The organism is Paenibacillus sp. FSL R7-0204 (assembly GCF_038002225.1).
GTDB lineage: Bacteria > Bacillota > Bacilli > Paenibacillales > Paenibacillaceae > Paenibacillus_AQ.
Window position 1 is genome coordinate 3,285,293 of the sequence record NZ_JBBOCA010000001.1, and the last position, 56,082, is coordinate 3,341,374.

Sequence of the window (56,082 nt, forward strand, 5' to 3'; positions counted from 1 at the left end):
CGCCTGGAGATGGCCAAACGGTGGCTGACGGAGACGGATATGACGATCAAGGAGATTGCCGAGCGGCTGCAGTATCATAATCCGCAGAATTTCATCCGCTCCTTCCGCAAGAAGGAGCAAGTTACGCCTGGCGCTTACCGGAAGCTGAAGCAGGGCGAGCAGCAGATATTTTAGCAGGAATAGGGGCTTGGTTCAGGAGAGAGCCTGGATCAGGGGGTCATGCAGAAACGGTACCGTCCTTGCTTCAAGGCGGTACCGTTTCTGCATATGTTCTAACCATTTGGATGGACACTGAACGGCGGGCCGTCAGCCTTTGACTGCTCCGAGCAGGGCGCCTTTGGTGAAATGCTTCTGCACAAAAGGATAAGCGGCCAGCATCGGCACAGTAGCGATGACAATGACTGCCATTTTGATCGTCTGGGCCGGCGGTACAATATCGACCGAGCTTCCTTCCGCCTGCATCCCGCTGGAGACAATGACGATCTGGCGCAGCAGCACCTGGATCGGCCATTTTGCCGAATCATTCATATAGAGGATCGCGTTCATGTACGTATTCCAGTAAGCAACCGCATAGAACAGGGAGATGGTGGCGATGGAAGGCAGGGCCAGCGGCAGCATGATCCGCATGAAGATTCCGAAGTCATTGCTTCCGTCGATCTTGGCGGACTCCTCCAGACTGTCAGGCAGCGCCTGGAAGAAGTTGCGCATGATAATCATGTTGAAGGCATTGACGGCAACCGGGAAGATCAGGGACCCGTACGAGTTGATCAGGCCGACGCTTTTGACGACCAGGAAGGTGGGGATCATTCCGCCGCTGAACAGCATGGAGAAGACGACGATGAAGTTAATCGTATTGCGGGCAGGCAGGTATCTCCTGGACAAGCCGTAGGCCATCAGCGCGGTAAGCAGCATACTGACTACGGTTCCTGCAATAGTGACACCTACGGATACCCCGAGTCCCCGGAAGATGGTAGGCGTTGAGAGAATGTAGCGGTACGCGTCCAGGGAGAAGGTAGTCGGGAATAGGATGAACCGCTTGGCCATGACCTCCTGGGTGGTAGCGAAGGAGCTGGCAATGATATTGATGAAGGGCAATAAGCAGACAAGCGCAATCAGAACGAGTATGGCTGTATTAACGAAGGTGAAGATCCTTCCGCCGACCGATTCTTTTCTACGTGAGCTATGGTTCATTCTGTGATCCTCCTCGGTTTTCAGTACCTCTTCACTGTAACAAGGAGCGGAAATTACGTATATAATCCGGGCATGAGGTGTTCGCAGTCCAGCCCTGTGCAGCCCGTCTCCGCAGAATAATCATTAGCCTAGGCGGGTAATCCTCAGAGGAGATCTGATCGGCCTTAACCGCGCAGCCACGCGGGTTCTGTAAACGCTATCACATAATGATTATATACGTAATGTAAGAAATTTCTTACGCTGAGAACGTAACAGGAACGAGCAAAGGAGGCTGACATGTGAAAACAACAAGCATCACCGCAACACCAAATCTGACCATAGAAAAGGGGAAAGGCGCACGCGCTCTTACGGCTCTGAACAAATACAAGCTGCTGTATCTGATGATCCTGCCCGGGCTGCTGTATTTCATCATCTTCAAATATTTGCCCATGGGCGGGCTGATCATTGCGTTCCAGAATTATCAGCCGTTCCAGGGAATTACCGGGAGTGAGTGGGTCGGTCTGAAGCATTTCATCCGGTTATTTACGGAGCCTACGTTCATGCAGCTGCTGCGCAATACCCTGATTCTGTTTGCCATGAACATTGTGATCTTCTTCCCTCTGCCGATTATTGTAGCCTTGATGCTGAACGAGTTGAAGGGACGCTATCTCAAGAACTGGATTCAGACGATTATCTACATCCCGCACTTCATGTCCTGGGTCATCATTGTCTCTATTACGTATGTGTTCCTGACGGTGGATGGCGGGGTCATCAATGAGCTGATCGCAAGTCTCGGCGGCACCAAAATCAGCTTCCTCACCTCCTCCGAGTGGCTGCGGACGATCTATATCCTGCAGATTATCTGGAAGGAGCTTGGGTGGTCGACCATTATCTATCTGGCAGCCATTACTGTAGTGGACCCGCAGCTCTATGAAGCCTCCGAGATGGACGGGGCAAGCCGTCTGCGCAAGACCTGGCATGTTACACTGCCGGCGATCCGTCCCGTGATTATTACCCTGCTGATTCTCAAAATTGGCAGCACGCTGGATCTCGGCTTCGAACATATGTATCTGCTGCTGAATTCGCTGAACCGCAGTGTCGCTGAGATTTTCGATACCTATATCTATACGGCGGGCCTCAAGAACGGGCAATTAAGCTTCAGCACCACGATAGGCTTGTTCAAGGGCGTTGTCGGGTTAATTCTCGTGATGCTCTCTAACAAGCTGGCTAAAAGAATGGGCGAAGACGGCGTGTATTAAGGCTAAGGCTAACTATTTCTATCTACCAAAGGAGAAGTGTTATGAACAAAAGATGGGTCACGCTAATTGCAATCGCTACAATGGCTACCACTATGCTCTCGGCATGCGGCGGAGACAAGGAAGAGAAGAAGAATGCCGCACCAGAGGATCTGAACTCGAAGCTGGAAGTAAGCTGGCTGAATATTCTGCACACAGCTTCGCCGCCGACCGATACGATCAAATCGCTGCTTGAGGAATATACCAACAGTAAAATCACCTTCAACTGGGTACCTGATGCTTCCAAGGAAGAGCGGATCACTACGGCGCTGGCCTCGGGGGAGCTTGCAGACATTGTCACCCTGACCATGATGACGAATTCATCGGTTAGAAGCTCACTGAAATCAGGGCTGTTCTGGGATGTGGGCCCTTATCTCTCAGAGTTCAGTAATCTGGCGAAGATTGCTCCTGAGCTGAAGGAAGCGGCTTCGATTGAAGGCGTACTGTACGGCGTTCCTTTTCAGAAGAATCTGGCGCGTTCCGGTCTGATCTTCCGCAAGGACTGGCTGGATAAGCTGGGTCTGCCGGTTCCGAAGACGCTGGATGAGGTGTATGAAGTGGCCAGAGCCTTCACAGAGGATGACCCGGATGGCAACGGTGTGAAGGACACGACAGGCTTCGGGGACAGATCAGAGCTGAAATACAGCAGCTTCAAAACACTAAGCTCTTATTTCGGCACGCCGAATGGCTGGAAGGTGGATGATAGCGGCAAGTTTATCCCTGAATTCGATACCCAAGAGTATATCGACACGATGAATTACTCCAGAAAGCTCTACGAGAACGGATACCTGGCGCAGGACTTCGCAGTCACAGCCAAGACGGACCAGCAGCAGCAATTCGCGCAAGGGAAGACCGGGATTTATACCGGTATGGTGGACATCACCAGTCTGAGAACACTGGCCCAGGATCTGCAGCCGGGCATGGAGCTGGTGCCGGTGAACAAGATCTCCAATGGAGATGGACAGTATCATATCTGGTCCGAGGGCAGCGGGATCGGCGGATTGATGGCTTTTCCGAAATCAGAGGTGAAGACCGAAGCAGAGCTCAAGCGGCTGCTGAAGTTCGTCAATGACCTGATCGATGAGAAGGCGTTCATGCTTATGACCGGCGGGATCGAAGGCACCCATTATGAATATGATGAGAACGGCGCCTTCAAGATTCTGAACACCGAGCTGTGGCAGGCGGATGTGCAGCCTTTCTCCTCCAGCAGACCTAGTGAGATCGCCTATACGCTTAAGGATGCGAATCCTGAGAAGCAGCTGGCCAATGAGCTGATCCGCGAGAATGACAAGTTCGCCGTGCTTGATCCAACCGTTCCGCTGGATTCGGCAACCAATAATGAGCAGGGAACGGAATTGCAAAAGATCATCACAGATGCTACCTTCAAATATATCATGGGCCAATCGGATGAGGCGGCCTTCAAGAAAGCCGTGCAGACCTGGAAGGATTCGGGCGGAACCAAGATCACCGAAGAATACGAGGCTGCATACAAACTGACACAGAAATAAGTGAAGTTAGCAGGCTTTTAAGTGAAGGCCAGAGTGTGAGAGAGGATGGGAAAAGGGATGCTGGTGGGCAAAGAGGGCTTTTGCGATTACTCTACCATTCAGGCAGCAGTTGATGCCCTGGAACGGCTGGACCCGGACATAGAGGCCACGCTCTACATTATGCCGGGAGTGTACAAGGAAGAGGTGCGGGTCTACCGCTCCTGTCTCCGTATCATCGGCATCGGACAAGTGGAGATCACGATGAACCGCTATGCCCGGGAGCTGGATGAGCAGGGGGAGGAGATCGGGACCTTTGCGACTCCCACCCTGTTCCTTGGCGGCCGGAAGCTGGTCCTGGAGAATCTGACCGTCTCCAATACAGCGGGACAAGGCAGTGAGGTAGGGCAGGCAGTGGCGGTGTACGCCCATTGTGATGAGACGGTATTCCGGAATTGTACATTCAAGGGCCATCAGGACACGCTGTTCACCGGCCCGCTGCCGCCGGCTCCCAGAGAGCGTATGCTGTTCGGCGGCGTTCCGCTGCGGGAACATCATGCACAGTACCGCCAGTTGTACCAGCACTGTTACATTGAGGGAACGGTAGATTATATCTTTGGCGGAGCAGCGGCCTACTTCGAGCATTGCACGCTGCACAGCCTGCGGAATAGCGGAGGCCATGCAGGCTACATCACGGCTGCCTCCACTCCTGAAGGGCAGGCCTACGGCTACGTGTTCAATCAATGTTATCTGAGTGCTGAGCCGGGAACAGCGCCGGTATTCCTGGGCCGGCCATGGCGGGAGCATGCGAAGACAGCCTTTGTGGACTGCAGGATGGGCCAGCATATCCACCCCCAAGGCTGGGATAACTGGGGCGAGCCTGGGGGTGAGCAGACGGTCAGGTATGCGGAGTACACTTCTGAAGGAACTGCGGCGATTCTGCGGCAGCAGCGTGTGCCTTGGGCTGAGCTGCATGGAAGCGGCGCAGCGCGGGTCCGCAGGGAGGATGTACTGGCCGGGTTCCTGACGTCAGGAGGAGAAGTAATATAGATTGAACTTGAAGACTTAAATTAAGGGAAAAGTGGCGGAGGGGAATTTTGGAACTGGAGGAGCGGAAGCGACCGCCTTTGTCTGCGGATTTCAACCGTTGGAAATGGGATAAATCAAGAAATCTGCAGAAGGGCAGCGGCCGGAAGTCCAAAACTTCTCTGGAGTCACGGCTAATCCCCAAAAAAGTCTTAGTTCAATTTATATATCTTGTGATTATCATGGATGGACAATAAAAGGGATGACCCCGCTACCCGGGGCCATCCCTTTATTCGAATCAAGTCTTGCAACGATTACGTGTTCACAACCGCTGTAATCTCTTCATCCAGCTCCAGCCGTACATCTTCACGGTAGGCACGGATGCCGTATTCGCTGTGTACGTAGCGAAGAATGGACTCAATCATGTTGGACTCCACCAGATACTGGCTTCTTCCCTGTATCCAGACCTCTGCGGTGTAGCCGGTGTCCTCGTCCCAGCTGAGTTCCACCTGGACTTCCTCCACCCGTACAGCCTTGCGTTCCGCCATATGCAGGCAGATCGCATTGATAATCTCGTCCATACTAAGAAGGGTAACACCCATTAGTAGCGTCCGTCTCTTTCTTCCAGCCGGCGTCGTTCCTGTCTGCGCTTGAAGAAGGACATAATCAGCGTAATCACGAAGTAGATGGCCAGCATGTTAATCAGGAATCCGATAATATTGCCTAAAGCGCCCATTCCGGCGAACATTCCGCCGAAGAGGAAGCCGGCGATCCCGCCGATCATCAGGCCTTTCATCAGGCTGCCGCCGCTGAAGAAGCCGCGGTTCGCATTCGCTGCAGTTCCGTTGGTGTTGCTTTTGGTGCTATCGCTTTTTTTCACATTATCGGTGGTTGATTTCTTCGGGGTCGTTGTGAATCCCCGGCTTCCTGATTTAAAGCCCCCGCCGCGGCGGGCATCTGCGAAGTCAGGAACAGTGACAGCGAAGAACAGTGTGAAGGCCATGACGATCATCATTACACGTTTCATTGGTTTCATTGAGTACGAGAACCTCCTAGAAGTTTGGTATCCCGGTTTACCCGGCTATTGCCCGGTAATACGCAGAGTAGGAGCTAAGGTTTCAATTTTTAATAAATAAGAATTTACACAAAAAAAGCGCGGGTCCAGGACCCGCGCAATCAGCAGTATCAGAGAGTTGTCTTAGTCCGCGTATCCGTCCGAGACAAGCTCAAGCGCTCCGGTAGCCGGATCGATGATCATGCCGTGAATAGGTACGTTTGGGGGGAGTAAGGGATGGCGCTTAATCAGCTCCACAGTCTGAATTACCCCTTCCTCGACGTTGTCAAACCCGCGCAGCCATTTGGTCAGCTTAATCCCTGAATTCTCCAGGGTACTGAGTACTTCCTCGGACACGCCGCGTTCCTTGATGGAGTTAATCATATGGTCAGCATTCAGGGAAGCCATGCCGCATTCATAATGGCCGACGACAATCACTTCGTCCGCGTCCAGTTCGTATAGCGCAACCATTACGCTGCGCATGACGCTCCCGAACGGCTGGGAGATTATGGCTCCGGCATTTTTGATGATTTTGACATCACCGTTCTTGAAATTCATTGCTTTGGGCAGAAGCTCAACAAGCCGTGTGTCCATACAGGTGATGATCAGCATTTTTTTATCCGGGAAGCGGCTGGTCAGATAGCTCTCATATGCTTTTTCCTCTACAAAATGCTTGTTGAACTCTAAAATGTCTGTAACCTGACTCATAAGCCATGTGCCTCCTTAAGATTAAACTGTAATTCATTGTACTGCGTCTTGCCGCGAACATAAAGGGCTTCCTGTAATCAAATATTGCAAAATCTAAGCGGAGTCTGTCTCCGCGCCTGTAAGCTGTTAACTACTTCAAATTTGAAGAGATACAGCCCGAATTTGATTATAACGATTATAAAAAGTATCATCAAGAGGAGTAGAAAAAAATGACAAGGCAGGTGCTCAGACATGGAACAGCAGGTCCGGGAACAATGGGATAAATTCAGCGAGCTATTATCTAAAATCAAAGGCTATTATGAAGCAATTGGACTTCTGGGCTGGGATCTGCGTACAGGCGCGCCCCGCAAAGGTGTAGAGATCCGTTCCGCCACGCTGGGTATGCTGAGTGCAGAAGCATTCAGACTCCAGGTATCGGAGGAGATCGGAGCGTTCACAGCGTATTTCAGCCGCCCGGAAGTAGCGGAGCAGCTGGACAGCAATCAGAATAAGATTGTGAAGGATACCCGCAAGGAGTACCAGCGCAGCAAAAGCATTCCCTCCAAGACCTTCGAGGAATATTCGGTGCTCACCGCCCATGCGCAGACGATCTGGGAAGAGGCTAAGGATGATAATGATTTCGCCTCCTTCGAGCCTTATCTGACCAAGATTGTGGCCTTCAAACAAGAGTTCATTGATTATTGGGGTGTGCAAGGCTCGCGTTATGACACTTTGCTGGATATGTACGAGCCGGATTTGACCGTTGAGAAGGTGGATGCGATCTTCACCCGTCTGCGCAGCCGTCTTGTGCCGCTGGCCGAAGCGATCAATGCTTCGCCGAACAAGCCGGACACCGAATTCCTGAGCCAGATCTTCCCTAAGGAGCAGCAGGAGAAATTCGGCCTCTTCTTACTCGAACAGATGGGCTATGATTTCGAGGCAGGACGTCTGGATGAAAGTGTACATCCGTTCGCTACAGGGCTGAACCCCGGCGATGTCCGCATAACCACGAACTATCTGCTGGACAATGTGACCAGCTCCATCTTCAGCTCGCTGCATGAGGGCGGACATGCCCTGTACGAGCAGAATTTCGGTGAAGAGCTGATCGGTACACCCCTGGCACAGGGCGCATCCATGGGAATTCATGAATCCCAGTCCAGACTGTGGGAGAATATGATCGGCCGCAGCCGGGCCTTCTGGCAGCGTTACTACGGCGATCTGCAGCAGCATTTCCCGGAGCAGCTTGCGGACGTGGAGATGGAAGACTTTTACCGGGCAATCAACAGCGTAGGCAATTCCTTCATTCGGATCGAAGCTGATGAACTGACGTATAACCTGCATATTATTGTGCGTTATGAGATTGAGAAGCTGATTTTCAACGAAGGACTTGAAGTCAAGGACCTGCCTAAGACCTGGAACGCGAAGTATCAGGAATACTTAGGGATTACACCGCCTACGGATGCGCTTGGCGTGCTGCAGGATGTTCATTGGTCCGGCGGCGACTTCGGCTATTTCGCTTCCTATTCCTTGGGTAACATGTATGCGGCCCAGATGCTGAACACTCTCCGCAAGGAGCTGCCGGAGTTCGAAGAGCTGATTGCTGCCGGTAACCTGCTGCCGATCAAAGAATGGCTTACAGACAAGGTATACCGCTACGGCCAGAGCCTGACCCCTTCCCAGATTATCGAGCAAGTCACAGGCGAACCGCTGAATCCCGATTATCTGGCAGATTATCTGGAAGCAAAGTATACGGAGCTCTACAAGCTATAAGACTTGAATAAGCGTTGCTGTAACAGCTGATGATGGCTTCTTAAACGATTGAATGATACAGCAGCAGCCTGCTCTGAGGATTCCGTAAGCTGGAAGGACTTCGGAGAAACGGCTATAATAGAAGGAAACCGCAAACGGAAGGAATCGTGGTATGGCAAATACTCACACTTACAGCCGCAAGGAAGAAGTAGCAAATGCGGTTACACACGGGATCGGCGCTCTATTAAGTATTGCTGCGCTGGTTCTGCTGGTCGTATATGCTGTTCAGAACGGCACAGCCTGGCATGTAGTCAGTTTCTCCATTTACGGCGCTACTATGCTGATCCTGTATTTTAATTCAACGATGGTGCATAGTCTCAGAGACGGCAAGGCGAAGGACTTCTTTGAATTCCTTGACCACTCTTCGATTTACTTATTCATTGCCGGAACGTACACCCCGTTTATGCTGGTGGCGATCCGCGGACCGCTGGGCTGGACGTTATTCGGCATCGCTTGGGGAGTGGCGGTATTCGGTGTTTTCTTCAAGGCTTTTTTCGTCAAAAAATTCCTGTTCATGTCCACCGTATTCTACATTGCGATGGGCTGGATGATCGTAATCGCCTGGAGCCCTCTGTCACAGGCCGTCGCCAGCGGCGGGATGACTCTGCTGATGATTGGCGGACTGCTGTACACTCTGGGCACCGTGTTTTATGTATGGCGCGGCTTCCCGTACCATCATGCGATCTGGCATTTATTCGTGCTTGCGGGAACCGTTCTACACTTCTTCGTTGTATTGTTATACATCCTCCCTATTCATTAATGCGTGAGGTATAGGGCCGTACTGGTGCAGGATTTCAGGGCGGGAATGCCGGTTTTGGGCAAAGAAAAAGATGACAAGTAAAAAGACTTGACATCTTTCTTTGTTTTCGGTATCATAAGGGACGTTGTGAAGCTGTAAAGTGTTTTTCCTTGACGAAGGGAGTGCCCTTAATGAGTCAGGAGAATAGGCTCGAGAAAACCAACCGGATCAACCTGTTATTTGCTTTCTATGAACGGCTGCTTACTGACAAGCAACAGACGTTTCTCAAATATTATTTCCATGATGATTTCTCCCTGGGAGAGATCGCAGCGGAATTTGAAATTAGCCGCCAGGCTGTGTACGAGCATATCAAGCGGGCGGAGCAAGTGCTTGAGAATTATGAAGAGAAGCTTGGACTCCTGTCCAAGCATGAAGACCGCAACAAATACTTAGAAGAACTGCGCAGACTGCAAGGTACTGCAATACTGCCTGAGCAATATAAACAGCGGTTCATGGAACTCATGGACCGGCTGCAGAAGTTAGAGTAGGAAGAAGGGAGCGAGCCGCCTATGGCATTTGAAGGATTAACCGGAAGATTGCAGAATGTGTTCAGCAAACTGCGCGGCAAAGGGAAAGTATCCGAAGATGACGTAAACGAAGCGATGCGTGAAGTGCGGCTGGCCCTTCTGGAAGCCGATGTTAACTTCAAGGTCGTCAAGGACTTCGTGTCCAAGGTGAAAGAGAAGTCTGTCGGCACGGAAGTGATGGACAGCTTCACGCCAGGCATGGTCATCATCGATATTGTTAACAAGGAACTGACCGAGCTGATGGGCGGAAGCCAGGCGAAGCTGGCTAAGTCGAACAAGCCGCCGACGGTCATTATGATGACGGGTCTGCAGGGCGCGGGGAAGACGACCACTTCCGGTAAACTGGCGAAGCTGCTGCAGAAGGGCAATCACCGCCCGCTGCTCGTAGCCGCCGACATCTACCGTCCGGCTGCAATTAAGCAATTGCAGGTGCTCGGAGAACAGATTAAGGTTCCTGTCTTCTCGCTGGGTGATCAGACCAGTCCGGTAGAGATTGCCAGACAAGGTGTTCAGCATGCGAAGGATAATAACCTGGATTATGTCCTCATCGATACGGCAGGCCGCCTACATATTGATGAAGAGCTGATGGAAGAGCTGAAGCAGATCCATAACGTGGTGACTCCGGATGAAGTGCTCCTTGTAGTCGATGCTATGACCGGTCAGGATGCAGTGAATGTGGCAGACAGCTTCAACAAGCAGCTGGAGCTTACCGGCGTAGTGCTTACGAAGCTTGACGGCGACACCCGTGGTGGTGCTGCGTTATCCGTCAAGGCGGTTACTGGCTGCCCGATCAAATTCGCCGCCCTCGGCGAGAAGATCGATGCGCTGGAGCCGTTCCATCCGGAGCGGATGGCTTCGCGGATACTTGGTATGGGCGACATGCTGTCACTGATCGAGAAGGCTCAGGCCAACATCGATACTGAGAAAGCCAAGGAAATGGAACGTAAGATGCGTAATGCAGAGTTCACGTTCGATGATTTCCTGGAGCAGATGGATCAAGTGAAGAAGCTTGGCCCGATCGACCAGATTCTGGATATGCTGCCTGGCATGAACAAGGCCAAGGGCATGAAGGACCTGAAGGTGGACGATAAGCAGATGGGCCGCGTTGAAGCCATTGTTCATTCCATGACCAAGGCCGAGAAAGCCCAGCCTGAGATTATTAACCATAACCGCCGCAAGCGTATTGCAGCAGGCAGCGGCACCAACGTCGCTGAGGTGAACCGGCTCATCAAGCAATTCGATGAAATGCGTAAGATGATGAAGCAGTTCTCCGGCATGATGGGCGGCGGAGGCGGCAAGGGCGGTAAGAAGAACGCCATGAAGCAGCTCAAGGGCCTTGCCGGTAAAGGCGGAATGAAGTTCCCGTTCCGTTGATCTTAATCTTTAATCTTTTGACCTAGATCTTTTGTCTTTCTTATAGATCTGATATAGTACAACATCAGAAGATCGAGTAGTCTTTTGACCTTAATCTTTTGATCTCAGTCTTTTGATCTTGAAATGTTTAAATCTCTACCCCTCCGTTGCCAGGGAACGCCGCCAGTAAAGCGTATCCCGCAGGGAGGAAAAGCGGTCTTTCGCCGAACCTATCCCAAGTCCCGCCAATCTGAACGCCTACGCTAGTTGCACTTAGCGGGTGTCCAGAGGGCAGAGCCCTTGGGGCCCTCCCTTCGGGAAGGGAGGGTTTGGGAGGGATCGATAACGATATTCTTTTAAGGAGGTGAATTTCGTGGCAGTACGTATTCGTTTGAAAAGAATGGGAGCACATAAAGCGCCTTTCTACCGTGTAGTGGTTTCCGATTCCCGGTCTCCTCGTGACGGCCGTTTTATCGAGGAAATCGGTTATTATAATCCGATCGAAGTACCGGCAGTCGTTAAGATTGACGAAGAGAAGGCTCTTAAATGGCTTCAGACAGGTGCACAAGCATCTGATACCGTCCGCAACCTGCTTTCCAAAGCTGGCGTGATGAAGAAGTTCCATGAGTCAAAGCTTCAGAAATAATGACTGATTGCGAGGGTCCTCTATGGAAGAATTAGTTGGTGTTATTGCTAAGGCTTTAGTGGATCATCCGGAGGATGTGGCCGTACGGACCGTGGAGAAGGATCACCTGATTGTCTATGAGCTCTCCGTGCATCCTGATGATGTCGGTAAGGTCATCGGCAAGCAGGGGCGGATCGCCAAAGCGCTTCGTACCGTAGTCACATCTGCAGCAGTCAAAAGTGATAAACGCGTTACCGTAGATATTTTATCTTAACGATGCGCACAAGGAGGGGCTAGGGATAGTATATCCCGGCTCCTTTTTGTTGAAAATATAAGAATTTATAAGCTGTACGCAATCAGCGTGAAGGAGATGAACACATGACAGAAGAGTTGACCGTAGGCAGACTGGTGAATACGCACGGCATTCGCGGGGAGATCAAAATCCTGTCGCATACCGATTTCCCGGAAGTGCGGTTTGCGCCCGGCAACAAGCTGCTGCTGATTCCCGCAGACGGAAGCCCGAAATTCGAGGTTACGATCGAATCGGCGAGAGAACATAAAGGGATGTATATCGCTAAACTTAAGGGGTATACGAATATAAATGAGATCGAGAAATATAAAGGCAGCATGCTTAAGGTGCCTAGTGATAATCTGGTTGAGCTGCCGGAGAACGAGTATTACTTCCACCAGATCGTAGGCTGCGAAGTCTACACGGATGAAGATGCCAGCCAGCCGCTGGGAACGATTACGGAGATTCTGCAGCCCGGGGCCAATGATGTCTGGGTAGTGAAGCCGAAGAAGGGCCAGGATATTCTGATTCCGGTCATTAATGATGTAGTGCTGGATGTAAATATTGCAGCCAAAAAAATAACTGTGCATCTCATGGAAGGGCTGCTTCCATGATCCGCATTGACGTGCTGACGCTGTTCCCGGACATGTGTGAAGGCGTCTTCGGCACCAGCATTCTTGGGAAGGCCCGTGAGAAAGGCATTGCTTCACTGAACACAGTCAACTTCCGCGACTTCTCGGGCAACAAGCATAACAGCGTGGATGATACGCCTTACGGCGGAGGTGGAGGCATGGTGCTGAAGCCGGACCCTATCTTCGCAGCAGTGGAGCATGTGCTGGCTCAGAGTAGCGTTGGCGGGGAGCAAGAGGACATCGGGAATACAGAGGCCGTGAAGCCGCGTATTATTCTGATGTGCCCCCAGGGCCGGACGTATAACCAGCAGATCGCCGAAGAGCTGGCACAAGAGCAGCATCTAATCTTCATCTGCGGTCATTATGAGGGCTACGACGAGCGAATCCGTGAGCATCTGGTGACGGACGAACTGTCGATTGGCGACTATGTGCTGACCGGTGGTGAGCTTCCAGCCTTGACCGTCATTGATTCAGTAGTGCGGCTGCAGCCGGGGGCGCTGGGAAACGAGACCTCTGCAATCTCCGACTCCTTTAGCACCGGGCTGCTGGAGTACCCGCATTATACCCGTCCGGCAGAGTTCCGGGGCTGGAAGGTCCCGGACATGCTGCTCAGCGGACATCATGCCAATATCGAGGTGTGGCGGCGTGAGCAGGCGCTGCAGCGTACGCTCGAACGCAGACCGGATCTGCTGGAGACGGCAGAGCTGACGGTGAAGGACAAGCAGACGCTGAAGCGGCTGCAGGAGCAGGCAAGCTTGGAGCAGAAATAAATGATAAATTTGGGCTTAAATAGAGTCATAGCTGGCGTCTTTCTAGCGTATATTACGTTAGGGAGGCGTTTTTTGCTGTGTTCTGAGAACCGGGAACGGGAATTACGAACTAGAACGGATAGGCATAGAAGAAGTTTTGCCAGCGAAATAAATACGAGCAGATGTGCGTCAATACCCTTTTTCTAGGGTAATGAATAGAGGTGCCGCAAGTAGACATGCAGCTATAGACGCAGCTAGCTTAATTATCGAAAGGAATGACTGAAGTGACTACGAATACGCATGAATCATTCAAGCCAGCCGTGGACACTGTCCACAAGGAGGCGGAGCCGCTCCGCACGGTAAGTGATATTATTGATTTTTATAAGAATCGTAAATCGTAATCTTATCATTGAAGAAATGAATTAGACCTGGAAGCAGGTTCAATAGGCTCAGTAATACAGCAAATTCCACAAATAGCCGCTGAAGACAGACGAACCCCAGGTTCGCTGGCTTCGGCGGTTATTTGTTTGCCGGGTGCGAAGAGTGCAGGCAAACAAAAAAAGACCGTCCGAAGACGGTCTCTCTACCCGAGGCGCTAGTTTGTAACTTTGATCCGTATCCCGCGCCACCAAGGCTAAAACATTCAGCCGTTGGTCCGGGTAAGGGATACGTTCAGCATGTCATGCTTGATGTGAACGCACCTCCTTTCCTTGTGTCAAGAGTATAGCACAGCCTTTACGGAAAATCCATTAAATTTTAATGACATCCGAAAAAATATTGAACTCCATAAACATACTGAACTCTATTTGAAACTGCTGAACTAGTGAGGTATATTTATAGTATAACGGTTAGTAACCGCTTACCGGCATATTATGCATGAGATGAACGTATGTTAATCGTAGGGATGCGGCTAACGTAGGCATGAAGTATTGGATTGATTTGAAATGTCGGGGTATAGCGCAGCCTGGTAGCGCGCACCCTTGGGGTGGGTGAGGTCGCAGGTTCAAATCCTGTTACTCCGATTATTCCCGTCATCGTTTAAAATAAAAACACTTCCGTCAGCGCAGTACGCTCTGTAGGAGGTGTTTTTATTTAGGTGATGAGACCTATGTGCGGTTAAGCTAAAACCTGCCCCTGTTTCCATCGCGGCGGGTAAGCATGATAACTCCCGTGACCAGTGAATACAAGGCAACAACCAGAAGTAATACAATAGCCCAAGTATAATTGCGCACCGTGTAGGTGAGCGAAGCGAAAATGATAAACCAGGCGATCCGCAGTACTCCTTCATTAATAAAACGTCTGCCTGCTGTACTCATGATTCCTGCCTCCTTTTGGATTGTAAAAGATTGTTCACAACCGTAAGCGTTTAATTGATTTTGTTACTTTAATATTACCCCTTTTTCCACAAAATTGATACACAATGTTCACAAGTTCTTCATTTCACAGCTATATTACATATAGACAGTTGCTGCGTGACGATAGCCGTTACCGGCTTATCCCTCCCTTCATAAGATACAGAACCACGATTAAGGAGGAAACAGCAGATGGAAGCTTATTATAATTGTCTCCATTGCAAAGATAAGCGTGTACGCATTATGACTACTGACGGCAAACGCCATGAAGGAATTATTGTGGATGTGGACCGGAACAATGTGTATCTGAAAACAAAGGGCAATGGCAGAATGCAAACCTCGGCCTTCTATCCGGGCGGTGCGGGGAACTACTATGGCGGCTACTATGGCTACGGCAGCCAGATCCTTACCTTGAGCCTGTTCACGCTTTTGGCAATTGCACTAATCTGACGAAGGCCTGAACAACACAAAAGTGGGCTCCTGGAAGTCAGGAAAGCCCACTTTTGGCGTAATTATAGGATAATCTAGTTAACGGATATGGCTCCGATCTGCGTGGTTAAAGATACCAGCGGACCGCCGCCGTTATAATCCTTTGATGTACCATTGTCGGTGCCGGAGATGTGGCCGAGTTCACTGCGGGCTTTGACCGTACATGCGGTTGTTGCTGACAGATCGGCGGAGATTCTTCCGATATCGCTCTTGGCCTTGAGGCTGCTGCCCTTTGTTATGCTGGATACTCCAAGCTCAATACTTCCCGTATTCGACTCCACACTGGACTTGCCTGTGAACACGGTGTCTTGAAGGATGATGCTGCCGACATTGCTGTTAATCTCAAAAGTCCCCTCAAGCCCGCGTAGCTGGACAGTGCCTACATTATTATCAATCTCAAACCGGTCAATGGTCTCTGGAATCCCGATTACATAATTAATGCTGAAGTTGGAAGCACCATACTCATGCTGCGCCCATTCCCAGAGATCCCTCTTCGAATTGCCTTCACCATGAGCAGAGACGATTAGAGCGTCTCCTTTATGTTCAATAGAGAATTCCGCGTGATCCAGCACACCGGATACCAGCTTATGGCCTGTCTGCTCATGGACAATGACGGTGGCCTGGACAGTAATCTCGTCACCTGAAGCGGGCGCTACTGCGACTTCCCCAACCGCATTGTCTAGTTTAAGCACGGAAGCCGAAGCAATAGGCAAGGAGGTGGAGAACTCGCGGCTGATTCCGCTAGTGTTCAACTGATCTTCAAGCATGCCTGCTGTGTTCTCAAGGGCGTCACCGACAGCAGCACTGGCATCGCTGAGACTTTGCTTCACGGCTTCTGCCGCTTCCTGCGTGAAGCTGCCGGAGATTGTCTGCTCCAGTTGGTTATCTGCCGCTTCCTTGCCGGGAAGCTCCCGGCAGCCGGTAAGTGCAATAGAAAATACGGCCATGGCTGCAATAATTGCTGTACTGTGATGTTTCTTCATTATATAGGCCCTCCTAAAGGCATGATTATTTGCTTATGTATACTCAGTATTATATATTATGGGAAAACACTGGATAACAGCCTGGCGGCGGGTTGTTCTACTGGACTATAGTCCAGTATGCCTGCGGCTACATTTCAATCCTGCATTATGGTACACTGTCGTTAGATGAAGGAACGGAAGAATGAAATGTGACAGCTGGAGGGCCGGCACGGAAGCAGACCCGAGAGATGGTCTGTTTACTATTTTGACTGAACAAGTCAGAGGGGCGGATGAGCCAAATGCAGTATGCAGCATTCCTGATCGTTGTGTTGGTGGGCGCAGTTGTCTATACCGTGTACCGCAGCCGGATGAGCCAAGAACAGACTGAAGCGCCGAAGCAGGGGAAGGCCAGTAATGTGATTTCTATGGAAGGGCACCGTAAGGCCAAGCAGAATGCTGAGGATCAGCAGTGCTCCTCCTGCAAGAAGAAGAACGGCAAGCTGATCTTTTATGCCCAGGATGACGGAAGTGTGGTCGGACTCTGCAAGGATTGTAAGGTGAAGGCGAAGAAACGGGATATGCTGCCGCTTTAAAGAATAAATATATGTTGCATGAGCCTGTCTTTTATGATAAAATTACTTCTGTTGTGTGGAATACGGTGGTCCTCTGCGGATAATGAGGGAGAGCAATGGCTCTCCGGAAGAGGCAAGAACACCTGTACGGAAGGAGGAAGTCCTTAATGAATATCCTACAAGCAATTACACAAGAGCAACTTCGTAAAGATATCCCGAGTTTTCGCCCGGGTGACACTTTGAAGGTGCATGTAAAAGTTATCGAAGGAACTCGTGAGCGTATCCAGTTGTTCGAAGGCGTTGTAATCAAACGTCGCGGCGGCGGTATCGGTGAGACTTTTACGGTTCGTAAAATCTCTTATGGTGTTGGTGTGGAAAGAACATTCCCAGTCAACTCCCCTAAACTCGAGAAAATCGAAGTGGCTCGCCGCGGTAAAGTTCGTCGTGCGAAGCTGTACTATCTTCGTGACCTGCGCGGTAAAGCTGCAAGAATTAAAGAAATTCGTCGCTAGAATAGTGACAAAGGAAAGGGGCTTGAATTCAAGCCCCTTTCGTTTATTTCTTGTAATTAAAGAATTGTGCTCCCCGCAAAGTACCTAAGTAAGCATCGAAGTTAAAGCATCACTTTGTGGGGTTTTTAGACATATGTGCCTTAGGAACAGCTTCTCCGAAAAGGCCTCCTGAAGGAGTAATCGCGGGGGAGTTTTTGGCAGGAGCTTTTTTGTATTGTATAGTGGAGATAACAATTATTGGAGAGGACGGTGAACTATGCAGCAGGATTTGCAGCAAGGGCAAGGCGAAGTGATTGATTCTAACGGCCAGAGCCCCCGGAAGCCAAAGAATGAAGTCCTGGAATGGATTAAAGCGATAGCGATTGCATTGGTTCTGGTTATTCTAATACGCTGGCTTTTGTTCAAACCGTTTATCGTAGACGGCCCTTCCATGAAGCCTAACTTCCATACCGGCGAACGAGTGATTGTTAACGAAATTCTCTACGATATCCGCAAGCCGGAGCGCGGGGAAGTCATTGTATTCCATGTGCCCTCAGAGGGCCGGGATTTCATTAAGCGTGTCATTGGTGTAGCAGGCGATACAGTCACCGTTGAAGGGGATGTCGTTACAGTTAACGGAGAGCCTGTGAACGAAACGTATATCCAGGGCGCGATTGATGATGCCCATAATAACAACATTTTGTACAACAATAAGAATTTCCCGAATGAGCAGTTTACGGACAACAAGGTGCCGGAAGGCCATGTGTTCGTAATGGGGGATAACCGCTCTGACAGTACGGACAGCCGGATGATCGGTTATGTGCCGCTGGGGGATATTGTCGGCCGTGCAGACCTTATTTTCTGGCCGGTGAAGAATATCTCATTAATAAATCATTAGTTCATTACGAAGCTGACAGAAGTCAAAGGAGGTGACGGCATTGGCCATTCAATGGTTTCCTGGTCATATGACGAGGGCTAGACGGCAAATCGAGGATAAGCTGAAGCTAATTGATGTTGCAATAGAACTGCTTGATTCCCGTCTGCCGATTTCGAGCCGCAATCCGATGATTGACGATATTTTGCGGGACAAGCCAAGACTGATTATTCTAAATAAAGCAGATCTGGCCGATCCGGAAGCTACGCGCAAGTGGCTGGCTTATTTCAAGGAGCAGGGTCATGTTGCCTATCCGGTAGATGCTTCTACTGGCACCGGGATTAAAGAAATTCCGGAGCAGGTGAAGCTGCTGCTGAAGGACAAGATCGACCGGCAAATTGCCAAGGGCATGAATCCGCGTGCGATGCGGGCACTGATTGTGGGCATTCCCAACGTAGGCAAATCGACTCTCATTAACCGGATGGCTGGAAGAAATATTGCGATTACCGGTGACCGTCCGGGGGTTACCAAGGGTCAGCAATGGATTAAGACCGGTGGCAGTCTGGAACTGCTGGATACGCCGGGGATTCTCTGGCCGAGGTTCGAGGACCAGACGGTGGGCTATAAGCTGGCTGTAACCGGGGCCATTAAGGAAGAAATCCTGAATATTGAAGATATCGCTTATTACGCGGTGAAATATCTGGTGAAGGATTACGGAAGCCGGTTCCAGGAGCGCTTCGATATCAGTAAGCTGCCGGAGGACTTAGAGAACCCGGACGAAATCGTGGCCGTTATGGAAGCAGTCGGGCGTAAGCGCGGTTGTCTGATGAGCGGTGGCCGTGTAGACCTGGAGAAGGCTTCACGCGCGCTGCTGCATGAGCTTCGTGCCGGGAAGCTTGGGCGTTTCACGCTGGAGACACCTGAATAGTAGAATGTAGTATGGAATGGAAGAGCCATCCGTGAATGTGGGGTGGCTCTTTTTTTGCGTGTAGAAGGTTGGGGGTATGAGGGGGAGTGCCAAGCAATGTTGTAAGAATAGCAACTCTTCTCTATTGATGAGGGGCGGAGTAGCAAAAGTGTTGTATGAAATGCAGGAATGTCCTCGTTTGGGTGGCTTAGGGAAAGAGAAATGCTGTTATTCATACAACTTTTTTGGATTTACGCAGTATTAATGAAGGGATTGTTGTATTCAGTGCAGAATTCTAAGATTCTGAGATTGGGATTGAATGGAAAACAATACGAGTTGGAAGCTCTTTAGGGTTTCGCGCTACGTCATATATTCGTAAGAAGATCATAGATGTAGTTTAATTTTAATGGGCAGGTGGAGAGACAGTGAGTGAGATAGATATGCTTGGGTATGAAAAAGAAGGCTGGGGACAATCCTTCCGTCACATCGCAGGTGTGGATGAAGTGGGGCGGGGCTGTTTATTCGGGGATGTGGTGGCTGCAGCGGTAATTTTGCCAATGGGGCTTATTATTGAGGGTGTAGATGACTCCAAGAAGCTAACGGCCAAAAAGCGGGATGCTCTGTATGAGACCATTATGGAGCAGGCGCTTGCGGTAAGCTTAGGGCATGTGGAGGCGGCGGTGATCGATGAAATTAATATTAAGCAGGCTTCGCGTTTGGCGATGCGTCTGGCGGTAGAAGGTTTAAGCCAGCAGCCGGACTATATGCTGATTGATGCGGAGAAGGTGGACCTGCCCTTGCCGCAGCGCGCTATCATTAAAGGAGATGCCAACAGCCAGTCGATTGCTGCCGCCTCCATTGTAGCCAAGGTGACCCGTGACCGGCTTTGTGAGGGCTTGTGGGAGGAATTGTACCCGGATTACGGGATCAAAGTACATAAAGGATATGCTACTAAGCTGCATCGTGAACAGATCAAGCTACTTGGTGTAACTCCGATGCACCGGCGCAGCTTTATTGGCAATATTCTGGCGGAGCAGGAACAGCTGTCTTTATTCTAAAAATATAAGAATGTATGGTTTCACGTCTACATTATCCTTCTATTTCTCGCTGAAACGGTGCCGTCCTCTAAAAGGATGGCATAGCAGTTTCCACTTGGCGTATCATCCGGATAATCACAAATGAAGGTGAAATACCGATATAAATAGAAAGAAGGGAGGCGGACAACATGAACATCGGATCACTGGTTCGCGGTTTGCTTGGCGACAGTAAGGCGGGAGAGGCCAAATCTGTAGAGCTTAAGGAAGGTCAGGTTGTTCGCGGCGTTGTGCTTAGCGTATCCGATTCTGGAAAAGAAGCGGTGGTGCAGATTCAGGGAACGCCGGTACGGGCTGAACTGGAAGCGCCGCTGGCAGCCGGTCAGACGCTGAACCTGCAGGTGGGCGCACCAGGAGAAGGCGGCTTGCCGGTGCTTAAGCCGGTCTCTCTAGGGGAGGCGGCTATGATCTCGCCGCAGAGTATGGGTGAGGCGCTGGAGTCGCTTGGACTAGCCAATTCCAAGGCGGGACGGGAGATTGTTCAGGCGATGCAAGCCGGAGGACTGGCCTTCACTAAGGAGACTGCGGCGAAGCTGGATGCTGTTATGAATGCCAAACCTCCCGGTGTCCCTGCCTCAGAGTGGCTGGAGGCGGCTGTAATCTCAGTGAAGCGCGGCTTGCCTGTAACGGCGGAGACGGTGAAAGGGCTGCAGCAGGCTGTATTCGGACCGAAGCTGCATGATCTGTTGGCGAAGCTGGAGACTGCGCTGAACGTCTGGGTGCAGCAAGGAGCGGACGGCGACGGATCAGGTCAAGGAGCGGGGAATAGCGGACCTGCGGCAGGGCTTCTGACAGGCGGAGTGAATGCGGGTCTAGCTGGCAATGGAGGGACCGCCGGGGCGAATGCTCAGGCGGGACAGACCGGTAATGCGGGCACTTCACAGGCTGCGGGTGCCAATGGACAAGCTGCATTAGTACCAGCAGGAGATGCAGAACCGGCAGGAAGCGGGTATGCGGTTGGAGTGCGTGACGGTGCAGGGAACGTTGCGGGGGCGAGAGAAGGTGCGGGGAACGCGGCGGGCACGCGTGGCGAAGGTACGGGTGTCGTAGCGGGCACGCGTAGCGAAGGTGCGGGGAGCGTGGCTGGAGCGCGCGAAGGCGTGGGGAACGCAGCAGGAGCGCGTGAAGGTACTGGTGCCGTAGCGGGAACGCGTGGCGAAGGTGCGGGAAGCGTGGCGGGAGCGCGCGAAGGTACGGGTGCCGTAGCGGGAACGCGTGGCGAAGGTGCGGGGAGCGTGGCTGGAGCTCGCGAAAGCGCGGGAATCGTAGCGGGAACACGTGGCGAAGGTGCGGGAAGCGTGGCTGGTGGTGTGCGAGAAGGTGCGGGTGCAGTAGCGGGAGCGCGAGAAAACGCGGGAATCGTAGCGGGAACACGTGACGAAGGTGCGGGAAGCGTGGCTGGAGCGCGGGAAAGCGCGGGAATCGCGGCGGGAACACGTGACGAAGGTGCGGGAAGCGTGGCTGGAGCGCGGGAAAGCGCGGGAATCGCGGCGGGCACGCGAGAAGGTGCGGGTACCGCAGCTGGAGTGCGTGAGAGCGCGGGCGTTGCCGCGCAGGCGCAGAGCGCTGCGGGGCCTGCCCTGCTCGCGAAGCTGCAGGGCGTGCTCTCCGAGCTGCGCGGCACTCTGCCGCAGCTCGCCGAAGCACCGCCCGCCTCCGGCGCGGCGGGCGGCAGTGCAGCCCCTGCGGCTGCGCCGCAGCAGGGGGAACCCGCCGCCACCCAGGGGACCGACCCCTGGGTGGGGCGGATCTTGAAGCTGCTCGGTGCGGAGCACGAGCAGCAGATCCTGCGCGGCGGCGGGGCGCACACCGCGCAGGCAGCGTCCGGCGGCGCAGAAGATGCCGCCGGTACGCTCAAGGGCGTGCTGCTGCAGGTACTGGGCAGCAGCGAGGCCCCGCCCGCGGTGAAGGAAGCCGCGGGTGGGCTGGTGCAGCAGCTGACAGGCCAGCAGCTGCTGCTGAATACAGACCGCACCGCGCCGTTCGCGCAGGTGACGATGTTCCTGCCGCTGCACGGGCCGGATGGCCGGGAGACGGCCTCCGTCCAGATCCAGTCGCGGCGCGGCAGCAAAGGGGAGCTCGACGCGGCGAATTGCCGCTTGTGGTTCGATCTGGACATGAAGCAGCTCGGCCAGACGATGGTCGATGTGCAGGTGGTGGACCGCATCGTCAGCCTGAAGCTGCATAACGATGAACCTTGGGTACTGGAGCTGCTGGAGGGCCGCCGCGAGGAGATGAAGGCGGCGGTCGAAGGCATAGGCTATCAATTGTCCAGCCTGCGTACGGAAGCATTGCCGGAACGGAGCGTGGCCTCTGGTGCGGTGAAACCATCCGATTATGCTCCGCAGGAGTACAAAGGAGTAGATTACCGCATATGAGTGAGTCTGAGCAGAAGGTTCCGCAGAATCTCAAGAAGGCAGTGGCGCTCAAATATATTCCGGGCCAGAGCGAAGCGCCGGTGGTTGTCGCTAAGGGGCAAGGCTCGGTAGCGGACATCATCCTGCAAAAGGCAAAGGAAAACGGAGTAGCGGTGCAGGAGGATGCGGCGCTGGTAGAGGTGCTGTCGAAGCTCGATCTGGACCAGCAGATTCCGCCTCAGCTATATCAGCTGGTGGCTGAGATTCTCAGCTATGTATACCAGAGTGACCGGACAGCCGGGGAACGGAGACAGAAGTGAGCCATAACGGGGACGGCAGAACCTACACCCGTCAGGAGAAAGGGGCTGCTGCCGAGCAAGCGGCCCGAATGTATCTGACTTCGCGGGGCTACCGCATCCGTGATTATAACTGGCGCTGCCGTAGCGGAGAGCTGGATATTATCGCGGAGTATGAAGGCGCTCTGGTCTTCATTGAGGTGAGAAGCCGGAGCGGTTCAGCCGTGCAGGGCACTGCGGAGGAGTCGGTCGATGCGCGCAAAATCCGTCAGGTGAGAGAGACGGCCGGGGTCTATCTGCACATGCAGGGACTGCAGCCGGCTGCAATTGCCTTTGATGTGATTGCTGTACAGCTTCAGCCGGACTTAAGCATCGGCTCCTTGCGGCATCTTCGGGAAGCCTTTTAACGGTCTCTGTTTTGCGAAAAACGGGTAGAATTTAACAATTATCCTTGACAGATGCCGGACTTCATGGGTCATTTCTCAAAAGAAGTGGGTAAACATTAGTGTAACTTTTAATGCCACCATGAGGAGGGCTGCCGGAATGAGGAATCAACCCATGAATATACAGGTAAGCTTTACTTGCCAAAATTGTGAGCATAATATAGTAGCGGAACTTGGCGCAGAGCCCTTATCCGTTGTATGCTGCAGTAATTGTAATAAGACATTTACCGTTATGCGGCCTGCAATAGCGGAAGAGATATTGATTGACTGGGAGAATGAAGCCTTATTCCACAAGATGCGTGCTGAGAAAACCCAAGACAGCAACAGCAGCCTCTTGTCACTGGTCATCAATGTGATCGAGCTGCTGACCTGGCGCGACAAAGGCAACGGGCAAGTGGAGGCCATTAAGGAAATGCGCAAATGGCTGATCGAGCATGAGGAAGCGCCGCCGGTGGCGGAATTAATACAAATGGATGTGAACCGGCGCGGAGCCAAACGGAAGTGGAATGAATAAGGAATCAAGCACTTAGAGAAAGCGGGGAGCGGTCTTGTCCAAAGTATTTTTTACATCAGATCATCATTTTGGCCACAAGCTGATTATTGATTTTGAATCGCGGCCCTTTGCCGGTGCGGAAGAGATGGACAAGGTGATGATTGCGAACTGGAATGCTGTGGTAAGCAAGGAGGACACGGTTTTTCATCTTGGGGATTTTTCCTTCAGGAATCAAGAGGATACCCGGAGCATTGTGGCTGCCCTGAACGGGTACAAAATTCTGATTCTTGGCAATCATGACCGTGGACGCGGACGGGGCTGGTGGCTTGAAGCCGGGTTTGATGAGGTCAGTGAGTATCCGCTGATATACAAGGAGTTTTTTCTGCTCTCGCATGAGCCGATGTATATGAACAAGCATATGCCTTACGTGAATGTGCACGGACATATTCATGGACAGAAGTATGAGGGCAATCATCATTTTAACATTTGTGTGGAGCACTGGAATTACACCCCGCTGTCCTTTGAACAAATCAGGGATTCGGTGATAGCCAGTGAGGAAGGTTGAATAAATTGATTCTTTAGTCATAATTGCACAACTATGCAAGACGATTAAAAGTTATGTTTTGTGCAGCGTAATATGCGCAATAACCTTGCATGTTGTGTAGGGTTCCGGGTATACTGAGTCTAATTGAGCTAACGGAAAATGAGGAAGCACCTTTTTTCCTGGAAACGAACGCCCGCTGCGGGTGTATTTCTGGAGAAGAGGTGCTTATTTGTGTACGGAAAAATGCATAGCGCATGCCTGTATGGCATTGAAGGTGTAATGATCGGAGTGGAGGTGGATCTGGCTAACGGCTTGCCGCAGACCCATATTATCGGCCTGCCGGATTCGGCAGTCAGGGAAGCGGTCGAACGGGTGCGGGCCGCTGTCAAAAATTGCGGGTACAGCTATCCCCAGCAGCGGGTGACGATTAATCTGGCCCCGGCGGATCTGCGCAAGGAGGGCTCGGCGTTTGATCTGGCGATCGCCCTCGGGATACTGACGACCAGCGGACAGCTTGTCATGCCGGAGGCCGGGCAGATTCTGCTGATTGGTGAGCTTGCGCTTGACGGAAGTCTGCGGCCGGTAAATGGGGTATTATCCATGGCCCAGGCTGCGCGGCAGGCCGGAATTCATGCTGTCCTGGTGCCGTACGGCAATGCGGCGGAAGCTGCGTTAATCGCGGGAATGAAGGTGTACACTGCCGGGCATCTGCGGGAGCTGCCTCAGCCGGGGCAGCTTCCTCCGCAGAATCCGGTTGAATGGTCTGAAGCAGCCGGATCAGACTTGCCCCTGCCCCAGGCTGACTTGCCATTTCCGGTATCGGTATCTGTGAGTGCTGAAGCGTCCTCCAGGAAGCGTCCGCCCGTTCTGGCCTTGTCCCTGGACCATTTGAGATATCATTCTGAGCCAGCGGAGAATACTCCCTCCCGGCTTGGGGTGAAGCAGCTGATGAATGAAGATTACAGCGATGTTATCGGCCAGAATCATGTGAAGCGGGCGCTAACGATTGCGGCTGCCGGGATGCACAATATTATTCTGATCGGCCCGCCAGGCACGGGGAAGACCATGCTGATTAAGCGGTTACCCGGAATTCTTCCCGATCTTAACGATCATGAATCGCTTGAGGTGATGAAGATATTCAGTGCTGCCGGGAAGCTTAGGGACAGCGGAGGCGGCTTGCTGCGCGAGCGCCCGTTTCGTTCACCGCATCATACCATCTCGGCAGCCGGATTGATCGGCGGGGGAGGAATTCCGAAGCCGGGGGAAGTTAGTCTTGCGCACCGCGGTATACTCTTTCTGGACGAGCTGCCAGAGTTCTCCCGGACTGTGCTTGAAGTGCTCCGCCAGCCGCTGGAGGATGGGATTGTCACCATCAGCCGGGCGCGGGCATCGTTCACCTTCCCTGCCCAGTTCCTGCTCGCTTGCTCTATGAATCCCTGTATGTGCGGATTTCTTGGTAATGGCAGTGCGCAGCAGCGGTGCAGCTGCAGTCCGGCCAAAATAGCCCAGTACCGCGGTAAAATTTCGGGCCCGCTGCTGGACCGGATGGATATGCAGGTTGATGTTCCGCGTCCAAGAGAAGGCGACAGGAGTGTACCTCCGGTCTCGACGGCACAGATGCGTACTGAGGTTCTGCGGGCTCAGGCCATTCAGGCGGAGCGGTATAGCGCACTGCCGATCTCCTGGAACAGCGAGCTGTCCGGGGCGGCGCTTCGCCGTTATGCTGCGCTGCGGCCGGAAGAAGAGATGCTGCTCAGCAGTATTCTGGAGAGTCTCGGGCTCAGCATGCGGGCGCATGACCGGATTATTAAGCTGGCCCGTACGATTGCCGATCTGGAAGGGATGGAGGAGATTGGTGCTGCCCATCTGGCCGAAGCTGTCCAATACCGCAATCTGGACAGGCAGGTCATGGTGGAGGAGGAAGCCTGACAAGCCAAAACCCCCGTCCGGGGTCGCCGGGCAGGGGAGGGCATACTGAAACGGTATTGCCTCCTGATAGGTCGGCTGATCCGTTTATGCATAATTTGAATATTTTGTGAAGCTATTCTTACAGCACGTTCAATTCTACTTCGATGTTACCACGGGTAGCACGGGAGTAAGGACATGCGCCATGAGCTTCTTGTACCAGCCGTTCAGCGGTCTCACGGTCAACACCCTTGACCAGAACATCCATCTTCACGGCAATGCCGAAGCCTCCGTCTTCCACTTTACCGAAGCTGACGGTAGCCGTTACTTCAGAGCCTTCGATCTTTACCTTGCCCATACGTGCAACCATGTTCAGCGCGCTGTCGAAGCAAGCGGAATATCCGGCTGCGAAGAGCTGCTCAGGATTCGTGCCTTCACCGCCGGCGCCGCCCATTTCTCGTGGTGTGCTGATCGCAAGATTCAGCTTAGGGCTGTCGGATTCGATAGAACCCTGTCTGCCGCCTACGGCTTTTACTGTTGTTTCGTACATTTTCTGTTGGATGGTCATCATATTCAATCGCTCCCGTTCGTTTTCATAATGTATTGTACACAACTTAATTTAACACAATTAAAATAAAAGTCAATCTATTTTCCGCTATTAACATGATATTATGGATGAATTGTGATAAACTAATGTCACAAAGGCAGGTGAAGAAGAAATGCAAAAAGAATCCACTACAACCCCTGAGCTTATGCTGGAGAACCAGCTCTGCTTTACGATTTATGCCTGTTCGCGTGAATTTACGAAGCTATACCAGCCTCATCTGGATAAGATCGGATTAACGTATTCGCAGTATCTGGTCATGCTGGTCCTGTGGGAAAGACAGCAATGTACGGTCAAGGAGTTGGGTGAAGCTCTGTTCCTTGATTCAGGAACCCTGACTCCGCTGCTCAAGCGGCTGCAGGCTGCAGGACTAATTTTGCGCGAACGTTCCTTGCAGGATGAGCGGAAGGTGCTGATTTCATTAACACCCCAAGGCTTGGCGCTGCGTCAGGAAGCTATGGGCATTCCCGGCAAAATGGCAGAAGGCACGATGCTCTCACCGGTAGAGTTCATAGATTTGCTGGGACAGTTCAAAAATCTCCTGAACCGGGTGCATGAAGCTAATATCAGCAATTCGAAATAGTAGTCTCGCTACCATATAAGAGTACAGGTTTCGCCGTCCTGAATAAGGGCGGTAAAGCCGTTTTACGCATGGATGTCAATGCAATCGTTCGCATTCCGGCATGAAACCGAGCGAAAATGTATGTATAAATAGTGAAAGTTTTTAAGGAAAGCGTTTTTAAAACATGTTACAATATTCTGGGTTTCACATTCTGGCATATAGGTAATTATAGATATCACTTTGTGATAGGAACTATGTGCTACTGGCAGAGAACTGTAACGTTTGCAGCATATGCTTCAGGCGCCGGCGCTCTGCTTGTACCGGGATATTGCCGGTTAACAACCGGTCTGGACCCGGCTTTGGACAATCAAAACGGAATGCGGAATGACCGCAGGCTGCCTGCACAGGTCACCGCAACACTTTAGGAGGCTTCCGGAATGAATATCCACGAGTATCAGGGAAAAGAAGTACTTAAGAAGTATGGCGTAGCCGTACCGAACGGAAAAGTTGCTTATACAGTGGACGAAGCAGTGGAAGCTGCCGCAGCGCTGGGTACACCTGTGGTTGTAGTCAAAGCGCAGATTCATGCTGGCGGACGCGGCAAAGCCGGCGGCGTCAAGGTGGCGAAGAACAGTGATGAGGTTCGCGCGTATGCGTCCGAGATCCTTGGCAAGACACTGGTGACCCATCAGACAGGACCCGAAGGCAAGGTAGTGAAGCGGCTGCTGATTGAAGAGGGCTGTCAGATTGTCAAAGAATATTATATCGGTCTGGTTGTGGACCGTGCTTCCGGACGGGTCGTCATGATGGCATCCGAAGAGGGCGGTACGGAGATTGAAGAGGTGGCGGCTACACATCCCGAGAAGATTTTCAAGGAAATCGTTGATCCGGCGGTGGGGCTTCAGACCTTCCAGGCGCGTAAGCTGGCTTACAGTATCGCTATTCCTCCCGAATTGGTGAACAAAGCGGTCAAGTTCATGCAAGCGCTATATCTGGCTTTTGTGGATAAAGATTGCTCGATTGCGGAGATCAACCCGCTGGTCGTTACTGCTGACGGTAATGTGATGGCGCTTGATGCCAAGCTTAACTTCGATTCCAACAGTCTGTTCCGCCACAAGGATATCCTGGAGCTGCGTGATCTGGACGAAGAGGATGCCAAAGAAATCGAAGCGTCCAAATTCGACCTCAGCTACATCGCACTTGACGGAAACATCGGCTGCATGGTGAACGGTGCGGGCCTGGCGATGGCAACGATGGATATCATTAAATATTATGGCGGCGAACCGGCCAACTTCCTCGATGTAGGGGGCGGTGCGACGACTGAGAAGGTAACGGAAGCTTTCAAAATTATCCTGTCCGATGACAAGGTGAACGGTATCTTTGTTAATATTTTCGGCGGTATTATGCGTTGTGATGTCATCGCTACCGGTGTAGTCGAAGCGGCAAGACAGCTTGGCCTAACCAAGCCGCTGGTCGTACGTCTTGAGGGCACGAATGTGGCACTGGGCAAGGAGATTCTCGCCGGCTCCGGACTGAATATCGTTGCTGCTGACTCCATGGCAGACGGTGCCCGCAAAATCGTTGCTCTTGTGTAATCATAGCTGCCTTTGTGGGGAGCCAGTCTGGTATTCGACAATATAAGTGAGGATGTGACCTATCGCATGAGCATTCTTGTAGATAAAAATACGAAAGTCATCACCCAGGGAATTACCGGCGCTACGGGTTTATTTCATACAAAAGGCGCGCTGGACTACGGCACTCAGATGGTTGGCGGTGTAACTCCGGGCAAGGGGGGCACTACGGTTCAGATTACCCTGGACAACGGCACGGAGAAGAGTCTGCCTGTCTTCGACACGGTTGTTGCCGCCAAAGCAGCTACTGGTGCAACTGCAAGTGTCATTTACGTCCCGCCTGCTTTTGCCGCAGATTCGATTATGGAAGCAATAGATGCGGAGATGGAGCTGGTCATTTGTATCACAGAAGGCATTCCGGTGCTTGATATGGTCAAAGTGTCCAGATACATGGAGGGCCGCTCCACGGTGCTGATCGGTCCCAACTGTCCGGGTGTCATCACGCCTGGAGAATGCAAAATCGGCATTATGCCAGGTTATATTCATAAGCCTGGGTATGTTGGTGTAGTCTCCCGAAGCGGAACCTTGACCTATGAGGCTGTACATCAGCTGACGGAGCGCGGAATCGGCCAATCCTCAGCGGTGGGTATCGGGGGCGACCCGGTGAAGGGCTCGGAGTTCATCGATATCCTTAAGCTTTTCAATGAAGATCCGGGCACCAAGGCTGTCATTATGATCGGTGAGATCGGCGGGACGGCAGAGGAAGAAGCTGCGCTGTGGATCAAAGAGAACATGACCAAGCCTGTAGTCGGCTTCATCGGCGGGGTTACGGCACCTCCGGGCAAACGGATGGGCCATGCCGGGGCGATCATTTCAGGCGGTAAAGGGACGGCCAGCGAGAAGATTGCTGTGCTGGAGTCCTGCGGCATTAAGGTAGCCCCAACACCTGCTGAAATGGGCTCTACCCTCGTCAGTGTGCTTGAGGAACGCGGCATCCTGAATGCCTTCACCACCCACTAGAGCGCTTCTTACGCTAGTTCGAAATGTTTTGGGGTCCCCGCAAAGTACCTGAGTTATCATCGAAGCTAAATCTCCACTTTGTGGGGTTGTTTTGTCACAGCTTTTCCTGCCGAAGCAGGTATAATGAATGTTGAAGGTAAGCAACCTTTTGTCCCGGATTACGCGGATGAAAGGTTGCTTTTTTTGGTTTAAGTCAGGTTTGGTTTAAGACAATAAGGAAGGCTGGCCCTTCCGCGCGGGGAGAGAATACATATGGAAATTCGGGAGCTGTTGTTCGGTCTGCATGAGATGGAGGGGATTGGCTGGAAAAGTATCGGCAAGATCCGCCGGGCGGGTCTTTTGACGAATGCTGTCTTCTCCTGTTCTGCTGAGGAATGGGAGCGGGCTGGACTTAGCAGTGTAGTATCTGCCCGGCTGGCTGCAGACTTTAATGAAGCATGGGTGCTGAAGCGCCGCTCTTTAATGGAAGAAAGCGGTGTAGCGATGGTCACCATTCTGGACGATCACTACCCTGTACAGCTGCGGGAAACCCCTCAGCCGCCTTGGGTATTGTACTATCGTGGCCGGCTGGAGCTGGCTTCCCGTCCCTCAGTTGCTATGGTTGGGACCCGGGTGCCTACCGCTTATGGGCGCAAGGTGGGGGAGATGCTGGCGGGACAGCTCAGTGCAGCCGGTCTCACGGTTGTAAGCGGCCTTGCTAGGGGGATTGACAGTGTCTGTCATGAAGCGGCACTAGGCGGAGCAGGAGGGACCATTGCGGTGGTGGCAACCGGCTTGGATAAGGTCTATCCTCCGGATAACCGTGAGCTGGAGCGGCAGATTTCGCGGGAAGGGCTGGTTCTTAGTGAATATCCTATCGGAACTCCGAGCCATCCCGGATTATTCCCGCAGCGCAACCGGATTATCGCCGGTCTGTCATTGGGAACACTGGTGGTGGAAGCAGACAGCCGCAGCGGGTCCCTGATCACCGCTGATGCAGCGCTTGAAGCAGGCCGGGATGTGTTTGCCGTGCCGGGGCCGCTGACCTCTCCCAAGAGCAGAGGGGCACTGGAGCTGATTAAGCAAGGTGCGAAGCTGGTAACCTGCGCCTCAGATATTGTGGAAGAATACGTCTCTTGCCTGCCTTCCAAGGGGGCTAGAACAGCTTCAGCAGGAGCACTAGAGCAGGAGAGTCCAGCGGATCTGATGGAAAAGAAATTGACAAGTGATGAGCTGCACCTTTACCATATACTGCATCAAGGCCCGTTTACACTCGATGAGCTGCTGGCGTCAACGGGGTGGGATTTTGGACATTTGCATTCAGTTCTGTTATCTTTAATCATAAAAAAAGCGGTAACACAATTACCGGGTGCAATTTATAAGGTAATTTAATATAGAAGTAACTGTGGTAAGCATAGACTTTCTGGTCCAGCCGTGTATGAGACTGGTTCGGGAGGTGATCTGCTTACGAACTTTTGGGAGGAAAACCTATGGCAGATGCGTTGGTTATTGTAGAATCACCATCAAAAGCGAAAACGATTGGTAAATATCTGGGCAGCAAATATATTGTTAAGGCATCAATGGGGCATATCATAGATTTGCCAAAAAGCCAGATCGGTGTGGATGTGGAGAATCAGTTTAATCCCAAATATATAACGATCCGGGGCAAGGGTTCTATCTTGAAGGAACTTAAGGATGCCAGCAAAAAAGTCAAAAAAGTCTATCTCGCAGCTGACCCGGACCGCGAAGGGGAAGCCATTGCCTGGCATTTAGCAAATGCACTGAATTTGGACAATACTCAGGAATGCCGGGTGGTCTTCAATGAAATTACCAAGCAGGCGGTGAAGGATGCCTTCAAGACACCGCGCAAGATTAATATGGATCTGGTGAATGCCCAGCAGGCGCGGCGCATTCTGGACCGGCTTGTCGGTTACAAGATTAGCCCTTTATTATGGAAGAAAGTAAAAAAAGGGCTCTCCGCCGGACGGGTACAATCGGTAGCGGTTAAGATTGTAATGGACCGGGAGAATGAAATTTCCGAATTCGTTCCTACAGAATACTGGAGCATTACTGCTCGGTTAGCGATTCGGGATTCTGAATTCGAAGCCAAGTTCCATCGCCTGAACGGCGAGAAGAAGGAACTCGGCCAGGAGAGCGATGTGCAGGAAGTGCTGGAAGCGATTAAGAACGCGGCCTTCCAGGTCAAAGAAGTGAAAGAGAAGGAGAGACAGCGTCATCCATCCGCTCCGTTCACGACAAGCTCACTGCAGCAGGAGGCTGCCCGTAAGCTGGGCTTCCGCGCGTCCAAGACGATGTCTGTCGCACAGCAGCTCTATGAGGGAGTTGAACTGGGCAAGGAAGGCACTGTCGGATTAATTACTTATATGCGTACGGATTCCACTCGTCTATCCACTACGGCCCAGGATGAAGCCAAGGAGCTGATCCAAGCCAAATACGGTGAGAAGTTCATTCCCGAGACGCCGCGCCAATATTCCAAGAAGGCTGCGGGCGCCCAAGATGCGCATGAAGCGATCCGTCCGACCTCAGCGCTGCGCGAGCCGGATATGGTCAAGGAATTCATGAGCCGTGATCAATTCCGGCTGTATAAGCTGGTATGGGAGCGTTTTGTGTCCAGTCAGATGTCTTCCGCGCTGCTGGATACGTTGTCGGTAGATATTACAGCCGGAACAGCGATATTCAGAGCGGTAGGGTCCAAGGTCTCGTTCCCGGGCTTCATGAAAGTGTATGTGGAAGGCAATGACGACGGTACAACAGACGAAGAGAAGTTTCTGCCGCAACTGAAAGCAGGCGATGAACTGGTGAAGCGCGAGATTGAACCGAAGCAGCATTTCACCCAGCCGCCGCCAAGATATACAGAAGCCCGTCTCGTCAAGACGCTTGAGGAACTGGGCATAGGCCGTCCAAGTACGTATGCGCCGACCCTGGAGACGATCCAGAAGCGCGGGTATGTGGCGATTGAAGAGAAGAAGTTCATGCCGACTGAGCTTGGAGAGCTGATCATAGAGCAAATGGAAGAGTTCTTCCCGGAAATTCTCAATGTGGAATTCACCGCCCATATGGAAGGGGACCTTGACCATGTGGAGGAAGGTGCGGAGGATTGGGTGAAGGTACTGGCCCAGTTCTATGAATCCTTTGAGAAAAGACTCCTATATGCGGAAGAAGAAATGAAGGAAATCGAGATTGAAGATGAAGTCTCTGATGAGCTGTGTGAGAAATGCGGCAAGCCTATGGTCTATAAGCTGGGCCGGTTCGGCAAATTCCTGGCCTGCTCCGGATTTCCGGAATGCCGCAACACCAAGCCGATCATTAAGGATATCGGTGTAAGCTGTCCGAAATGCCATGAAGGCAAGGTGGTGGAGCGGCGCAGCAAGAAGGGGCGCGTCTTCTATGGATGTGACCAATATCCGGGCTGTGACTTTGTCTCCTGGGATAAGCCGTCAGTGAAGCCGTGTCCGGCTTGCGGCTCCTGGATGATAGAGAAACGCAACAAGCAGGGAACCAAACTGCAATGTACTTCATGCGATCATACAGAAGCTGTAATCGAGAGCGATGAGTTAGCAGAATAATAGGGTTACAGGAGGAACGGAAATTGACAGTAAAAGCACAAGTAACCGTTATCGGAGCAGGTCTGGCCGGAAGTGAAGCCGCCTGGCAGATCGCTTCGCGCGGAGTTCCAGTCAGATTGTATGAGATGCGTCCGGTCGTGAAGACGCCGGCGCATCATACAGATCAGTTCGCCGAGCTGGTCTGCAGCAACTCACTGCGGGCGAATGGCCTCGGAAATGCAGTGGGTGTACTTAAGGAAGAAATGCGGCGTCTGGGCTCCCTGGTACTGGGTGCAGCCGACAGGCATGCCGTTCCGGCAGGAGGCGCTCTTGCTGTTGACCGGGACGGATTCTCTGGCGAAATCACCTCCATGCTGCATAATCACCCTCTGGTGGAAGTCATAAATGAAGAACTTACGCATATACCGGAGGAAGGGATTGTTGTTATTGCCACCGGGCCGCTGACTTCACCCTCTTTGTCTTCGGAGATTAAGGGACTGCTTGGCGAGGAATACTTTTATTTCTATGATGCAGCAGCTCCGATTGTAGAGAAAGACAGCATCGATATGAGCAAGGTTTATCTGGCCTCCCGCTATGATAAAGGAGAAGCCGCCTATTTGAACTGTCCGATGACAGAAGAGGAATTCGATGTTTTTTATGATGCGCTGATTTCGGCCGAGACAGCAGCACTCAAAGATTTTGAGAAAGAGATTTACTTTGAAGGCTGTATGCCGATTGAAATTATGATGAGACGCGGCAAGCAGACGGCATTGTTCGGCCCTATGAAGCCTGTAGGACTGCTCAATCCTCACACGGGCAAGCTGCCTTACGCGGTTGTGCAACTGCGCCAGGACAATGCTGCCGGTACGCTGTATAATCTGGTTGGTTTCCAGACTCATCTGAAGTGGGGCGAGCAAAAACGGGTATTCTCACTTATTCCGGGCCTTGAACAAGCTGAATATGTGCGTTATGGGGTCATGCACCGCAATACCTTTATTAATTCTCCCAAGCTGCTGCAGCCCACATACCAGATGAAGGGCCGGGAGAGACTGTATTTTGCCGGCCAGATGACCGGGGTTGAAGGGTATGTAGAATCTGCGGCTTCCGGTATGATCGCCGGTATGAATGCAGCGAGAGCTGCGCTTGGCGAAGAGAGCCTGATCTTCCCTGAGGATACGGTGCTGGGCAGCATGCCCGCCTATATCACTTCGGCCGATCCTGAACACTTCCAGCCGATGAATGCCAACTTCGGCCTGCTGCCGAAGCTTGAGACCCGGTTCCGCAGCAAAAAAGAGAAGAACGAACGTCTGGCTTACCGGGCGCTTGACAGCCTTGCTGCTTATGCTGGAGCCCATGAATTGACGTATAAAGAGCCAGAGCCGGTGGATGCTGATCCGGCAGAAGCGGATAGTCCGGCACAATAGGTTCAGACCTGTATTACTTAATCTGAGGAGGGTGCCCATCATGTTACCCAGTTTTCATGCAACTACGATTTGTGCGGTAAGACATAACGGCCATGCGGCGATTGCCGGTGACGGCCAGGTTACATTCGGAGAGAGTGTCATTATGAAGACGACGGCCAAGAAGGTCCGCCGCCTGTACAGAGGCCAGGTCATTGCCGGGTTCGCAGGCTCTGTTGCTGATGCGATTACGCTGTTCGAGAAGTTCGAGGGGAAGCTTGAGGAGCATCACGGCAATCTGCAGCGGGCAGCGGTGGAGCTGGCCAAGGATTGGCGCCAGGACCGCATTCTGCGCAAGCTGGAAGCGCTCATGATCGTAATGGATAAGGAAGGCATGCTGCTGATCTCCGGCAACGGTGAAATTATCGAGCCGGATGATGATGTGCTGGCGATTGGGTCCGGCGGTAACTTTGCGCTGGCTTCCGGGCGGTCACTTAAGCGCCATGCTCCGCAACTGGGTGCCGGTGACATTGCCAGAGAAGCGCTGCAGATTGCATCCGAGATCTGTGTATATACCAATTCCAATATTATTGTCGAACAGTTATAGGCAAGGTGCCATATATAAAGGGAGGAAGTCACAATGGTGAATCAATCGCTTACGCCACGCCAGATCGTAACAGAGCTTGACAAATATATCGTAGGTCAAAAGCAGGCCAAGAAATCAGTGGCCGTTGCCCTCCGCAACCGGTATCGGCGCAGTCTGTTGTCCGAGGAGCTGCGGGATGAGGTTGTGCCGAAGAATATTCTGATGATTGGACCTACCGGTGTAGGGAAAACAGAGATTGCCCGGCGTCTGGCTAAGCTTGTTAATGCCCCGTTCATCAAAGTAGAAGCCACCAAATTTACGGAAGTCGGCTACGTGGGGCGCGATGTGGAGTCGATGGTCCGTGATCTGGTGGAGACCTCTATCCGTATGGTGAAGCTGGAGCGCACCGAAAAGGTGAAGGACCGCGCAGAAGAGCTGGCGAATGAACGGATTGTGGCGATTCTGGTCCCGTCTTCCTCGAAGGGGAAATCGCAGCGCAATCCGTTTGAAATGATTTTTGGCGGAAATAACGGCGGGGCGGAAGAATCCAAGGAAGAGCCGGAGGACGGAAGCCTGAGCGAACGCCGCAGAGGGATCAAGTTCAAGCTGCTTGCAGGCCAGCTAGAGGATGACGTCATTGAGATTGATGTCGAGGACACGACGCCTTCTATGATGGATATGTTCGCGGGCCAGGGCAACGACCAGATGGGCATGAATATGCAGGAGATGTTCGGCAACCTGCTGCCGAAGCGTACGAAGAAGCGCAAGCTGCCGATCCGTGAGGCCCGCAAGGTGCTGATCCAGGATGAAGCGGCCAAGCTGATCGACACAGACGACATGATTCAGGAATCAGTAGCCCGCGCAGAGCAATCCGGGATTATTTTCATCGATGAGATTGATAAGGTAGCCAGCCAAGGCAAGGGCTCAGGTCCCGATGTATCCCGCGAAGGCGTACAGCGTGATATTCTGCCCATCGTCGAGGGATCGACAGTCATGACCAAATACGGGCCTGTGAAGACAGACTACGTGCTCTTCATCGCTGCAGGCGCTTTTCATATTGCCAAGCCTTCAGATCTGATCCCTGAGCTTCAGGGACGTTTCCCGATCCGTGTGGAGCTGAGCAGTCTTACACTGGAGGACTTTGTATCTATTCTTACGGAGCCTGAGAACGCACTTACGAAACAATATGTCCATTTACTGCAGACGGAGAACATCGAAATCCAGTTCCAGAAGGAAGCTATTCAGGAAATTGCCAAGATCGCGGCCTCCGTGAATCAGAATATGGAGAACATCGGAGCACGGCGTCTTCATACGATCCTGGAAAAGCTGCTGGAGGATCTATCGTTCGAGGCACCTGAACTGACGCTCGACAGGGTGGTCATTACTCCGGAGTATGTTCGCGAAAAACTGGCAGGAATCGCGCAGGACCGCGACTTAAGCCAATATATTCTTTAAGCTGAGATTGTGATTAAGTCATCAATATAGGTAATTAGAATTAAGGTTATACAAAATTGATTCAAAATTCATGCAAAAAAAGTTAAAAAATCTATAATAAAGCAGAAAATGTAATATAAAAGGAAAATAATTGTAAAAACATGCTTTAAGCCCTCTCTTTTCTGAAAAGATAGGGCTTATTTCTTATTGTAATAATATACAAATTCTAAGAGAATCAATGTATGTGAGATTGACATAAGAATCATTCATCGACATGGTTCGACTTTAAGACGAATAAGTTGTGAAAAAAATGACTTTATTTGTCGAAAATAAGCAGGGATTTGAACAAAGTTGTGGAATTCTTTTCATTATGATAGGTTTGGAAGGGGGATTACTATGGGTTTGCTGAACAGTGTCAGTTTTCAAAGATTACAAGGAGGCCTAGATGCCGCCACCAAACGACAAAGTGTTCTGGCTAATAATGTAGCAAATAATGATACACCAAATTTTAAACGTTCAGATGTCAGCTTTGAGAGCTTCCTGAGAGATCAGGAGAGCGGACTTAAAGCCACACTGGGTGCGAAGGTATCAGACTCCCGTCATTTCCGCTTCGGGACAGTAACCGGCATGCCGGCTGCTGTGGTCAGTACCGATGAGACTACATCTATGAATAACAACGGCAATAATGTGGATATGGATCGTGAACAGGCGCTCAGCGCCGACAACCAGCTGAGATACAACTCTTATGTTGAACAGCTGAACAGTCAGATCACAATGATGCGTACAGTTGTACAGGGAGGGTAATAAATAATGAATTTTGGCAGCAGCTTTGGTATTAGCGCCTCGGCTTTAACCTCCCAGCGTCTGCGGATGGATGTGATCTCCTCCAATATCGCCAACGCCGAGACCACAAGAGCCTCCGTGGTGGACGGTAAAGCCGTACCTTACCGCCGTAAGCTTACAGTTCTGGAAACTACCCAGGCTGACAGCTTCGCGAATATACTCGGCTCCAAGATGAGCGGCGGTAATGATGGCGTCAAGGTGAAATCGATTATCGAGGATTCTTCTCCGCTCAAGCCGGTATATAATCCGAGCCATCCTGATGCGGACGCTGACGGTTATGTATATATGCCGAATGTGGATGTAACCAAGGAAATGGTAGATATGCTGTCTGCCTCGCGTTCTTACGAAGCGAATGTTACGATGCTGAACGCATCCAAATCCATGGTGACCAAGGCGCTTGAAATCGGCCGGTAGAATGAATTGACTGTCTAGGAGGAGAAGAATTGATACAGAATTTATTGATCGGGAACCAGGCGGTTCAGCCGCTGGCTATGAAGTCCGTTGCTGCAGAATCCTCAGCCGTGCAAGAGCCGGGACAGAGCTTCGGTTCATACCTGGAGAATGCGCTTAACCAGGTAGCAGATCAGGAACAACAGGCGAAAGACATGAGTAACAAATTTGTACTGGGAGAGGTCAACATTGATGAGGCTATGATTTCGTCCCAACAGGCATTGCTGAGTTTGCAGTTGACTACACAAGTCCGGAACAAAGTGATTGAAGCCTATCAGGAAATTATGAGAACTCAAATCTAAATAATCCTAGCTACGTTTCGGATGGGGTGACACTGTGAATGAAAGATTGGCCCAGTACCGGGAGAAGATAACCCAGTATTGGAACAGATTCAGCGGTAAACAGAAGATAATGTTTTTCTCCACTCTGTTTATTATCATTATAGTAATCGTAGTTACGACTATGCAGTTATCGAAAGTAGAATACGAGGTTGCTTTTCAGGACCTGGACAGTACCGATTCAGCGGGAGTTATGAGTTATTTGGATACATCAGGGGTGTCTTACCGTTTAAGCCCGGATGGCAAAAGTATCTCTGTTCCCAGCACGGATGCTGCACGTATCAAGATAGCTGTTGGTTCTCAGGGAATCGTTCAGCAGGGCTCGATCGGATACAAGGTATTCAATGAATCCTCGTCCATGATCGGTACTACAGACAGTGAGTTCAATGTTAAATACAACAATGCGCTTAATGGTGAAGTTGAACAGCTGATGAGAAGGATGCAGGGGATTAAAGACGCCAAGGTGCTCATTACCCTGCCGAAGGAGACCGTATTCGCCTCACAGGAGGATCAGGAGAAAGCGCAGGCTTCCGTGGTGATGAGCTTTGATCCGGGATTCAGACCCTCCCAGGAGAATATTGACGGTTACTTCAATCTGGTGAAGACCGCTGTCCCGAATCTTCCCATCGACAACATTACGATCACAAACAACGAGGTGGAGCTGAAACCGACGGCCAAGGGCGGCCAGGCGGGGATTTCCAGCCAAGTTGAAGAGAACTTCGCACTCAAAAAGAAATTCGAAGACGATGTTAAAAGAGATGTGAAGCAATTCCTGAGTACCCTCACAGGTCCCGATAAGGTTGATGTCCTGGTGTTCTCCAAGCTTAATTTCGATAAGGAGAACAGAAAGGAAGATGTTGTAGTACCGGTGGATGCTGAGAATATGAAGGGGATTGAGATCAGCTCGCAGATTATCAGCAAAACATTCTCGGGCCAAGGGAACACTTCCGGAGGAGTCGCAGGTACAGGATCTGAAGATGTTGCAGGTTATCCTGCGGGGGCTGACACAGGTGCTTCTTCTTCTGAGGAATCATCGGAGACAAGGAACTATGAAGTTACTAGAATCACTAAAGATATCATCGCAAGTCCATATACTGTAAAAGATTTAACCATAAATGTCGCGGTTGAACCACCTGCAGGACAAACAACTTTGGACGAGACTACTTCAGGAGCGATACAGAACATTCTGGTAAACATTGTCCGCGCGTCCCTGGCAGATTCAGGTATCACTTATACAGACGCCGATCTGACTAAAAAAGTTTCGGTATTCTCGCAACAATTTGGAGGTGCTGCTGCCGAGAATACAACCGGCGGACTGGCAACCTGGATGATCTGGGCCATCGGCGCTGCTGCTCTGCTGGTCGGTGCAGGCGGAGGTTATCTGATCTACCGCAGCCGCAAGAACAAGCAGGAGGAAGAGGTGGAAGAGGATATTCCGCTGCAGGTTCCTACCGAGTTCCCTTCAATTAACATGGATAGCGTGACGAATGAAAGTCAGGTCCGCAAGCAGCTGGAAAGTCTGGCGAAGAAGAAGCCGGATGAATTCGTAAATCTGCTCCGCACTTGGCTTGCTGAAGAACAGAGGTGAAGAGATGGCAAAAGCTAGCCAGCAGGGACTCAGTGGCCGTCAAAAGGCGGCGATCCTGCTTATCACACTAGGGCCTGAAGTATCGGCACAAATATTTAAGCATCTGCGGGATGAGGAAATCGAACAGCTGACGCTGGAGATTGCGAATGTACGCAAAGTGGACAGTGGGGAAAAAGAGTCGATCATGTCCGAATTCCACCAGATCTGTCTCGCTCAGGAATATATCTCGCAGGGCGGTATCAACTACGCCAAGGAGATCCTCGAGAAAGCTCTCGGCTCGGCCAAGGCGCTCGAAGTCATCAACCGCTTGACAGCAACGCTGCAGGTAAGACCTTTCGATTTTGCCCGCAAGGCAGATCCGAACCAGATTCTCAACTTCATCCAGAACGAGAATGTACAGACCATTGCCCTTGTACTCTCTTATCTGCAATTTGAACAGGCGGCCTCCATTCTGTCTTCCCTGCCTCAGGAGAAGCAGGCGGAGGTAGCCAGAAGAATAGCGATTATGGACAGCACCTCTCCAGAAGTGGTCACCCAGATCGAACGTGTCCTGGAACAGAAGCTGTCTGCTACAGTAACACAGGATTACACGAATGCAGGCGGTATCGAATCGATTGTACAGATTCTGAACGGCGTAGACCGTGGTACAGAGCGTACTATTCTCGATTCCCTGGAGATTCAGGACCCGGAGCTGGCCGAAGAAATCAAGAAGCGGATGTTCGTCTTCGAGGATATCGTCAATGTGGACAACCGTTCCATTCAGCGGATTATCAAGGATATCGACAACGCGGACTTGCAGCTTGCGCTCAAGGTGGCCAGCGAGGAAGTGCGGGATGTTATCTTCCGCAATATGTCCAAGCGTATGGCCGAAACCTTCCGCGAGGAAATGGAGTACATGGGACCTGTGCGGCTGCGTGATGTGGAAGAAGCACAGACCCGCATCGTAGGCACGATCCGCAGACTCGAAGAGTCTGGTGAAATTATCATCGCCCGTGGCGGAGGAGATGACATTATTGTCTAAGCTGATCAAACATTCTCAATATATTCCGGTAGATGTGCTGAAGCGTCTTGAACAGGCCAGGCATCATGCGGGTCTGACTGAAGAGCCGCCTCCAGAAGAGCCTCCGGGTGAAGTTCATTACCAGGACCCCGCCAGGGAGGCAGCGGAGCAGTCGCGCAAGCAAATGCTGAAGGATGCTCAGGAGTTCGCGGAGAGTCAAGTCCGCAGCGCCTCCGAGGAAGCGGAGAATATTGTGGAATCAGCACGGACTGAAGCTGAAGAATGGTGGCGTGAGCGCAGGGAGCAGGATGAGCTGCTGATCGAAGCCGTCAAATCCGAGGGGTATCAGCAGGGGTACCAGGAAGGTCTGGCTCAAGCAGAGCAGGAGATGTCCCGGCGTCTCGCCGAGATGATGGAAGAAGCGCGGACGGTGCTTCAGGAAGCCTACCGGGCAAAAGATGTAATTATTCAGGAGGCGGAACCATTTCTTGTGGAGCTGAGCTGCGATATTGCTGAGAAAATTGTGGACAAGCAGCTTACTGTTGAACCGCAATTTGCGATGGATCTGATCCGCAAGAATCTGGCCCGTAAACGCGAGCAGGGGCTGATTTCACTCTGTGTGTCTCCTGCACAGTTTGCTTTTGTCAATGCGGCCCGGGAAGAGCTCTCGCTTGCTGTGGACTCACAGGCTGAACTGCAGATTCTCCCGGATTCAACGGTCAGAGATCTGGGGTGTGTGATTCGGTCTTCCTTCGGGAGCATCGATGCCCGTGTCGATACCCAGCTTGCCGAAATTAAAAAAGAACTGCTAAGAATCGCTCTGGACTCGGATGAACACAGAAATGGGGACGACGATGCTTGACAGCAGAAGATACAAAGATCAGCTGCGTAACTTTGATCCTGTAAGGATTAACGGTAAGGTTACTCAGGTTATCGGGCTGATGGTGGAGTCGGAAGGGCCTGACGCCAGCATCGGTGATGTGTGTTATATCTATCCTGCCAAAGGAAATAAGCCACTCCAGGCAGAGGTTGTAGGCTTTCGTGATAACAAGGTGCTGTTAATGCCGCTTGGCGAACTGCAGGCTATCGGGCCTGGATGTGATGTGGTGGGCACCGGCAAGCCGCTTAGCGTTCAGGTCGGCTCAGAGCTGCTCGGGAAGGTTCTTGACGGTCTGGGACAGCCGCTGGATGGTTCACTGATACCAGCCAGAATGCCGCATAGCTCCACGTTCAACATTCCATCCAATCCGCTTAACCGTCCGCGGGTTGCCGAACCGATCAGCATTGGAGTCAGGGCTATCGACGGACTTTTGACGATCGGCAAGGGGCAGCGGGTAGGGATTTTTGCCGGCTCGGGTGTGGGAAAGAGTACCCTGATGGGCATGATTGCCCGCAACACCTCGGCAGATGTCAATGTGATTGCGCTGATCGGTGAACGGGGCAGAGAGGTGCTTGATTTCATTGAGCGCGATCTGGGACCCGAAGGTCTTCAGCGTTCGGTAGTCATTGTAGCCACTTCCGATCAGCCTGCGCTGATCCGGATCAAGGGGGCGCTGATCGCCACTACGATTGCCGAGTACTTCCGCGACCGCGGGCTGAATGTCATGCTGATGATGGACTCGGTAACACGTTATGCGATGGCGCAGCGTGAGGTAGGGCTGGCAGTCGGCGAGCCTCCGGCGATGAGAGGGTATACACCTTCTGTATTCGCCAGTCTGCCTAAGCTGCTGGAACGGGCCGGGACGGGTCCTACAGGCTCAATCACCGCGTTTTACACGGTGCTGGTTGACGGTGACGATATGAACGAGCCGATAGCAGATGCTGTGCGCGGCATTCTGGACGGACATATTGTTCTGAACCGGAATATAGCCAATAAAGGACATTTTCCGGCGATCGACGTTCTCGCAAGCATCAGCCGGGTGATGAAGGATATCGCCCCGGAGGAGCAGATTGCAGCAGCCGAGAATGTGAAGCGCCTGATGGCGGTGTATAAGGATTCTGAGGATCTGATTAACATCGGAGCCTATCAGAGAGGCTCTAACGCTCAAATCGATGAGTCGATGCATTACATCGACAGCATCTGGGATTTCACCAAGCAAAAGGTGAACGAGAAGGTAACCCTCAGCGAAGTGCAGCAGACTTTAATTTCACAGTTCTCAAGGAGTTGATTGATCATGAGATTCCATTATACTTTTCAAAAAGTGGTGGACTTGAAGGGTAACGAAAAAACACAGGCAGAGTGGATGCTCTCAAGCGCGCTCGGAGAACTGCAGGCACAGGAAAAAAGCCTTGATGAATTAATCGGCCAGCGCAGTACGCTGATGTTGTCCCTGCAAAGTGCAGCACAGCATAAGACACCGCTGGCTAAGCTTCGCGAAATGCAGGATTACGTGGATTATCTCGACAAATGCATTGCCCGCAAGCATTCTGACATTAGCCGGGCACATGTTGAGGTTCAGAATAAGCAGGATCATCTGAGTACGAAGGTTCTGGATGAGAAGGTATGGCTCAAAGCCAAAGACAAAGCACAAACCGCATTTCTGCAGAATATGAGTTTACGGGAACAAAACGAACTGGATGAGATGGCTACCGTCCGCTTCGCGATGAAATCCCTCTAACCCGGGAGGTTTCCGCTAGTGGCAAATAATCAGATGGAATTTGAAGATGAAGGGTCGGCAGGCAAATTAGAGCGTTTTTTGTTCTTGATGATTCCAATCATTTTCACGCTTGTACTGCTTGGGGTATTGTTGACCCTATTTAATATGGATATCCGCAATAATGTGCTGGCGATTGCCAACAAAATTCCTATTGTAGAAAAATGGGTGCCTGATCCGCCGGCGGACCCGGCGGCGCCGGGTGATGCCGCAGAGAAGCCGGCAGAGAGCAAAGAACAGGCTGCCAGCTCTGCGAGCACGATCAAAGAACTCAAAGCTCAGCTCACCGCTGGGGAGGAGAAGCTGAAGAAGGCTGAGGAAGACAAGGCGGCGGAGGTCACTAAGGCCGAAGCGCTTCAAAAGCAGGTTGATGAGTTAAAGACCGCTGCTGAAACAGCCGCAGCCCCCGAAGAGGAGGAAGATCCTTATCTGAAGAAAGTGAAGGATCTGGCCAAGCTGTATGCCGGGATGAAGGCCTCCAAAGCAGCACCGATTATGGAGAATTTGACTACCGATGAGATGGTTCAAATCTTCAGTGTGATGAACAATGCCAGCAAATCGGCCATCCTGGAAAAAATGGATGCCAAAAAAGCGGCAGATGTCTCCATAAAGCTAAAAGAAACTACAAATTCAACCGATATGGCTATTGCAGCCCTGCAATCCCGGCTAAAGCAGGAGGCGGGTACGGTAACTCCCAAGCCTTCAGCTAATCTGGATCAGGAAAAGCTAGGCCAGACCTTCACCAGTATGCCCGCTGCGGATGCGGCAGTACTGCTCGGTTCCATGTACAGCCTTAGTCCGGATAAAGTCATTACGGTGCTGAATACGGTCGGTGACTCGGTCCGCTCCTCCATTCTGGGGGAAATGACCAAGAAAGACAGCAAGCAGACAGCCAAAATCGTCAACCGGCTGATGGGCGGAAAATAAACTTTGAAGGGAGGTGAAAAAGATGAGTATTATTCTACAAACCTTAACCGCAGGTAATCTGGCTGCTTCCGGCGGAACAACGCAGGGAACTACCGGAACGGTTAATCCGGCGACGCCATTTGCCCAGACGCTTGTGCAGAGCATGGTAGGAGTTACCGCAGTCAAAGGTACTGAGACTCCTGTAGCCAGTAATTTAGCTTCATTATTGCAGGGACTCCTGAGCACTGTTCAGGCTAAGGGAGAACCGGCAGGCAGCGCAGATAGCAAGCAGACTAATCCGCTGGAAGGTCTGCTACAGGATATAGAGAAGCTGGACACCAGCCTTACGGCTGATCCGGCGCTAATTGCAGCACTTCAAGGCTGGCTGCTTCAAGTATCTGCTCTTGTGTCGGGCAATCCCTCTACAGGTTCACAGGATGCCTCAGCTACTGACACATCCATCAGCTTGTCGCCGCTTGCCAAGAACCCTGAAACCCTGCGCTTTGCCGTTCAAGATGAACTGAACAGCCTGGTTCAACGGGTTCAGACGGCAGCTGTCAGCGGGGATCAGGATACAGCAGCCAAAGGAGCGGCGCTTCTAAATCAATTCTCAGCTATTATGGCGGAGAGCGCACCTGTTAATCACAAGTCCCAGGCTAACAAGGCTCCAGCAGTTGTTGATGCTCCAGCGGTGTCGCTTAAGCAGCCAACGGGAAGCGAGCCCAAGGCGGAAATGTATAGCAAAGCAGATTTGGCAGCGGACGTACGCAGGCTATTGGGGCCTTCAGCGAGCACTCGTTCCATGTTGGATGCAGCAGCTGCGGCTGGCAATTCCGAAACGGTAACTGCACCTGAGGGTTCCACTCCTGTTGCCACAGTATTGACTTCCGCAATGAAGGAGACGGTGCCTGCCGAAGATCCTTTGCTCGCTGGCGAAGGGACGACTAAGGAGCCGGAGGTTGTAACGGCCGGCCAATTATCCCTGCGGCACGGAATTACTGCACCGCTGAAGGCGGAAGCCGCGCGAGTGCCAGTCCAGCAATTCGCCCAGGAGATGAACACCTTCATCAGCGGTAAGCTTGAGATTGTCAAGAAGGGCGGAGTGGCTGAAGCTACGATCACCTTATTCCCGGAGAATCTTGGACAAGTGGATGTGAAGATTACTATGCAAAACGGAAATCTGGTGGCACAGTTCATGACCCAGCATGCCGGAACCAAGGATATGCTTGAGCAGCAGATGAGCCAGCTTCGTATGGCCTTACAGTCCCAGGGACTTCAGGTAGAGCGCCTCGAAGTGACGCAGAACAACAACTCTCCTCAGTCACAGTGGACCGGAGGGCAGGGCCAGCAGACAGGCGCAGGCGGACAGCAGCAAGGCAGACGTTCACGGGAACGCCAGGAAGAATCGGCAGATGCTGTGCTTGCCGCAGAGCTTAATGGAGAATGGAAGGATTGGGTGTCTGCAGCTCAGCAGGACAGCAGCCAGGGTGGCGGATTCTCAACCAAGATTTGATGAACAGAACAAGCGAGGTGAAATGATATGGCAACGAATCCCGTGTCTAACAGCAACCAATGGAATTATGTCGCGAATGATAAGACACCCAAGACCACAGGCACCTCTACACTGGGCAAGGATCAGTTCTTAAAAATACTGATTACCCAGCTGCAGAACCAGGACCCGATGCAGCCGATGGAGGATAAGGAATTCATCGCTCAGATGGCTCAATTCTCATCCGTAGAACAGCTTATGAACATATCCACCCAGCTTACAGCGCTGAATCAGTCTCTTGGCTCTGTATCCGGATTGATCGGGAAGGATATCACCTGGACGGATGCCGAGACGAAATTGCCGAAATCGGGCAATGTTGAATCGATTGTTGTCAGCAGCGGGGTGCAATATGCAGTGGTTGGCAAGGAGCGGATTGCTCTAACGGATATTATGCAAATCCAGAATGCCGGCACTACACCTGCAGCGGGCAGCGAGAGTCCAGCAACCAGTGAGACTCCGGCGGCCAGTGAGACTGAAGCAAGCGGCGGGGAGAGCGGGGAGACATCATGAGTGACAGAATAACTATCGGACAATTATACCCGGCAGCTGTACATCCTTCCGCGTTGCAGCGTCAGCAATCCGTGAAGGGTTCCACAAGTTCTGAAGCATCGTTCGAGAGCGTGCTGCAGAAGAATATGCTGAAATTCAGCAATCATGCAGCCAAACGCCTGGAGCAGCGGGGAATCGAGCTTGGCAGCCGCCAGCTGGATCAGATCTCCTCCGCGGTAGACAAAGCAGCTGCTAAGGGCAGCAAAGAATCTCTGATTCTTATGAAGGACATGGCATTGATTGTGAGTGTAAAGAACCGGACAGTGGTTACAGCGATGGACGGCAATTCTATGAAAGACAATGTATTCACGCAGATTGACAGTGCAGTAATTATATCTTAACTCGGCTGGTCCTTACTGGAGAGCCGAAAGTGGCTGCCGACCGACTGACGCGGCCACCGCTCCAGCTTCATCTTTCAATTCTTAAGAGTCAAGAAGACTCTATAACCGGGAGGACGATTAATAATGCTAAGATCTATGTACTCAGGGGTTTCAGGTATGCGCGGATTTCAGACAAAGCTCGATGTCATCGGTAACAATATTGCGAATGTTAATACCATCGGCTTCAAGTCAGGACGCGTGATGTTCAAGGATATCATGAGCCAGACCGTCTCGGGTGTTACTGCCCCCGTTGATGGCGGACAAGGCGGTGTCAATGCCAAGCAGATCGGCCTTGGGGTGTCCATCGGTTCTGTCGACACCATGCATACAGCTGGCAGTGCAATGACTACCAATAATCCTACAGATCTGCGGATCGACGGAGACGGGTTCTTTCTGGTGAAGCTCACGGGTGACCAGGATGTACCATTCCTGACTCGCGCCGGAGATTTTCATGTGGATGCTAGCCGCAATCTGATTACATCGGATGGCTTACATGTCGTTGACTCCGGGGGCGAAGTCATTCAGCTCGCTGACGATGTTACGGCATTCTCCATCTCCAGTGACGGAACGATTGTGCAGACGATGGCAGACGGCACAACGACAGCTGGTGTTCAGATCGGTATGGGAAAAGTCAGCAATCCGCAGGGGCTTGAGAAGATCGGCGGCAACCTGTACCGGATGTCCTTAAATGCGAATGCAGAAGGTGCGCTGGAGCCGACAACTGCCAACAATGCTGAAGTAGGGACAGGTACTATCGTTGCCGGCCAGCTGGAAATGTCCAATGTGGATCTGACCGGCGAGTTCACGGAAATGATTGTTACCCAGCGTGGATTCCAGGCGAATTCGCGGATTATCACCACTTCCGATGAAATATTACAGGAAGTAGTTAATCTGAAGCGTTAAGCTTGAATCTTAATATGTAGCATTCTGGAGAATAACGTTTTGCCCATAGCGGAAATGTTATTGCAGTCGTGGGGGAGGAACTCCTCCCCCTATTTAGGTTAGGAGGCCTGTCATGATTTCGGTAACAAGATTGAATGGGGCGGGGATGTGGCTGAATGCCCTGCTGGTTGAAATGGTTGAAGAGTCACCGGACACGTATATTACGCTGGTAACCGGCAAAAGGCTGATCGTGCTTGAAAAGGCCGATGAAGTCATTAACAAGATCAAGGAATATAACAGGGACATAGGCACACACGCTGCCACCATTAAAGTCCAGTCAATGGAGGAGCTCTCATGAAAAAGATGCTGCCATGGCTCATCACAATATTGCTGGCCGTTACACTTATCGTAGTCGCTGCATTCTTGCTGATGGACAGATTTTTCCCGGGCGACGGGAATGAAGTAAATAAGGCTGTCCAGAACGTGGAGACGAAGAAGATGACTGCTGATCAAATTGTTGAAATGACAGCCGAAATCAAAGATATCAAAACTAATCTTGCCGATCCCGATTACATCCTTTCAGTTGACATCGCGCTTCAATTAGATTCGGCGTCGTCCAAGGAAGAATTCGAAAAAATAAAATCTATTAAAATAACACCGCTGATTATCAAAGCGATTGCCGATGCCAAACCCGAGGAGCTGAATGGGGCCAGCGGCAAAGATCAGTTCAGCAGCAAACTGGTGAACATCATCAACAAGAACCTGACAGAAGGTTCGATCACCCAGATTGAATTCACCAAATTTATATTGGCATCTATGTAGCTGCAGGCGGGTCTATTCTTTGATGGGGGGGTGATTGAATTGGTTGATGTACTATCACAAAACGAAATTGATGCTCTGCTTGCTGCACTTTCATCCGGTGAAATGGATGCCGACGAACTTAAAAAAGAAGAAACGCAGAAAAAGATCCGCTCCTATGATTTCAAACGGGCCGTACGCTTCTCCAAAGATCATATCCGCAGCTTAACCCGGATTCATGATAACTTTGCCCGCTATCTTACAACGTACTTTTCGGCCCAATTGCGCACCTTCGTGCAGATCAATGTCGTTCAAGTAGAGCAGCTCCCTTATGACGAGTTTATCCGCTCCATTCCCAAAATGACGATATTGAATATTTTTGAGGCCGAGCCGCTGGAGGGCCGGATGGTGATGGAGGTGCACCCGAATATTGCTTTTGCCATGCTGGACCGTCTGCTTGGCGGCTTCGGAACAGCACCCTCCAAAATCAATGCGTTAACTGAAATCGAAACGACCATTATGGAGAGGATTTTCAGCAGATGCTTTGAAAGTCTGCAGGAAGCCTGGAAGACGGTGCTCGATATCCATCCCCGGATGGAGGCGCTGGAAACGAATCCGCAGTTTATGCAAATTGTATCGCCAAATGAAACGATTGCCCTAATCTCCCTCAGTACCAAAATAGGAGATACGACGGGGATGATCAACCTCTGTATCCCGCACGTTGTGCTGGAGCCGATTATGTCAAGGCTCTCGGTGCACCAGTGGTTTGTCTCCGAGAAAAAGGTGCGGGATGAGGTAGAGCTCGAGGCCATCCGGGCAAGAGTTCACCGGGCGCAGCTTCCAATCGTAGCTGAGCTGGGCGAATCGAATTTATCCATTGCTGAATTTCTCGGGCTCAGCATCGGCGACGTGATTTCTCTTAACAAGACGGTGGATTCCGGTCTGTCGATTAAGGTGGGGGACAAGCTGAAATTCATTGGAAGTCCGGGGATGATCAAAGAACGTGTGGCTGTGCAAATAGACGAGATTGTCAGCGAAGGGGTTGAAGAGTTTGACGAGTAAAGATTATTTGTCCCAGGAAGAGATAGACGCTCTTCTTAGACAGTCTGCGGAAGGCAATTTGGCTCCTTCACCGAAGACCGTGGATGATTACTTAACACCTTTTGAACAGGATGCACTGGGAGAGATAGGCAATATCACCTTCGGAAGTGCGGCAACCGCACTCTCTACCCTGCTGGGTAAGAAGGTAGACATTACTACCCCTAAGGTATCCATTATTACACGCGGAGAGTTCGAGGAAGCCTTTCCCAAACCTCATGTGGCTGTTCACGTACAGTATGTGGACGGTTTCCAGGGCATCAATTCTCTGGTTATCAAAATCAGGGATGCACAGGTCATTGCCGACTTGATGCTCGGCGGAGAAGGAGATCCCAAAGACGAGGAACTGAACGAGATTCATATCAGTGCCGTGCAGGAAGCGATGAACCAGATGATGGGCTCATCCGCTACCTCAATGTCAACGATCTTCAACAGATTCGTCAACATTTCTCCGCCAGGCATTGACATTCTTAACATGTCGAGCGGAGAAGGTGTAGGTAGCCTGCCGGATGATGAGACTCTAATCCAGATTTCCTTCCGCCTGAAGATTGGCGATCTGATTGATTCCACCATCATGCAGCTGCTGCCTGTACAATTCGCCAAGGATATGGTGACCATGCTGCTTGGCGATGTCAGCCAGGCTGATCAGGAAGCGGCAGTCTCCTCGGCGGAAGCAACGCCGCCTCCAGCTGCGGCAGCCGCACCAGCACCTGCACCGGAACCGGCGCAGACGCCGCCTCCAGCCCAGCAGCAGATGCCTGCGCCGGAGGCGGGAGGGTACCCGCCGCAATATCCGCCGCAGGGTCAGGGGATGCCGCCTTATCCGGGAATGCCGGAAGGGGGATATTATTATCCTCCCGCAGGTATGCCGGCGTATGGGATGCAGGGCATGCCGCCTTACGGAATGCCGCCTCAGGGCACGCCCTATCCGCAGGCTCAGCCGCAGAATCCGGCACAGGGCCGTAATGTAAATGTGCAGCCTGTGCAATTTGCGAATCTGAGTGCAGGGGCTTTTGGCAATATTGACGAAAATAATTTAAATTTATTGATGGACATACCACTGAAGGTAACCGTAGAATTAGGAAGGACCCAGAAGCAGATCAAAGATATTCTGGAAATGTCGCAAGGTTCAATTATTGAACTGGACAAGCTGGCAGGTGAGCCTGTTGACATTCTGGTTAACAACAAGCTCATTGCCAAGGGGGAAGTCGTAGTTATCGACGAAAACTTCGGTGTCCGCGTTACGGATATCGTCAGCCAGTGGGACCGTATACAAAAATTACAATAAGCATACTTAGGGAGGATTTTGTAAAAATGGCTAACCGAATTCTAATCGTGGACGATGCAGCATTTATGAGAATGATGATCCGGGACATTTTGTCGAAAAACGGATTTGAGGTAGTGGGTGAAGCCCAGGACGGTTCACAGGCTATAGAGAAATTTAAGGAACTGCGTCCGGATCTGATCACGATGGATATCACCATGCCTGAAATGGACGGAATTGCCGCCCTTAAGGAAATCAAAAAAGTAGATGCCAATGCCAAAGTCATTATGTGTTCAGCCATGGGTCAGCAGGCTATGGTTATTGATGCAATTCAGGCCGGTGCCAAGGACTTTATTGTGAAGCCTTTCCAGGCAGACCGTGTCATTGAAGCCATCAATAAAACGCTCGGTATATAGGAACGAGGTATGTTATTTGCTTCCGGAACGCTCGGAGACAGTAGTAACGCCCTGCTGAATTTATTGAAGGTTATTTTTGTTCTGGCAGTCATTGTTATTCTTATCGTGCTGCTGATCCGTTTTCTGGGACGCCGCAATCAGACTCTGATGAGCGGCCGTTCCATCCGTACGCTGGGTGCGCTGGGGCTGGGTCCGAATAAGTCGATTCAGGTCATTGAGCTGGGCGGCAGCCTCTATCTGATCGGAGTGGGCGAGGACATCACTATGATGGACAAGATCACCGATCCGGCAGAGGTGGCGCTGATTATATCCGCTTTTGAAGACCAGACCTCAGGAACGGACAACTTCATTGCACCGCTTATCGCCAAAATCAAGTCCAAGCTGCGCGGTGAGGTGCCGTCCCAGGAAATAGAGATTCATGAGACTTCGTCTTTCTATGAGACGCTGCAATCTAAGCTTGCCCTGGCGCCAGAGCGCAAAGAGAAGCTGGAGGAACTGCGCAGGGATGAGGATCTCAGGAAAGAGTCGGAGGATTTATGAAAAAAAAGCTGATTCTTTCTTTTATGCTGCTTGGTATTTTCAGTGTGCTGCTCCTGCATCCGGTGCATGCCGACCCGATTCCTAATATTAATATCTCGGTGGGGGACAACGATGCTTCAAGCGGGGGGACAAGCTCCATCTCCATCCTGCTGCTGGTAACGGTGCTTAGCATTGCTCCTTCATTCCTGGTGCTGATGACCAGCTTCACGCGGATCGTGATCGTACTGGGGTTCGTTAGAACCTCACTGGGTACACAGCAGATGCCTCCGAACCAGGTGCTTGTAGGACTGGCTTTATTCTTAACCCTGTTCATTATGTCGCCGACGCTGGCAACTGTGAACGAGACGGCCTTACAGCCCTATATGAAGGGCACTCTGACCCAGAGCGAAGCACTGAACAAAGCGCAGGAGCCGATTAAGGAGTTTATGTTCAAGCAGACGAACACGAAGGACCTGCTGCTGTTCATGAACTATACCGGCAATAACGCTACAGTGAAGCCAGCCAGCTATAATGATATTCCTTTAACAGTAATGGTACCTGCTTTTGCAATCGGCGAGATGAAAAAGGCGTTTACCATGGGCTTTATGATTTTTATCCCTTTTCTTATTATTGATATTGTGGTGTCCAGCACCCTGATGGCCATGGGGATGATGATGCTGCCGCCGGTAATGATATCTTTGCCTTTCAAAATTATGCTCTTTGTGCTGGTGGACGGCTGGTACTTAGTAGTCAAATCACTGCTGCTGAGTTTTAACACCTGACTTGTAAGAGGAGGTACATGGGATGAATGCGGAGTTTATTATCGGCCTGGCCGGCCAAGCCGTATATTTAGTGCTGGAGACCAGCGCCCCCATGCTGATTCTTGGTCTGGTGGTAGGACTGATCGTCAGTATTTTTCAAGCCACAACCCAGATTCAGGAGCAGACCCTGGCGTTTGTTCCCAAAATCGTTGCCGTACTGCTTGCTTTACTGCTGTTCGGTCCGTGGATTATAACGAAACTGGTGGATTTCACCAGCCAAATTCTGGGCAGTCTCTATATGTATATCGGTTGAGTCTATGAATATAGAGACCCTGCTGCAAAGTTTTCCTGTCTTTCTGTTGATTTTTTGTCGAATTACCGCCTTTTTTGTTGTCGTTCCTGTCTTTTCGTCGCAAAGCGTGCCGACAACGTTCAAAATTGGTTTGTCTTTTTTTGTATCGATGGTCATCTTCAGCTCAGGCAGCATGAATATTACAGTTCCGCAGGATCTGGGGTTTATCCTCCTGATTATCAGGGAGGCATTAATCGGGCTGTTGCTTGGGTTTATCGCCTACCTGATGTTTATGACGATTCAGACTGCGGGCTCCTTTATCGATATTCAGATCGGGTTCGGGATTGCGAACGTCATTGACCCGATGACCGGGGCCTCGGCGCCAATTATCGGGAACTTCAAGTATATGATTGCACTGCTGCTGTTCCTGAGCATGAATGGCCACCACTACCTGCTGGATGCTATCGTATACAGCTATAAATGGGTGCCGATAGATAATGATCTGTTCCTCAAAATGATCGGCGGAAGCTTGTCCGAGTTTCTGATCCGTACCTTTGCTCAATCCTTTATGCTGGCCTTTCAAATGTCGGCTCCGCTGGTCGCTGCACTGTTCCTGACAGATGTAGGCCTGGCCTTCCTGGCGAGAACGGCTCCGCAATATAATGTGTTTGTCATCGGTGTTCCGCTCAAAATCATTATCGGTCTGGCGCTGCTTCTTATACTGATGCCGGGTCTGGCTGCGCTGTTCCAGAATCTCTTCGAGATTATGTTCGAGTCCATGCACAACCTGCTTGGTCTCATTGGGAAGAGTCCTTAGGCTACGGTAAGGAGAGATTGTCTTGGCAAAACAGGCAAGATACAAACTGGACCTTCAGCTGTTCGGGGGGGACAAGACAGAGAAAGCCACTCCGAAGAAACGGCAGGATGCCCGCAAGAAGGGGCAGGTTGCAAAAAGTGCTGAAATGTCAGGTGCAGTGGTCCTCTTCTCGGCGCTGCTGTCACTGAGCGTCTTCGGCGGCTTCATGAAAGAACGGTTTATCAAGCTCTACACAGATGTGTTCCAGAACCGGATGATGCTTGAGGTAACACCGGAGAATATCTCCACGCTGTTCAACCAGTACGGGCTGCAGATTCTCATTCTGCTCGCTCCGCTGCTGGGCATCACCTTCCTGCTCGCGCTCGTGGCTAACTTCGCTCAGGTAGGCTTCATGGCTTCAGGCGAAGGAATTACGCCTAAGTTCAGCAAGATTAACCCCATCAAAGGCTTCAAAAATATTTTTTCCATGCGTTCCGTAGTAGAGTTCCTCAAATCTATCTTCAAGCTCATCCTGATTGCCTATCTGGTCTACAGTACGCTTTGGGGACAGAAGGAGAGTTTTGCACGCCTCTCGCATGTCGATGCGGAAGGGGCATACGCCTTCGTTGCGAAGCTGACCATGAGCCTGGGCATCAAGATTGCAGCGGCTCTTTTTATAATGGCTGTACTGGACTATATCTATCAGAAATACGAGCATGAGAAGAGTCTCAAGATGTCCAAGCAGGACATTAAGGATGAGTACAAAAAGATGGAGGGCGACCCCATCATCAAAGGCAAGATCAGGGAACGTCAGCGCAGAATGGCGATGCAGCGGATGATGCAGGAGGTCCCCAAGGCCGATGTAATCATCACGAACCCGACCCACTTTGCAGTCGCCCTGAAGTATGACGGTTCCACAATGGAGGCTCCTCAGATTATAGCCAAGGGCCAGGATTATGTGGCACTCCGTATCAGGGAACTGGCCAAGGAGCATGGTGTTGTAACGATGGAGAATAAGCCGCTGGCACGGGCATTGTTCCAGAGAGCGGAGATCGGTGATGTAGTGCCGGCCGATCTGTTCCAGGCAGTTGCCGAAGTGCTGGCCTATGTATATAAGCTTAAAGGCAAGAGGAGATAAGCCGGGGGAGGTTAAGGACATTGAAAGCTAAAGATTTAACAGTTCTACTGGGCATTATCGGTATCGTGCTTATGATGATTCTGCCCATCCCTGTCTGGCTTTTGGATGTACTGTTAATTATCAATATCTCGATAGCCCTGACCATTATATTGGTCGCAATGAATACCAGAGATCCGCTGCAGTTCTCAATATTTCCTTCACTGCTCCTGATCACAACGCTGTTCCGCTTAGCGCTTAACCTGTCAACAACTAAGCTGATTCTGGCTGATGGCCATGCCGGGGAGGTCGTAGCGACCTTCGGAAGCTGGATTGCCAGGGGACAGATCGCTATCGGGTTCATTGTCTTCCTGATCCTGGTTGTGGTTCAGTTCATTGTTATCACCAAGGGTTCGGAGCGCGTGGCCGAGGTAGGCGCCCGCTTCACACTGGATGCAATGCCCGGTAAGCAGATGAGTATTGACGCGGATCTGAACGCGGGGATGATCAATGAGCAGCAGGCACGGGAACGCCGCCGTAATGTTGAACGCGAGGCGGATTTCTTCGGAGCCATGGATGGTGCGAGTAAGTTCGTTAAAGGGGACGCCATTGCCAGTATTATCATCCTCATTATCAACCTGATCGGCGGCTTCATTATTGGTATGACTGTTCACGGCATGTCGTTCCAGACAGCGCTCTCGACCTACTCTGTCCTGACCATCGGTGACGGTCTGGTCAGCCAGATTCCGGCCTTGCTGATCTCCACGGCTTCCGGTCTGATCGTTACCCGGGCGGCTTCAGAGGGCAATCTTGCCGAGGATCTCACGGGACAATTGCTTTCCTATCCGAAACTTCTATACATAGTGGCTGCGACCATAGCGTTTC

General features: G+C 51.5%; 63 protein-coding genes and 1 tRNA gene (2 of these 64 only partly in view). 57 read left to right on the forward strand and 7 right to left on the reverse strand.

The window, feature by feature from the left end; genetic code table 11:
- Positions 1-174, forward strand: the end of a protein-coding gene (locus MKX42_RS14640) for a helix-turn-helix domain-containing protein (protein ID WP_340753136.1). The gene continues 2,082 nt to the left of window position 1, outside the view; only the last 174 of its 2,256 coding nucleotides appear in the window; its start codon lies off the left edge, out of view; its stop codon occupies positions 172-174.
- A gap of 132 nt (positions 175-306) precedes the next feature.
- Here the strand turns inward: MKX42_RS14640 and MKX42_RS14645 are convergent, their stop codons facing one another.
- Positions 307-1,191 (reverse strand): carbohydrate ABC transporter permease, encoded by an 885-nt coding sequence (locus MKX42_RS14645; RefSeq protein ID WP_340753137.1) that lies wholly within the window; start codon positions 1,189-1,191, stop codon positions 307-309.
- A 380-nt stretch (positions 1,192-1,571) separates the two neighbouring features.
- On the opposite strand from MKX42_RS14645, the gene MKX42_RS14650 reads away from it, so the two are divergent.
- The 3 genes from MKX42_RS14650 to MKX42_RS14660 are packed head-to-tail and all read left to right on the forward strand — an operon-like array spanning position 1,572 to position 4,999.
- Positions 1,572-2,429, forward strand: a complete 858-nt coding sequence (locus tag MKX42_RS14650; RefSeq protein WP_445668096.1) for an ABC transporter permease — start codon at positions 1,572-1,574, stop codon at positions 2,427-2,429.
- Positions 2,430-2,470: 41 nt separating this feature from the next.
- Positions 2,471-3,973 (forward strand): extracellular solute-binding protein, encoded by a 1,503-nt coding sequence (locus tag MKX42_RS14655; RefSeq protein ID WP_340753139.1) that lies wholly within the window; start codon positions 2,471-2,473, stop codon positions 3,971-3,973.
- 57 nt (positions 3,974-4,030) lie between these two features.
- A complete protein-coding gene (locus MKX42_RS14660) occupies positions 4,031-4,999 on the forward strand; it encodes a pectinesterase family protein (RefSeq protein ID WP_340753140.1) in 969 nt (322 codons plus the stop codon).
- A 290-nt stretch (positions 5,000-5,289) separates the two neighbouring features.
- On the opposite strand, the gene MKX42_RS14665 is transcribed toward MKX42_RS14660, so the two are convergent.
- The 3 genes from MKX42_RS14665 to MKX42_RS14675 form a co-directional block, all read right to left on the reverse strand.
- A complete protein-coding gene (locus MKX42_RS14665) occupies positions 5,290-5,577 on the reverse strand; it encodes a YxcD family protein (RefSeq protein ID WP_340753141.1) in 288 nt (95 codons plus the stop codon).
- Positions 5,577-6,011 (reverse strand): hypothetical protein, encoded by a 435-nt coding sequence (locus MKX42_RS14670; RefSeq protein ID WP_340753142.1) that lies wholly within the window; start codon positions 6,009-6,011, stop codon positions 5,577-5,579. Before MKX42_RS14670 ends, MKX42_RS14665 begins: the two co-directional genes overlap by 1 nt.
- A 162-nt stretch (positions 6,012-6,173) precedes the next feature.
- The gene (locus tag MKX42_RS14675; RefSeq protein ID WP_036733547.1) at positions 6,174-6,737 is read right to left on the reverse strand and encodes a beta-class carbonic anhydrase; all 564 of its coding nucleotides are present in this window, start codon (positions 6,735-6,737) and stop codon (positions 6,174-6,176) included.
- A 231-nt stretch (positions 6,738-6,968) separates the two neighbouring features.
- Between MKX42_RS14675 and MKX42_RS14680 the strand changes: the two genes are divergently transcribed.
- The 9 genes from MKX42_RS14680 (at position 6,969) to MKX42_RS14720 (ending at position 14,521) form a co-directional block, all read left to right on the forward strand.
- On the forward strand, positions 6,969-8,486 hold the full coding sequence (locus MKX42_RS14680; protein ID WP_340753143.1) for a carboxypeptidase M32: 1,518 nt from the start codon (positions 6,969-6,971) through the stop codon (positions 8,484-8,486).
- Positions 8,487-8,637: 151 nt separating this feature from the next.
- Positions 8,638-9,285 (forward strand): PAQR family membrane homeostasis protein TrhA, encoded by a 648-nt coding sequence (trhA, locus tag MKX42_RS14685; RefSeq protein WP_340753144.1) that lies wholly within the window; start codon positions 8,638-8,640, stop codon positions 9,283-9,285.
- Between the two features lie 170 nt (positions 9,286-9,455).
- Complete coding sequence (locus MKX42_RS14690; RefSeq protein WP_340753145.1) at positions 9,456-9,812, forward strand: putative DNA-binding protein; 357 nt, start codon at positions 9,456-9,458, stop codon at positions 9,810-9,812.
- A gap of 21 nt (positions 9,813-9,833) precedes the next feature.
- Positions 9,834-11,225: a signal recognition particle protein gene (ffh, locus tag MKX42_RS14695; protein ID WP_340753146.1), complete on the forward strand. Its 1,392-nt coding sequence runs from the start codon at positions 9,834-9,836 to the stop codon at positions 11,223-11,225.
- Between the two features lie 352 nt (positions 11,226-11,577).
- Entirely contained in the window at positions 11,578-11,850 is a 273-nt protein-coding gene (gene rpsP / locus MKX42_RS14700; protein WP_036701203.1) for a 30S ribosomal protein S16, read from the forward strand.
- Positions 11,851-11,872: 22 nt separating this feature from the next.
- On the forward strand, positions 11,873-12,103 hold the full coding sequence (locus MKX42_RS14705) for a KH domain-containing protein (RefSeq protein WP_020432321.1): 231 nt from the start codon (positions 11,873-11,875) through the stop codon (positions 12,101-12,103).
- Between the two features lie 104 nt (positions 12,104-12,207).
- The gene (gene rimM, locus MKX42_RS14710; protein WP_340753147.1) at positions 12,208-12,732 is read left to right on the forward strand and encodes a ribosome maturation factor RimM; all 525 of its coding nucleotides are present in this window, start codon (positions 12,208-12,210) and stop codon (positions 12,730-12,732) included.
- The gene (trmD, locus tag MKX42_RS14715; protein ID WP_340757692.1) at positions 12,732-13,520 is read left to right on the forward strand and encodes a tRNA (guanosine(37)-N1)-methyltransferase TrmD; all 789 of its coding nucleotides are present in this window, start codon (positions 12,732-12,734) and stop codon (positions 13,518-13,520) included. The genes rimM and trmD overlap by 1 nt, the downstream gene beginning before the upstream one ends.
- Before the next feature lie 927 nt (positions 13,521-14,447).
- Positions 14,448-14,521, forward strand: a tRNA-Pro gene (locus MKX42_RS14720).
- Positions 14,522-14,620: 99 nt separating this feature from the next.
- Here MKX42_RS14720 and MKX42_RS14725 read toward each other — a convergent pair.
- Positions 14,621-14,815, reverse strand: coding sequence for a hypothetical protein (locus MKX42_RS14725; protein ID WP_340753148.1), 195 nt, complete (start codon positions 14,813-14,815; stop codon positions 14,621-14,623).
- A gap of 228 nt (positions 14,816-15,043) precedes the next feature.
- Between MKX42_RS14725 and MKX42_RS14730 the strand changes: the two genes are divergently transcribed.
- On the forward strand, positions 15,044-15,301 hold the full coding sequence (locus MKX42_RS14730; protein ID WP_076078592.1) for a hypothetical protein: 258 nt from the start codon (positions 15,044-15,046) through the stop codon (positions 15,299-15,301).
- A 74-nt stretch (positions 15,302-15,375) separates the two neighbouring features.
- Here the strand turns inward: MKX42_RS14730 and MKX42_RS14735 are convergent, their stop codons facing one another.
- A complete protein-coding gene (locus MKX42_RS14735) occupies positions 15,376-16,323 on the reverse strand; it encodes a hypothetical protein (RefSeq protein WP_340753149.1) in 948 nt (315 codons plus the stop codon).
- A gap of 278 nt (positions 16,324-16,601) precedes the next feature.
- On the opposite strand from MKX42_RS14735, the gene MKX42_RS14740 reads away from it, so the two are divergent.
- The 11 genes from MKX42_RS14740 to MKX42_RS14790 all read left to right on the forward strand — a co-directional run bounded on the left by MKX42_RS14740 (position 16,602) and on the right by MKX42_RS14790 (position 26,302).
- Positions 16,602-16,895: a hypothetical protein gene (locus tag MKX42_RS14740; RefSeq protein WP_340753150.1), complete on the forward strand. Its 294-nt coding sequence runs from the start codon at positions 16,602-16,604 to the stop codon at positions 16,893-16,895.
- 146 nt (positions 16,896-17,041) lie between these two features.
- Entirely contained in the window at positions 17,042-17,386 is a 345-nt protein-coding gene (gene rplS / locus MKX42_RS14745) for a 50S ribosomal protein L19 (protein ID WP_036701215.1), read from the forward strand.
- A 256-nt stretch (positions 17,387-17,642) separates the two neighbouring features.
- A complete protein-coding gene (lepB, locus tag MKX42_RS14750) occupies positions 17,643-18,263 on the forward strand; it encodes a signal peptidase I (protein ID WP_036701218.1) in 621 nt (206 codons plus the stop codon).
- Positions 18,264-18,303: 40 nt separating this feature from the next.
- Complete coding sequence (ylqF, locus tag MKX42_RS14755) at positions 18,304-19,167, forward strand: ribosome biogenesis GTPase YlqF (RefSeq protein ID WP_340753151.1); 864 nt, start codon at positions 18,304-18,306, stop codon at positions 19,165-19,167.
- A gap of 419 nt (positions 19,168-19,586) precedes the next feature.
- Entirely contained in the window at positions 19,587-20,204 is a 618-nt protein-coding gene (locus MKX42_RS14760; RefSeq protein WP_340757693.1) for a ribonuclease HII, read from the forward strand.
- 167 nt (positions 20,205-20,371) lie between these two features.
- Complete coding sequence (locus MKX42_RS14765) at positions 20,372-22,618, forward strand: DNA ligase (RefSeq protein WP_340753152.1); 2,247 nt, start codon at positions 20,372-20,374, stop codon at positions 22,616-22,618.
- Positions 22,615-22,917 carry an EscU/YscU/HrcU family type III secretion system export apparatus switch protein gene (locus tag MKX42_RS14770; protein ID WP_036692460.1) on the forward strand — a complete coding sequence of 101 codons (303 nt, stop codon included), beginning with the start codon at positions 22,615-22,617 and terminating at the stop codon, positions 22,915-22,917. The genes MKX42_RS14765 and MKX42_RS14770 overlap by 4 nt, the downstream gene beginning before the upstream one ends.
- On the forward strand, positions 22,914-23,300 hold the full coding sequence (locus MKX42_RS14775; protein ID WP_340753153.1) for a YraN family protein: 387 nt from the start codon (positions 22,914-22,916) through the stop codon (positions 23,298-23,300). Before MKX42_RS14770 ends, MKX42_RS14775 begins: the two co-directional genes overlap by 4 nt.
- A gap of 268 nt (positions 23,301-23,568) precedes the next feature.
- Positions 23,569-23,850 carry a hypothetical protein gene (locus MKX42_RS14780; protein ID WP_083677976.1) on the forward strand — a complete coding sequence of 94 codons (282 nt, stop codon included), beginning with the start codon at positions 23,569-23,571 and terminating at the stop codon, positions 23,848-23,850.
- 34 nt (positions 23,851-23,884) lie between these two features.
- Positions 23,885-24,394, forward strand: coding sequence for a phosphoesterase (locus MKX42_RS14785; RefSeq protein ID WP_340753154.1), 510 nt, complete (start codon positions 23,885-23,887; stop codon positions 24,392-24,394).
- 210 nt (positions 24,395-24,604) lie between these two features.
- On the forward strand, positions 24,605-26,302 hold the full coding sequence (locus MKX42_RS14790; RefSeq protein ID WP_340753155.1) for a YifB family Mg chelatase-like AAA ATPase: 1,698 nt from the start codon (positions 24,605-24,607) through the stop codon (positions 26,300-26,302).
- Between the two features lie 118 nt (positions 26,303-26,420).
- On the opposite strand, the gene MKX42_RS14795 is transcribed toward MKX42_RS14790, so the two are convergent.
- Positions 26,421-26,849, reverse strand: coding sequence for an organic hydroperoxide resistance protein (locus tag MKX42_RS14795; RefSeq protein ID WP_076078603.1), 429 nt, complete (start codon positions 26,847-26,849; stop codon positions 26,421-26,423).
- A gap of 148 nt (positions 26,850-26,997) precedes the next feature.
- Between MKX42_RS14795 and MKX42_RS14800 the strand changes: the two genes are divergently transcribed.
- The 32 genes from MKX42_RS14800 to flhA all read left to right on the forward strand — a co-directional run.
- Positions 26,998-27,465, forward strand: a complete 468-nt coding sequence (locus MKX42_RS14800) for a MarR family winged helix-turn-helix transcriptional regulator (RefSeq protein ID WP_340753156.1) — start codon at positions 26,998-27,000, stop codon at positions 27,463-27,465.
- A gap of 416 nt (positions 27,466-27,881) precedes the next feature.
- Positions 27,882-29,039 carry an ADP-forming succinate--CoA ligase subunit beta gene (gene sucC / locus MKX42_RS14805; protein ID WP_036724647.1) on the forward strand — a complete coding sequence of 386 codons (1,158 nt, stop codon included), beginning with the start codon at positions 27,882-27,884 and terminating at the stop codon, positions 29,037-29,039.
- Positions 29,040-29,105: 66 nt separating this feature from the next.
- Entirely contained in the window at positions 29,106-30,035 is a 930-nt protein-coding gene (sucD, locus tag MKX42_RS14810) for a succinate--CoA ligase subunit alpha (RefSeq protein WP_340753157.1), read from the forward strand.
- 252 nt (positions 30,036-30,287) lie between these two features.
- Positions 30,288-31,406: a DNA-processing protein DprA gene (dprA, locus tag MKX42_RS14815; protein ID WP_340753158.1), complete on the forward strand. Its 1,119-nt coding sequence runs from the start codon at positions 30,288-30,290 to the stop codon at positions 31,404-31,406.
- A gap of 98 nt (positions 31,407-31,504) precedes the next feature.
- Positions 31,505-33,601 (forward strand): type I DNA topoisomerase, encoded by a 2,097-nt coding sequence (gene topA, locus MKX42_RS14820; RefSeq protein WP_340753159.1) that lies wholly within the window; start codon positions 31,505-31,507, stop codon positions 33,599-33,601.
- A gap of 23 nt (positions 33,602-33,624) precedes the next feature.
- The gene (gene trmFO, locus MKX42_RS14825) at positions 33,625-35,004 is read left to right on the forward strand and encodes an FADH(2)-oxidizing methylenetetrahydrofolate--tRNA-(uracil(54)-C(5))-methyltransferase TrmFO (RefSeq protein ID WP_340753160.1); all 1,380 of its coding nucleotides are present in this window, start codon (positions 33,625-33,627) and stop codon (positions 35,002-35,004) included.
- 40 nt (positions 35,005-35,044) lie between these two features.
- Positions 35,045-35,587: an ATP-dependent protease subunit HslV gene (gene hslV / locus MKX42_RS14830; RefSeq protein ID WP_340753161.1), complete on the forward strand. Its 543-nt coding sequence runs from the start codon at positions 35,045-35,047 to the stop codon at positions 35,585-35,587.
- A gap of 33 nt (positions 35,588-35,620) precedes the next feature.
- Positions 35,621-37,021 (forward strand): ATP-dependent protease ATPase subunit HslU, encoded by a 1,401-nt coding sequence (gene hslU, locus MKX42_RS14835; RefSeq protein ID WP_340753162.1) that lies wholly within the window; start codon positions 35,621-35,623, stop codon positions 37,019-37,021.
- Between the two features lie 375 nt (positions 37,022-37,396).
- On the forward strand, positions 37,397-37,804 hold the full coding sequence (flgB, locus tag MKX42_RS14840) for a flagellar basal body rod protein FlgB (RefSeq protein WP_340753163.1): 408 nt from the start codon (positions 37,397-37,399) through the stop codon (positions 37,802-37,804).
- A 6-nt stretch (positions 37,805-37,810) separates the two neighbouring features.
- A complete protein-coding gene (flgC, locus tag MKX42_RS14845) occupies positions 37,811-38,257 on the forward strand; it encodes a flagellar basal body rod protein FlgC (protein WP_340753164.1) in 447 nt (148 codons plus the stop codon).
- Between the two features lie 29 nt (positions 38,258-38,286).
- Positions 38,287-38,595: a flagellar hook-basal body complex protein FliE gene (gene fliE, locus MKX42_RS14850; RefSeq protein ID WP_036724654.1), complete on the forward strand. Its 309-nt coding sequence runs from the start codon at positions 38,287-38,289 to the stop codon at positions 38,593-38,595.
- A gap of 34 nt (positions 38,596-38,629) precedes the next feature.
- Positions 38,630-40,219: a flagellar basal-body MS-ring/collar protein FliF gene (fliF, locus tag MKX42_RS14855; protein ID WP_340753165.1), complete on the forward strand. Its 1,590-nt coding sequence runs from the start codon at positions 38,630-38,632 to the stop codon at positions 40,217-40,219.
- 4 nt (positions 40,220-40,223) lie between these two features.
- The gene (gene fliG / locus MKX42_RS14860; RefSeq protein WP_036692485.1) at positions 40,224-41,240 is read left to right on the forward strand and encodes a flagellar motor switch protein FliG; all 1,017 of its coding nucleotides are present in this window, start codon (positions 40,224-40,226) and stop codon (positions 41,238-41,240) included.
- On the forward strand, positions 41,233-42,081 hold the full coding sequence (locus tag MKX42_RS14865; RefSeq protein WP_340753166.1) for a FliH/SctL family protein: 849 nt from the start codon (positions 41,233-41,235) through the stop codon (positions 42,079-42,081). The genes fliG and MKX42_RS14865 overlap by 8 nt, the downstream gene beginning before the upstream one ends.
- Positions 42,074-43,387, forward strand: a complete 1,314-nt coding sequence (gene fliI, locus MKX42_RS14870; RefSeq protein ID WP_445669376.1) for a flagellar protein export ATPase FliI — start codon at positions 42,074-42,076, stop codon at positions 43,385-43,387. Before MKX42_RS14865 ends, fliI begins: the two co-directional genes overlap by 8 nt.
- Positions 43,388-43,393: 6 nt before the next feature.
- Positions 43,394-43,837, forward strand: coding sequence for a flagellar export protein FliJ (gene fliJ / locus MKX42_RS14875; RefSeq protein ID WP_340753168.1), 444 nt, complete (start codon positions 43,394-43,396; stop codon positions 43,835-43,837).
- A gap of 18 nt (positions 43,838-43,855) precedes the next feature.
- Positions 43,856-44,800 carry a MotE family protein gene (locus MKX42_RS14880; RefSeq protein ID WP_340753169.1) on the forward strand — a complete coding sequence of 315 codons (945 nt, stop codon included), beginning with the start codon at positions 43,856-43,858 and terminating at the stop codon, positions 44,798-44,800.
- Between the two features lie 22 nt (positions 44,801-44,822).
- Positions 44,823-46,292 carry a flagellar hook-length control protein FliK gene (locus MKX42_RS14885; protein WP_340753170.1) on the forward strand — a complete coding sequence of 490 codons (1,470 nt, stop codon included), beginning with the start codon at positions 44,823-44,825 and terminating at the stop codon, positions 46,290-46,292.
- A gap of 27 nt (positions 46,293-46,319) precedes the next feature.
- A complete protein-coding gene (locus MKX42_RS14890; RefSeq protein WP_340753171.1) occupies positions 46,320-46,838 on the forward strand; it encodes a flagellar hook capping FlgD N-terminal domain-containing protein in 519 nt (172 codons plus the stop codon).
- Positions 46,835-47,218, forward strand: coding sequence for a TIGR02530 family flagellar biosynthesis protein (locus tag MKX42_RS14895; protein ID WP_340753172.1), 384 nt, complete (start codon positions 46,835-46,837; stop codon positions 47,216-47,218). Before MKX42_RS14890 ends, MKX42_RS14895 begins: the two co-directional genes overlap by 4 nt.
- Before the next feature lie 123 nt (positions 47,219-47,341).
- Positions 47,342-48,160: a flagellar basal body rod protein FlgG gene (flgG, locus tag MKX42_RS14900; protein WP_340753173.1), complete on the forward strand. Its 819-nt coding sequence runs from the start codon at positions 47,342-47,344 to the stop codon at positions 48,158-48,160.
- 112 nt (positions 48,161-48,272) lie between these two features.
- The gene (locus tag MKX42_RS14905; RefSeq protein WP_340753174.1) at positions 48,273-48,497 is read left to right on the forward strand and encodes a flagellar FlbD family protein; all 225 of its coding nucleotides are present in this window, start codon (positions 48,273-48,275) and stop codon (positions 48,495-48,497) included.
- Entirely contained in the window at positions 48,494-48,961 is a 468-nt protein-coding gene (locus MKX42_RS14910; RefSeq protein WP_340753175.1) for a flagellar basal body-associated FliL family protein, read from the forward strand. The genes MKX42_RS14905 and MKX42_RS14910 overlap by 4 nt, the downstream gene beginning before the upstream one ends.
- A gap of 39 nt (positions 48,962-49,000) precedes the next feature.
- Positions 49,001-49,999, forward strand: coding sequence for a flagellar motor switch protein FliM (gene fliM / locus MKX42_RS14915; RefSeq protein ID WP_340753176.1), 999 nt, complete (start codon positions 49,001-49,003; stop codon positions 49,997-49,999).
- Positions 49,989-51,323: a flagellar motor switch phosphatase FliY gene (gene fliY / locus MKX42_RS14920; RefSeq protein ID WP_340753177.1), complete on the forward strand. Its 1,335-nt coding sequence runs from the start codon at positions 49,989-49,991 to the stop codon at positions 51,321-51,323. Before fliM ends, fliY begins: the two co-directional genes overlap by 11 nt.
- A gap of 26 nt (positions 51,324-51,349) precedes the next feature.
- Positions 51,350-51,715, forward strand: a complete 366-nt coding sequence (locus MKX42_RS14925) for a response regulator (protein WP_036692515.1) — start codon at positions 51,350-51,352, stop codon at positions 51,713-51,715.
- 9 nt (positions 51,716-51,724) lie between these two features.
- On the forward strand, positions 51,725-52,255 hold the full coding sequence (locus tag MKX42_RS14930) for a flagellar biosynthetic protein FliO (RefSeq protein ID WP_340753178.1): 531 nt from the start codon (positions 51,725-51,727) through the stop codon (positions 52,253-52,255).
- Complete coding sequence (gene fliP / locus MKX42_RS14935; RefSeq protein ID WP_076078620.1) at positions 52,252-53,016, forward strand: flagellar type III secretion system pore protein FliP; 765 nt, start codon at positions 52,252-52,254, stop codon at positions 53,014-53,016. The genes MKX42_RS14930 and fliP overlap by 4 nt, the downstream gene beginning before the upstream one ends.
- 22 nt (positions 53,017-53,038) lie before the next feature.
- On the forward strand, positions 53,039-53,308 hold the full coding sequence (gene fliQ, locus MKX42_RS14940) for a flagellar biosynthesis protein FliQ (protein ID WP_036692523.1): 270 nt from the start codon (positions 53,039-53,041) through the stop codon (positions 53,306-53,308).
- A gap of 4 nt (positions 53,309-53,312) precedes the next feature.
- Positions 53,313-54,104, forward strand: a complete 792-nt coding sequence (gene fliR / locus MKX42_RS14945) for a flagellar biosynthetic protein FliR (RefSeq protein WP_036724682.1) — start codon at positions 53,313-53,315, stop codon at positions 54,102-54,104.
- Positions 54,105-54,126: 22 nt separating this feature from the next.
- Positions 54,127-55,221, forward strand: a complete 1,095-nt coding sequence (flhB, locus tag MKX42_RS14950) for a flagellar biosynthesis protein FlhB (protein WP_340753179.1) — start codon at positions 54,127-54,129, stop codon at positions 55,219-55,221.
- A 20-nt stretch (positions 55,222-55,241) separates the two neighbouring features.
- On the forward strand, positions 55,242-56,082 hold the beginning of the coding sequence (flhA, locus tag MKX42_RS14955) for a flagellar biosynthesis protein FlhA (protein WP_340753180.1). The gene runs 1,193 nt beyond the window's last position; the window shows 841 of its 2,034 coding nt (coding positions 1-841); the start codon lies at positions 55,242-55,244; the stop codon falls past the right edge of the window.

Excerpts from the sequence above, each read along its gene's own strand:
- MKX42_RS14645 (WP_340753137.1), bottom strand. The coding sequence starts at position 1,191 with ATGAACCATAGCTCACGTAGAAAAGAATCGGTCGGCGGAAGGATCTTC.
- MKX42_RS14650 (WP_445668096.1), top strand. The coding sequence starts at position 1,572 with ATGATCCTGCCCGGGCTGCTGTATTTCATCATCTTCAAATATTTGCCC.
- MKX42_RS14655 (WP_340753139.1), top strand. The coding sequence starts at position 2,471 with ATGAACAAAAGATGGGTCACGCTAATTGCAATCGCTACAATGGCTACC.
- MKX42_RS14660 (WP_340753140.1), top strand. The coding sequence starts at position 4,031 with ATGCTGGTGGGCAAAGAGGGCTTTTGCGATTACTCTACCATTCAGGCA.
- MKX42_RS14665 (WP_340753141.1), bottom strand. The coding sequence starts at position 5,577 with ATGGGTGTTACCCTTCTTAGTATGGACGAGATTATCAATGCGATCTGC.
- MKX42_RS14670 (WP_340753142.1), bottom strand. The coding sequence starts at position 6,011 with ATGAAACCAATGAAACGTGTAATGATGATCGTCATGGCCTTCACACTG.
- MKX42_RS14675 (WP_036733547.1), bottom strand. The coding sequence starts at position 6,737 with ATGAGTCAGGTTACAGACATTTTAGAGTTCAACAAGCATTTTGTAGAG.
- MKX42_RS14680 (WP_340753143.1), top strand. The coding sequence starts at position 6,969 with ATGGAACAGCAGGTCCGGGAACAATGGGATAAATTCAGCGAGCTATTA.
- trhA (WP_340753144.1), top strand. The coding sequence starts at position 8,638 with ATGGCAAATACTCACACTTACAGCCGCAAGGAAGAAGTAGCAAATGCG.
- MKX42_RS14690 (WP_340753145.1), top strand. The coding sequence starts at position 9,456 with ATGAGTCAGGAGAATAGGCTCGAGAAAACCAACCGGATCAACCTGTTA.
- ffh (WP_340753146.1), top strand. The coding sequence starts at position 9,834 with ATGGCATTTGAAGGATTAACCGGAAGATTGCAGAATGTGTTCAGCAAA.
- MKX42_RS14705 (WP_020432321.1), top strand. The coding sequence starts at position 11,873 with ATGGAAGAATTAGTTGGTGTTATTGCTAAGGCTTTAGTGGATCATCCG.
- rimM (WP_340753147.1), top strand. The coding sequence starts at position 12,208 with ATGACAGAAGAGTTGACCGTAGGCAGACTGGTGAATACGCACGGCATT.
- MKX42_RS14725 (WP_340753148.1), bottom strand. The coding sequence starts at position 14,815 with ATGAGTACAGCAGGCAGACGTTTTATTAATGAAGGAGTACTGCGGATC.
- MKX42_RS14730 (WP_076078592.1), top strand. The coding sequence starts at position 15,044 with ATGGAAGCTTATTATAATTGTCTCCATTGCAAAGATAAGCGTGTACGC.
- MKX42_RS14735 (WP_340753149.1), bottom strand. The coding sequence starts at position 16,323 with ATGAAGAAACATCACAGTACAGCAATTATTGCAGCCATGGCCGTATTT.
- MKX42_RS14740 (WP_340753150.1), top strand. The coding sequence starts at position 16,602 with ATGCAGTATGCAGCATTCCTGATCGTTGTGTTGGTGGGCGCAGTTGTC.
- rplS (WP_036701215.1), top strand. The coding sequence starts at position 17,042 with ATGAATATCCTACAAGCAATTACACAAGAGCAACTTCGTAAAGATATC.
- lepB (WP_036701218.1), top strand. The coding sequence starts at position 17,643 with ATGCAGCAGGATTTGCAGCAAGGGCAAGGCGAAGTGATTGATTCTAAC.
- MKX42_RS14760 (WP_340757693.1), top strand. The coding sequence starts at position 19,587 with ATGCTTGGGTATGAAAAAGAAGGCTGGGGACAATCCTTCCGTCACATC.
- MKX42_RS14765 (WP_340753152.1), top strand. The coding sequence starts at position 20,372 with ATGAACATCGGATCACTGGTTCGCGGTTTGCTTGGCGACAGTAAGGCG.
- MKX42_RS14770 (WP_036692460.1), top strand. The coding sequence starts at position 22,615 with ATGAGTGAGTCTGAGCAGAAGGTTCCGCAGAATCTCAAGAAGGCAGTG.
- MKX42_RS14780 (WP_083677976.1), top strand. The coding sequence starts at position 23,569 with ATGCGGCCTGCAATAGCGGAAGAGATATTGATTGACTGGGAGAATGAA.
- MKX42_RS14795 (WP_076078603.1), bottom strand. The coding sequence starts at position 26,849 with ATGATGACCATCCAACAGAAAATGTACGAAACAACAGTAAAAGCCGTA.
- MKX42_RS14800 (WP_340753156.1), top strand. The coding sequence starts at position 26,998 with ATGCAAAAAGAATCCACTACAACCCCTGAGCTTATGCTGGAGAACCAG.
- sucC (WP_036724647.1), top strand. The coding sequence starts at position 27,882 with ATGAATATCCACGAGTATCAGGGAAAAGAAGTACTTAAGAAGTATGGC.
- sucD (WP_340753157.1), top strand. The coding sequence starts at position 29,106 with ATGAGCATTCTTGTAGATAAAAATACGAAAGTCATCACCCAGGGAATT.
- dprA (WP_340753158.1), top strand. The coding sequence starts at position 30,288 with ATGGAAATTCGGGAGCTGTTGTTCGGTCTGCATGAGATGGAGGGGATT.
- topA (WP_340753159.1), top strand. The coding sequence starts at position 31,505 with ATGGCAGATGCGTTGGTTATTGTAGAATCACCATCAAAAGCGAAAACG.
- hslV (WP_340753161.1), top strand. The coding sequence starts at position 35,045 with ATGTTACCCAGTTTTCATGCAACTACGATTTGTGCGGTAAGACATAAC.
- hslU (WP_340753162.1), top strand. The coding sequence starts at position 35,621 with ATGGTGAATCAATCGCTTACGCCACGCCAGATCGTAACAGAGCTTGAC.
- flgB (WP_340753163.1), top strand. The coding sequence starts at position 37,397 with ATGGGTTTGCTGAACAGTGTCAGTTTTCAAAGATTACAAGGAGGCCTA.
- flgC (WP_340753164.1), top strand. The coding sequence starts at position 37,811 with ATGAATTTTGGCAGCAGCTTTGGTATTAGCGCCTCGGCTTTAACCTCC.
- fliG (WP_036692485.1), top strand. The coding sequence starts at position 40,224 with ATGGCAAAAGCTAGCCAGCAGGGACTCAGTGGCCGTCAAAAGGCGGCG.
- fliI (WP_445669376.1), top strand. The coding sequence starts at position 42,074 with ATGCTTGACAGCAGAAGATACAAAGATCAGCTGCGTAACTTTGATCCT.
- fliJ (WP_340753168.1), top strand. The coding sequence starts at position 43,394 with ATGAGATTCCATTATACTTTTCAAAAAGTGGTGGACTTGAAGGGTAAC.
- MKX42_RS14885 (WP_340753170.1), top strand. The coding sequence starts at position 44,823 with ATGAGTATTATTCTACAAACCTTAACCGCAGGTAATCTGGCTGCTTCC.
- MKX42_RS14890 (WP_340753171.1), top strand. The coding sequence starts at position 46,320 with ATGGCAACGAATCCCGTGTCTAACAGCAACCAATGGAATTATGTCGCG.
- MKX42_RS14895 (WP_340753172.1), top strand. The coding sequence starts at position 46,835 with ATGAGTGACAGAATAACTATCGGACAATTATACCCGGCAGCTGTACAT.
- flgG (WP_340753173.1), top strand. The coding sequence starts at position 47,342 with ATGCTAAGATCTATGTACTCAGGGGTTTCAGGTATGCGCGGATTTCAG.
- MKX42_RS14905 (WP_340753174.1), top strand. The coding sequence starts at position 48,273 with ATGATTTCGGTAACAAGATTGAATGGGGCGGGGATGTGGCTGAATGCC.
- MKX42_RS14910 (WP_340753175.1), top strand. The coding sequence starts at position 48,494 with ATGAAAAAGATGCTGCCATGGCTCATCACAATATTGCTGGCCGTTACA.
- MKX42_RS14925 (WP_036692515.1), top strand. The coding sequence starts at position 51,350 with ATGGCTAACCGAATTCTAATCGTGGACGATGCAGCATTTATGAGAATG.
- MKX42_RS14930 (WP_340753178.1), top strand. The coding sequence starts at position 51,725 with ATGTTATTTGCTTCCGGAACGCTCGGAGACAGTAGTAACGCCCTGCTG.
- fliP (WP_076078620.1), top strand. The coding sequence starts at position 52,252 with ATGAAAAAAAAGCTGATTCTTTCTTTTATGCTGCTTGGTATTTTCAGT.
- fliQ (WP_036692523.1), top strand. The coding sequence starts at position 53,039 with ATGAATGCGGAGTTTATTATCGGCCTGGCCGGCCAAGCCGTATATTTA.
- fliR (WP_036724682.1), top strand. The coding sequence starts at position 53,313 with ATGAATATAGAGACCCTGCTGCAAAGTTTTCCTGTCTTTCTGTTGATT.